The organism is Halorarum salinum (genome assembly GCF_013402875.1).
GTDB classification, from domain to species: Archaea; Halobacteriota; Halobacteria; order Halobacteriales; family Haloferacaceae; genus Halorarum; species Halorarum salinum.
Genome location: NZ_CP058579.1, coordinates 3958366 through 4014642 on the forward strand (window position 1 = coordinate 3958366; position 56277 = coordinate 4014642).

At 70.5% G+C, this 56277-nt stretch carries 54 protein-coding genes (1 of these 54 only partly in view); 21 read left to right on the forward strand and 33 right to left on the reverse strand.

Annotated features, from left to right (window positions below; genetic code table 11):
• Positions 1–67 precede the first annotated feature (67 nt).
• Both HUG12_RS19985 and HUG12_RS19990 read right to left on the reverse strand, forming a co-directional pair.
• On the reverse strand, positions 68–1294 hold the full coding sequence (locus HUG12_RS19985) for an MFS transporter (RefSeq protein WP_179270458.1): 1227 nt from the start codon (positions 1292–1294) through the stop codon (positions 68–70).
• A gap of 177 nt (positions 1295–1471) precedes the next feature.
• A complete protein-coding gene (locus HUG12_RS19990; protein ID WP_179270459.1) occupies positions 1472–3289 on the reverse strand; it encodes a hypothetical protein in 1818 nt (605 codons plus the stop codon).
• 454 nt (positions 3290–3743) lie between these two features.
• On the opposite strand from HUG12_RS19990, the gene HUG12_RS19995 reads away from it, so the two are divergent.
• Complete coding sequence (locus HUG12_RS19995; RefSeq protein ID WP_179270460.1) at positions 3744–4481, forward strand: SDR family oxidoreductase; 738 nt, start codon at positions 3744–3746, stop codon at positions 4479–4481.
• Between the two features lie 251 nt (positions 4482–4732).
• Entirely contained in the window at positions 4733–5380 is a 648-nt protein-coding gene (locus HUG12_RS20000) for a dolichyl-phosphate hexose transferase (protein ID WP_246308215.1), read from the forward strand.
• 47 nt (positions 5381–5427) lie between these two features.
• Here HUG12_RS20000 and HUG12_RS20005 read toward each other — a convergent pair whose 3' ends face one another.
• The 7 genes from HUG12_RS20005 to HUG12_RS20035 form a co-directional block, all read right to left on the reverse strand.
• Positions 5428–7119 (reverse strand): GMC family oxidoreductase, encoded by a 1692-nt coding sequence (locus tag HUG12_RS20005; protein WP_179270462.1) that lies wholly within the window; start codon positions 7117–7119, stop codon positions 5428–5430.
• Positions 7116–7652 (reverse strand): gluconate 2-dehydrogenase subunit 3 family protein, encoded by a 537-nt coding sequence (locus tag HUG12_RS20010; RefSeq protein ID WP_179270463.1) that lies wholly within the window; start codon positions 7650–7652, stop codon positions 7116–7118. Before HUG12_RS20010 ends, HUG12_RS20005 begins: the two co-directional genes overlap by 4 nt.
• Before the next feature lie 80 nt (positions 7653–7732).
• Complete coding sequence (locus tag HUG12_RS20015) at positions 7733–9997, reverse strand: DUF7846 domain-containing protein (protein ID WP_179270464.1); 2265 nt, start codon at positions 9995–9997, stop codon at positions 7733–7735.
• 7 nt (positions 9998–10004) lie between these two features.
• Positions 10005–11276, reverse strand: a complete 1272-nt coding sequence (locus HUG12_RS20020; RefSeq protein ID WP_179270465.1) for an ABC transporter ATP-binding protein — start codon at positions 11274–11276, stop codon at positions 10005–10007.
• On the reverse strand, positions 11266–12885 hold the full coding sequence (locus HUG12_RS20025; protein ID WP_179270466.1) for an ABC transporter permease: 1620 nt from the start codon (positions 12883–12885) through the stop codon (positions 11266–11268). Before HUG12_RS20025 ends, HUG12_RS20020 begins: the two co-directional genes overlap by 11 nt.
• 33 nt (positions 12886–12918) lie before the next feature.
• Positions 12919–14073, reverse strand: a complete 1155-nt coding sequence (locus HUG12_RS20030) for an extracellular solute-binding protein (RefSeq protein WP_179270467.1) — start codon at positions 14071–14073, stop codon at positions 12919–12921.
• A 48-nt stretch (positions 14074–14121) separates the two neighbouring features.
• Entirely contained in the window at positions 14122–15279 is a 1158-nt protein-coding gene (locus HUG12_RS20035) for an alpha-1 4-glucan-protein synthase (protein WP_179270468.1), read from the reverse strand.
• A gap of 331 nt (positions 15280–15610) precedes the next feature.
• On the opposite strand from HUG12_RS20035, the gene HUG12_RS20040 reads away from it, so the two are divergent.
• A complete protein-coding gene (locus HUG12_RS20040; RefSeq protein ID WP_179270469.1) occupies positions 15611–16396 on the forward strand; it encodes a DUF4397 domain-containing protein in 786 nt (261 codons plus the stop codon).
• 541 nt (positions 16397–16937) lie between these two features.
• The gene (locus HUG12_RS20045; RefSeq protein ID WP_179270470.1) at positions 16938–18092 is read left to right on the forward strand and encodes an acyl-CoA dehydrogenase family protein; all 1155 of its coding nucleotides are present in this window, start codon (positions 16938–16940) and stop codon (positions 18090–18092) included.
• Between the two features lie 146 nt (positions 18093–18238).
• Here HUG12_RS20045 and HUG12_RS20050 read toward each other — a convergent pair whose 3' ends face one another.
• Positions 18239–19183: an MBL fold metallo-hydrolase gene (locus HUG12_RS20050; RefSeq protein WP_179270471.1), complete on the reverse strand. Its 945-nt coding sequence runs from the start codon at positions 19181–19183 to the stop codon at positions 18239–18241.
• 224 nt (positions 19184–19407) lie between these two features.
• On the opposite strand from HUG12_RS20050, the gene HUG12_RS20055 reads away from it, so the two are divergent.
• Both HUG12_RS20055 and HUG12_RS20060 read left to right on the forward strand, forming a co-directional pair.
• On the forward strand, positions 19408–20184 hold the full coding sequence (locus HUG12_RS20055; RefSeq protein ID WP_179270472.1) for an enoyl-CoA hydratase/isomerase family protein: 777 nt from the start codon (positions 19408–19410) through the stop codon (positions 20182–20184).
• 63 nt (positions 20185–20247) lie between these two features.
• Positions 20248–21360 (forward strand): NAD(P)-dependent alcohol dehydrogenase, encoded by a 1113-nt coding sequence (locus tag HUG12_RS20060; RefSeq protein ID WP_179270473.1) that lies wholly within the window; start codon positions 20248–20250, stop codon positions 21358–21360.
• Positions 21361–21457: 97 nt separating this feature from the next.
• Here the strand turns inward: HUG12_RS20060 and HUG12_RS20065 are convergent, their stop codons facing one another.
• From HUG12_RS20065 to HUG12_RS20100, 8 genes are all read right to left on the reverse strand, one after another.
• Positions 21458–21901: a MaoC family dehydratase gene (locus HUG12_RS20065; RefSeq protein WP_179270474.1), complete on the reverse strand. Its 444-nt coding sequence runs from the start codon at positions 21899–21901 to the stop codon at positions 21458–21460.
• A 177-nt stretch (positions 21902–22078) separates the two neighbouring features.
• Positions 22079–23725: an acyl-CoA synthetase gene (locus tag HUG12_RS20070; RefSeq protein WP_179270475.1), complete on the reverse strand. Its 1647-nt coding sequence runs from the start codon at positions 23723–23725 to the stop codon at positions 22079–22081.
• Between the two features lie 140 nt (positions 23726–23865).
• On the reverse strand, positions 23866–24639 hold the full coding sequence (locus HUG12_RS20075; RefSeq protein WP_179270476.1) for a CoA-transferase subunit beta: 774 nt from the start codon (positions 24637–24639) through the stop codon (positions 23866–23868).
• The gene (locus tag HUG12_RS20080) at positions 24629–25516 is read right to left on the reverse strand and encodes a CoA transferase subunit A (RefSeq protein WP_246308102.1); all 888 of its coding nucleotides are present in this window, start codon (positions 25514–25516) and stop codon (positions 24629–24631) included. Before HUG12_RS20080 ends, HUG12_RS20075 begins: the two co-directional genes overlap by 11 nt.
• Before the next feature lie 121 nt (positions 25517–25637).
• Positions 25638–26027: a Rieske (2Fe-2S) protein gene (locus tag HUG12_RS20085; RefSeq protein ID WP_179270477.1), complete on the reverse strand. Its 390-nt coding sequence runs from the start codon at positions 26025–26027 to the stop codon at positions 25638–25640.
• A gap of 2 nt (positions 26028–26029) precedes the next feature.
• Positions 26030–27163: an amidohydrolase family protein gene (locus HUG12_RS20090; protein ID WP_179270478.1), complete on the reverse strand. Its 1134-nt coding sequence runs from the start codon at positions 27161–27163 to the stop codon at positions 26030–26032.
• A 142-nt stretch (positions 27164–27305) separates the two neighbouring features.
• Positions 27306–28691 carry a phenylacetate--CoA ligase family protein gene (locus HUG12_RS20095; RefSeq protein ID WP_179270479.1) on the reverse strand — a complete coding sequence of 462 codons (1386 nt, stop codon included), beginning with the start codon at positions 28689–28691 and terminating at the stop codon, positions 27306–27308.
• Complete coding sequence (locus tag HUG12_RS20100; RefSeq protein ID WP_179270480.1) at positions 28691–28912, reverse strand: hypothetical protein; 222 nt, start codon at positions 28910–28912, stop codon at positions 28691–28693. Before HUG12_RS20100 ends, HUG12_RS20095 begins: the two co-directional genes overlap by 1 nt.
• 200 nt (positions 28913–29112) lie before the next feature.
• Here HUG12_RS20100 and HUG12_RS20105 point away from each other — a divergent pair, with 200 nt between their 5' ends.
• From HUG12_RS20105 to HUG12_RS20115, 3 genes are all read left to right on the forward strand, one after another.
• A complete protein-coding gene (locus HUG12_RS20105; protein WP_179270481.1) occupies positions 29113–30321 on the forward strand; it encodes a substrate-binding domain-containing protein in 1209 nt (402 codons plus the stop codon).
• A 106-nt stretch (positions 30322–30427) separates the two neighbouring features.
• A complete protein-coding gene (locus HUG12_RS20110) occupies positions 30428–31288 on the forward strand; it encodes a branched-chain amino acid ABC transporter permease (protein ID WP_179270482.1) in 861 nt (286 codons plus the stop codon).
• Positions 31285–32301: a branched-chain amino acid ABC transporter permease gene (locus tag HUG12_RS20115; RefSeq protein WP_179270483.1), complete on the forward strand. Its 1017-nt coding sequence runs from the start codon at positions 31285–31287 to the stop codon at positions 32299–32301. The genes HUG12_RS20110 and HUG12_RS20115 overlap by 4 nt, the downstream gene beginning before the upstream one ends.
• 75 nt (positions 32302–32376) lie before the next feature.
• Here the strand turns inward: HUG12_RS20115 and HUG12_RS20120 are convergent, their stop codons facing one another.
• The 3 genes from HUG12_RS20120 to HUG12_RS20130 all read right to left on the reverse strand — a co-directional run bounded on the left by HUG12_RS20120 (position 32377) and on the right by HUG12_RS20130 (position 35520).
• Positions 32377–33069 (reverse strand): ABC transporter ATP-binding protein, encoded by a 693-nt coding sequence (locus HUG12_RS20120; protein ID WP_179270484.1) that lies wholly within the window; start codon positions 33067–33069, stop codon positions 32377–32379.
• On the reverse strand, positions 33066–33791 hold the full coding sequence (locus HUG12_RS20125) for an ABC transporter ATP-binding protein (protein WP_179270485.1): 726 nt from the start codon (positions 33789–33791) through the stop codon (positions 33066–33068). The genes HUG12_RS20120 and HUG12_RS20125 overlap by 4 nt, the downstream gene beginning before the upstream one ends.
• 196 nt (positions 33792–33987) lie before the next feature.
• Positions 33988–35520 carry a class I adenylate-forming enzyme family protein gene (locus HUG12_RS20130; RefSeq protein ID WP_179270486.1) on the reverse strand — a complete coding sequence of 511 codons (1533 nt, stop codon included), beginning with the start codon at positions 35518–35520 and terminating at the stop codon, positions 33988–33990.
• 112 nt (positions 35521–35632) lie between these two features.
• On the opposite strand from HUG12_RS20130, the gene HUG12_RS20135 reads away from it, so the two are divergent.
• Positions 35633–36487 carry an acyl-CoA thioesterase gene (locus tag HUG12_RS20135; protein ID WP_179270487.1) on the forward strand — a complete coding sequence of 285 codons (855 nt, stop codon included), beginning with the start codon at positions 35633–35635 and terminating at the stop codon, positions 36485–36487.
• A 168-nt stretch (positions 36488–36655) separates the two neighbouring features.
• Positions 36656–37474, forward strand: coding sequence for an enoyl-CoA hydratase/isomerase family protein (locus HUG12_RS20140; protein WP_179270488.1), 819 nt, complete (start codon positions 36656–36658; stop codon positions 37472–37474).
• A 29-nt stretch (positions 37475–37503) separates the two neighbouring features.
• On the opposite strand, the gene HUG12_RS20145 is transcribed toward HUG12_RS20140, so the two are convergent.
• The 8 genes from HUG12_RS20145 to HUG12_RS20180 form a co-directional block, all read right to left on the reverse strand.
• A complete protein-coding gene (locus HUG12_RS20145; protein WP_179270489.1) occupies positions 37504–37788 on the reverse strand; it encodes a 2Fe-2S iron-sulfur cluster-binding protein in 285 nt (94 codons plus the stop codon).
• Between the two features lie 2 nt (positions 37789–37790).
• Positions 37791–38273 (reverse strand): GNAT family N-acetyltransferase, encoded by a 483-nt coding sequence (locus tag HUG12_RS20150; protein WP_179270490.1) that lies wholly within the window; start codon positions 38271–38273, stop codon positions 37791–37793.
• A 60-nt stretch (positions 38274–38333) separates the two neighbouring features.
• The gene (locus HUG12_RS20155; RefSeq protein WP_179270491.1) at positions 38334–38525 is read right to left on the reverse strand and encodes a PaaD-like zinc ribbon domain-containing protein; all 192 of its coding nucleotides are present in this window, start codon (positions 38523–38525) and stop codon (positions 38334–38336) included.
• On the reverse strand, positions 38522–39283 hold the full coding sequence (locus HUG12_RS20160) for a Phenylacetic acid catabolic protein (protein ID WP_179270492.1): 762 nt from the start codon (positions 39281–39283) through the stop codon (positions 38522–38524). Before HUG12_RS20160 ends, HUG12_RS20155 begins: the two co-directional genes overlap by 4 nt.
• Positions 39280–39492: a phenylacetic acid degradation PaaB family protein gene (locus HUG12_RS20165; RefSeq protein WP_179270493.1), complete on the reverse strand. Its 213-nt coding sequence runs from the start codon at positions 39490–39492 to the stop codon at positions 39280–39282. The genes HUG12_RS20160 and HUG12_RS20165 overlap by 4 nt, the downstream gene beginning before the upstream one ends.
• Positions 39489–39860: a metal-sulfur cluster assembly factor gene (locus HUG12_RS20170; protein WP_179270494.1), complete on the reverse strand. Its 372-nt coding sequence runs from the start codon at positions 39858–39860 to the stop codon at positions 39489–39491. The genes HUG12_RS20165 and HUG12_RS20170 overlap by 4 nt, the downstream gene beginning before the upstream one ends.
• A 129-nt stretch (positions 39861–39989) precedes the next feature.
• Entirely contained in the window at positions 39990–40943 is a 954-nt protein-coding gene (locus tag HUG12_RS20175) for a 1,2-phenylacetyl-CoA epoxidase subunit PaaC (protein WP_246308103.1), read from the reverse strand.
• 101 nt (positions 40944–41044) lie between these two features.
• Positions 41045–41818 carry an SDR family NAD(P)-dependent oxidoreductase gene (locus HUG12_RS20180; RefSeq protein WP_179270495.1) on the reverse strand — a complete coding sequence of 258 codons (774 nt, stop codon included), beginning with the start codon at positions 41816–41818 and terminating at the stop codon, positions 41045–41047.
• 812 nt (positions 41819–42630) lie between these two features.
• On the opposite strand from HUG12_RS20180, the gene HUG12_RS20185 reads away from it, so the two are divergent.
• The 10 genes from HUG12_RS20185 to HUG12_RS20230 all read left to right on the forward strand — a co-directional run bounded on the left by HUG12_RS20185 (position 42631) and on the right by HUG12_RS20230 (position 53078).
• A complete protein-coding gene (locus HUG12_RS20185) occupies positions 42631–43392 on the forward strand; it encodes an IclR family transcriptional regulator (protein ID WP_179270496.1) in 762 nt (253 codons plus the stop codon).
• A gap of 128 nt (positions 43393–43520) precedes the next feature.
• Positions 43521–44726 (forward strand): CaiB/BaiF CoA transferase family protein, encoded by a 1206-nt coding sequence (locus HUG12_RS20190; RefSeq protein ID WP_179270497.1) that lies wholly within the window; start codon positions 43521–43523, stop codon positions 44724–44726.
• Between the two features lies 1 nt (position 44727).
• Positions 44728–45822: a LeuA family protein gene (locus HUG12_RS20195; protein WP_179270498.1), complete on the forward strand. Its 1095-nt coding sequence runs from the start codon at positions 44728–44730 to the stop codon at positions 45820–45822.
• A 309-nt stretch (positions 45823–46131) separates the two neighbouring features.
• On the forward strand, positions 46132–46290 hold the full coding sequence (locus tag HUG12_RS20200) for a hypothetical protein (RefSeq protein WP_179270499.1): 159 nt from the start codon (positions 46132–46134) through the stop codon (positions 46288–46290).
• Between the two features lie 272 nt (positions 46291–46562).
• The gene (locus HUG12_RS20205; RefSeq protein ID WP_179270500.1) at positions 46563–47744 is read left to right on the forward strand and encodes a thiolase C-terminal domain-containing protein; all 1182 of its coding nucleotides are present in this window, start codon (positions 46563–46565) and stop codon (positions 47742–47744) included.
• The gene (locus HUG12_RS20210) at positions 47741–49297 is read left to right on the forward strand and encodes a 3-hydroxy-3-methylglutaryl CoA synthase (RefSeq protein WP_179270501.1); all 1557 of its coding nucleotides are present in this window, start codon (positions 47741–47743) and stop codon (positions 49295–49297) included. Before HUG12_RS20205 ends, HUG12_RS20210 begins: the two co-directional genes overlap by 4 nt.
• A 569-nt stretch (positions 49298–49866) precedes the next feature.
• On the forward strand, positions 49867–50664 hold the full coding sequence (locus tag HUG12_RS20215; RefSeq protein ID WP_179270502.1) for an enoyl-CoA hydratase/isomerase family protein: 798 nt from the start codon (positions 49867–49869) through the stop codon (positions 50662–50664).
• 136 nt (positions 50665–50800) lie between these two features.
• A complete protein-coding gene (locus HUG12_RS20220; protein WP_179270503.1) occupies positions 50801–51676 on the forward strand; it encodes a 3-hydroxyacyl-CoA dehydrogenase family protein in 876 nt (291 codons plus the stop codon).
• A 2-nt stretch (positions 51677–51678) separates the two neighbouring features.
• Positions 51679–52476 (forward strand): enoyl-CoA hydratase/isomerase family protein, encoded by a 798-nt coding sequence (locus HUG12_RS20225; protein WP_179270504.1) that lies wholly within the window; start codon positions 51679–51681, stop codon positions 52474–52476.
• Between the two features lie 230 nt (positions 52477–52706).
• Entirely contained in the window at positions 52707–53078 is a 372-nt protein-coding gene (locus tag HUG12_RS20230; protein ID WP_179270505.1) for an SHOCT domain-containing protein, read from the forward strand.
• 225 nt (positions 53079–53303) lie between these two features.
• On the opposite strand, the gene HUG12_RS20235 is transcribed toward HUG12_RS20230, so the two are convergent.
• The 4 genes from HUG12_RS20235 to HUG12_RS20250 form a co-directional block, all read right to left on the reverse strand.
• Positions 53304–53501 (reverse strand): heavy-metal-associated domain-containing protein, encoded by a 198-nt coding sequence (locus HUG12_RS20235; RefSeq protein WP_179270506.1) that lies wholly within the window; start codon positions 53499–53501, stop codon positions 53304–53306.
• 260 nt (positions 53502–53761) lie between these two features.
• Positions 53762–54238, reverse strand: a complete 477-nt coding sequence (locus HUG12_RS20240) for an amphi-Trp domain-containing protein (RefSeq protein WP_179270507.1) — start codon at positions 54236–54238, stop codon at positions 53762–53764.
• On the reverse strand, positions 54231–55247 hold the full coding sequence (locus tag HUG12_RS20245) for an ABC transporter ATP-binding protein (protein ID WP_179270508.1): 1017 nt from the start codon (positions 55245–55247) through the stop codon (positions 54231–54233). Before HUG12_RS20245 ends, HUG12_RS20240 begins: the two co-directional genes overlap by 8 nt.
• Positions 55244–56277, reverse strand: partial view of an ABC transporter ATP-binding protein gene (locus HUG12_RS20250; RefSeq protein WP_179270509.1) — the 3' portion only. It continues 13 nt past the right edge of the window; only the last 1034 of its 1047 coding nucleotides appear in the window; the start codon falls outside the window, past its right edge; it ends in the stop codon at positions 55244–55246. Before HUG12_RS20250 ends, HUG12_RS20245 begins: the two co-directional genes overlap by 4 nt.

Consider the following 56277-nt stretch of genomic DNA (forward strand, 5'->3'; position numbering starts at 1 on the left):
TCGAACCCCAACGGAGCGTCCCGACCGAGACGTGGGCGGGTGGCTCACGGGTTACTTGATGACCGCCTCATCGCGCCGGGACGTCCGCCACGTCGGGGTTCAGTTCGCCGGTGTAGCGGTACGTCCCCGCGAGGAGGACGATCCCGGCCGCCAGCGGGATGACCGCACAGGCCGCGTAGACGGGGACGAACCCCAGCGCCTCGACCGCCGGGAGCGAGACGATGGGGCCGAGGCCGCCGCCGACGTCGCCGAGGACGTTGTTCGTCCCGGTCGCCCGCCCCATCCGTTCGGTCGGCGTGAGGTCGGCGAGCAGCGCCATCAGCGGGCCGCCGACGCCGCCCTGGCCGGCGCCGATGGCCAGACAGCCGAGGAGCAGGCCGACCCGCGACTCCGTGACGGCAAGTTGCAGGAACCCGACGCACGCGAGCAGCAGGAAGCCGAGCAGCACCGGCATCCGGGCGCCGAGTCGGTCGCTGGCCGTGCCGCCGACGAGCATGAACACCGACCCCGCGAGCACGGTCGCGGCCATGAGAAATCCCGAGGTCCCCTGCGCCGAGTAGTCGAGGACGGTGATGCCGCGCTCGCCGAGCAGCAGCACCAGGGTGGCGAACAGCACCCCGGCGTACGAGAAGTAGAGCCCGAAGTTCACCAGCCCCGCCGTCAGGGCGGGCGTGCTCCGGTCGATGTCCCACGGTCGCACCGTGGAACCCGCCTCGCTCGCGTGGGTCTCGGGGACGGTGAGGAACGCGAGGCCGCCGGAGACGAGCGCGAACGCCGCCGCGAGCGCGAACGCGACGGCGACGCTGTACAGGTCGCTCACCACCCCGCCGAGGACGAGGCCGGCGGGGAAGCCGAAGGTGATGCCCGCGCGGACGAGCCCCATGCTCGTCCCGCGGGAGGTCGACTCGCTCACGTCGGCCGTGATGGTGTAGGCCGTCGCGAACACGAGCGCGCTGCCGAGCCCCCAGGCGAACCGCGAGAGGAGGAACCAGACCTCGGGCAACTCGGAGGCGAGCGCGACGTTGTAGCCGAGCGTCGCGACGCCCTCGATCAGCAGGCCGGCGATGAACGGCGTCCGGGTGCCGATCCGGTCGACCAGCGCCCCAGCGGGCGCGTTCGCGACCATCCGGACGAACCGGTTCGCGCTCAGGATGAGGCCGACGAGGAACGGCGAGATGCCGAGCACCGCCCCGAGGTTCGGGAGGATGGGGAAGACGACGCCGCCGCCGAAGCCGACGAAGAACGTGCACGCGATGACCGCGAGCACCACCGCTCGCGGGCGCACCTCGTCCATTCAGGACCACCCGCGGGGGGCGCGAACGGGGAGCGAGCGGGGACCGTGACCGCCGCTCCACGGCGTCGAGGACCGGGTCACACGGACCACTCGGTCGGGTTTCCGTATGAGTGGTTCGGTCCCAGCAGTCGGGGCCGGTACGTGCGAAATCCCGGGATCGCGTGGCCGCCGCCGAGGTCACTCGGCAGGCGTGTCGGTGGGCGTCTCCGTCGGCGTGTCGGTGGGGGTATCAGTCGGCGTCTCCGTCGGAGTGTCGGTCGGAGTGGCCGTCGGCGTGTCCGTGGGCGTCCCCGTCGGCGTGTCGGTCGGAGTTTCGGTCCGTGTCTCGGTGGGGGTTTCGGTCGGCGTACCGGTCCCGGTGGGCGTCCCCGTCGGGGTCGCGGGTGCGCAGTCGTCGACGTCGGGGTTCACGAGGTTGAAGAACACGTCGCCGTCGTCGGCCGCGAGCTGGAGGCGTTCGATGACCTTCCCCTCGTGCTCGCCGGTGCCCCGGAACGTCTCCGGCGCGGTGAACTCGTCCGGCCCGAACTGGTCGCCGAACCGCTGATCGGTCCCGTCCGCGAAGACGAGCGTCGCCATGGCGAACTCCGGGGGGAGGCTGCCGAACTCCTCCTCCCCGACGGTCACCTCGGTACACTCGAACGTCGTCGCGGGGTCGCCCGGATCACAGGACGTGTCGTCGTTCGGGATGACCACCTCGTCGGGCGTGTCGAAGCTGGCCCTGTCGAACACCCGGCCGGGCGAGCCCAGGACGAGCGGGCTCGGCCTCACGTCGTCGATGCCCTTGACGCTCCCGTCCGTGAAGTAGACGTTCACGTCGACGTTCACGCGGTCCGGGTGCTCCATCGTGACCGACGAGCAGTCGCGGGTCACGTCGAGACAGCGCCGCTCGGTGCGCGTCGAGGCGGTCGCGTCGCCGTCCGAGACCGTGACGCGTCGGATCCACCCGTGGAACTCCTCGAAGCTCTCGTCGTCCGACCTGATCTGGCCGCTCCCCTCGAAGCCGAAGCGGAGCCGCCCGCCGTAGCTCCCCGTGAAGCGCTGAGTTGTGCCGTCGCTCATCCCCAGGCGCACCTCGTCGTACGACTCGGCGTCGACGGTGACGTAGTAGCAGGAGGGCCGGACGTCGGGGTCGAACTCCTCCGCCCCGTCCTCGTCGTCACGGTCGTCCCCGTCGTCACGGTCGTCCCCGTCGTCTCGGCCGTCGCCGTCCCGGCCGTCGCCGTCCCGGTCCCGGAGCAGGCTGTCGGTCACGTCGTCGCCGTTCAGGAACAGCCGGAACCGTGGGTGCTCGTCCGTCTTGAACTCGAACTCGGTGATCCCGCCGTACACGTAGAACGCGTCGCCGGAGCCGTCGCCCGTCGACCCGAGGACGCCCCAGCTGCCGTCGCGGAACCGGTCCACGTCGTCGTCCCGGTCGGCCGAGCCGTCGCCCCGGTCGAACGCCTTCGTGATCCGGCCGTTCGCGACGAACTCGTAGGACAGCGTCCCCTCCCCCCGGGTCCGGATCTCGAACAGGTCGCGGCCCTGCTCCGCGTCGGGGGTGTCGAGCGCGGTAACGCGGTCGGTCACGTCCTCGCCGTCGAGCAGCATCGCGAACGGCGGGGCGCTCTCGTCGTTGTACTCGAAGTCGACGATCGGGCCCCGGATCCGGTAGGCGTCCCCACGGCCGTTGGCGGTCTCGCCCGTCACGGTGACGAGCCCCGACCGCAGGGTTCGCAGGTCGTCGTTCCGCAGTTCCGCGGAGTTCGGCCCGCGGTCGAACGCCTTCCGCACCGGCCCCGCGACGTCGAACTCGTAGAACAGCGTCCCGTCGTCATCGGTCACGATCTCGAGGAGTGCGCCGCGTTCGACCCCCGGACCCACCTGCTCGGCCCGCCGCTTCACCCCCGAACCGGAGGTCCCCTGTACGGCGTCGCGACCGAGGCCCGCCGCGAGGCCGCCCACCGCTGCCACGCCGAGGAACGCGCGTCTGGAGAGATCTGATGCGTTCACCGGGAGGGCTACGACGGCACGGCGAGTATAGGGCCCGCATCGTTGACACCCTTGTCGGTGAAACCGACAGCCGTAGGACTGGATTTATCGGCACAACGGGGGAGTCGCGCAGGGCGACGTCGACCGCCCGACCGCGTGCGTTTGCGAGCGACTAACGGTCGCCCCACAGCGCCGTTCGCGTCTCCGCACAGGACCGCGGGGCGACCCGTACAGCGCCACCACCAGGTCCTCCGCCGGGGTCGACGCCTTCACGGGGGCGGTTCGTCGGGGGCCGACGTCGGCGCAGTGGTCGAACGGGTCTCGGCGTGCCGTCGCACTCCGTCGTCCACGCGCCCGACCCACACGCGAACGGGGGATGGATTCCGGCCAGGCGCGATGGACGCGGAGCGGGCCGAGGGTCGGCGGGACGCCCGCCGGGGAAACCGCTTTCGGCGCTCGCCGTGACCCCCCGAGCATGGAGGACATCCAAGGCGACACGGTCGTGGTGACGGGGGCGAGTTCGGGGATCGGAGCGGCGACGGCGCACGCGCTCGCCGCGGACGGGGCGAACCTCGTGCTCGCCGCCCGTCGGGAGGGCAGACTGGAGGAACTGGCCGGCGACCTCGAGGTCGAGCACGGCGCGGCGGCGGTCCCGGTGCCGACCGACGTGACCGACCGCGAGGCGGTGGACGGCCTCGTCGACACTGCGGTCGCGCAGTTCGACTCGCTCGACGCGCTGGTGAACAACGCCGGCGTCGGCCTCGGCGACGACGTCGCGGACCTGACCGACGAGGAGTACCACACGATGATGGACGTGAACGTCGACGGCGCCTTCTACGCGACCCGCGCGGCGCTGCCGCACCTCCGGGAGTCCCGGGGGACGGTCACGTTCGTCGGCAGTTTCGCCGGCCAGTACCCCCGACCCGGCAACCCGGTGTACGCCGCGACCAAGTGGTGCGTCAGGGGGTTCGCCCACAGCCTCGCCGCCCGGGTCGGCGACGAGGGCGTCGCGGTGTCGGTCGTCAACCCGACGGAGGTGCGGACCGAGTTCGCCTCCGAGCAGGGCGACCCCTTCGAGGAGCGGTTCGACTCCGAGGACGTGACCGACCCCGAGGCGGTCGCCGAGGCCATCCGCTTCACGCTCCGACAGGACGCGACCGACGCGGTGAACGAGATCGACCTCTACCGGCGGGACAAGTTCGCGCACTTCTGACTCCCGCCCGGCGGGCGCCTGCGGAATCCGCCCGAACATCGGTCGAACGCCCCGTGAGCCGGCGTTTTTGGCTAACCTAAAACTTAAGTGAGTTCCGGTCCGCGGACGAGGTGATGAACGAGGCAGTGCGGTCGGAGGCGGGGTCGCGACCTGACGACCGGGACGGGTCCGGCGGGGACGCGCCCGGAACGGACGCGACGTCGACGGGCACCGACGGGGACGGCTACACGTTCGACGACGTGAGCGTCGTGATGGGCACCTACGACGAGGAGGCCGCGGTCGGCGCCGTCCTCGACGACGTCGACCGGGTCACGGACGGCCGCGCCGAGGTCGTCTGCGTCGACGGCTCCAGCGACCGGACGCCCGAGATCGCCCGAGAGCGGGGCGCCCGCGTCGTCGAACAGGAGCCCCGGGGGTACGGCGTCGCCGTCCGCGCCGCCCTGCGAGCCGCCGACCGGCCGATCGTCGTCACCACGGACTGTGACGACACCTACCCGATGGAGAAGCTCCCCGACTTCCTCGCGGCCGTCAACGACGGCGCGGACGTCGTCAGCGGCGATCGACTGTACCACGGCGCCGGAGCGATGCCCGCGTTCAACCGGGCCGGCAACCGGGCGTTCGCCCTCCTCGCGAGCGCCCTGACGGGCGGGCGGGTTCACGACACGACCACGGGGATGCGGGCGTACCGCCGCGAGGTGGTCGAATCGATCGAGTGGACCGAGAACACCGGGCTCTCCGCCGAACTGCTGATCCGCCCGCTGATGCGGGGGTACGCGGTCCGCGAGGAGCCGATCCCGTACCGCGAGCGCGCCGGCGAGACCAAACTCGACCCGCTCTCGGGCGGGGCCGCCATCGCGAAGTCCATCGTGAAGGTCGGCCTCGAGGAGCGCCTGCGATAGGCCGTCCCTCCCCCGTTTCCCGCGGTTCCGAACCCGCCGCATCGCCGTCACGACCGTCGTAGCTGCTCGTCCATCGAGTCGACCGCCCGGAGCGCGAGCGCGGCGATGGTGAGCGTCGGGTTCATCGCGCCGCCCGTGACGAACGCGCCCGAGGAGGGGATCCAGAGGTTCGAGAGGTCGTGGGTCCGCAGTTCGGGGTCGACGACGCTCGTCGCCGGGTCGGTCCCCATCCGGGTCGTCCCCATGTGGTGGGCCGCGGGGCCGGTGTCCTCGGGACCGACCGACCACTCGATCTCGACCCCGAGCGCCTCCAGCACCGCCCGCTGGATCTCGTTCGCCCGCTGGAGCGTCCGCCGGGTCCGGTCGTCGAGCCGCCAGTTCACCTCCGGCACCGGGTTTCCGTGGTCGTCGGTCGTCGACGGGTCGAGTTCGATCCGGTTTTCGGCCCGCGGGAGCTGGCCGACCAGCGCGCCCATCGCCACGTGGTTCCCGTACCCGTCCCGGAGCCGGTCGAGCAGTTCGTCACCCCACGTCTCCGCCGAGAGGGCCATCTCGACCGGCGACGGCCCGGCGTAGTTGAGCAGTTCCAGCTTTATCGGCCCGAGGTCCCCGTCGGCGGCTGGAACCGCTCCGTCGGTCCCCTCCGCACCCGCGCCGGGGTCGTCGTAGAACTGGTGGCTCTCGGTCGTGACGAAGCCGACGTGGTTCTGCCGCGTCGGCCGGTCGAGCGTCCCGCCCATCCCGGCGAATAGGTGCTCCATGAAGTAGCGGCCGACCGCGCCCGAACCGTTCGCCAGCCCGTCGGGGTACGTTTCGGAGTCCGAGAGGAGGAGCAGCCGCGGGCTCTCGACCCCGCCCGCCGCGAGGACGAACGCCCGGGCGGCCTGCTCGTGCTCCTCGCCGTCGGGCGTCGCGTACCGGGCGACCGTGACGCGCTCGCCCGCCTCGTCGTGTTCGAGCCGCTGGACGGGGACCCGGTCGAGCACCCGCGCACCGGCCGCCTCCGCGCGGGCGACGTGGCGCTCGGCGGTGTACTTCGCGCCCGAGGGGCAGACCGGCTGGCACGTCCCGTAGCCGACGCAGGCCGACCGCCCGTCGCGCCGCTCCGAGTTCCGGGCGTTTCCCGCCGAGTGGGTCGTCACGCCCACGCGCTCGCAGGCCTCGGCGAACAGCGAGTCGCTGTGGGAGGGCGGGAACGCCGGCATCGGGTGTGGCTCCTCGCGCGGGGGCCCGAACGGGTCGTCCGACGCGCCGGCGACGCCCAACTCGGCCTCCGCCTCGGCGTAGTACGGCCGCAGGTCCCCGTAGGAGATGGGCCAGTCCTCGCCGACGCCGTCGCGCGTCCTGCGCTCGAAGTCCGCCTCGTGGAGCCGCATCACCATCCCCTGCCAGTGGAGCGTCGACCCCCCTACGCCCTTCACGCGGGTCGCGTTCAGCGGGTAGAACCGCTCGCCTGCGGAGGTGTAGGCGTCGCGCGGGCCGCCCGTGCCCCAGACCGACCCGCCGTCCCCCGCCGGACGGATCGACCGCTCCATCCGGTCGAGGCGGTCGTCGGGGTCGAACCGGGGACCGGCCTCCAGGACGACCACGTCGTGACCGCGCTCGGCGAGCCGCGCGGCCACGAGCGCGCCCGCCGGCCCGGCGCCGACGACGCAGACGTCCGCGGCGGAACGGGGGCTTCGGTCGACGTCGGCGACCGCGTCCCCGTCACCCTCCCGGCCGCCGTCGGTCCCGTTCACGGCTCCGGCCCTCGTCGGTAGCTCTCGATCCCGCCGGGGTGACCCTGCGGGTTCTCGATGCCCACGAGTTCCCCGCCCGTCGGCGACGTGTAGAGCGCGTACTGGAGTTCGTTCACGACGTAGCGACGGACGCGCTCGGGGTCCGTCCCCTCCGGGTCGGCCGCGGCCGTCTCGACGCCCATCTGGCGGAGGAGCGCGTCCCGGTCCCCGGCCGACAGCTCCGCGACGGGCGCGTCGAACCAGTTCTCGGCGTAGGCGTCCAGCGTCGCGGCCGCCTCCCGCACGCCCGACGCGTACGCCGGTCCGTCGACCGCGCGGCCGACGACGTACGTCTCGACGAACTCGGGAACCCCCTCGACCGCGGAGGGGTAGACGACCTCGGCGACGGCGACGAGCACGCCCCCGACGTTCACCCCGGAGCCGTTCGACCCCCCCGCCGCTCCCGGATCGAACTCCTCCCACGCGAACGCTCCGGCGGCGCCGGCGCTCCCGACGCCGAGCGCCGCGAGCGCGTCCCGCCGGGTCAGCTTCACGGCCCCGTTTTAGGACGACCTAAACAAATGCGTTGTGCTTCGGGCGTCGCTCACCCGGGCCCGAGGGTCGTACCGTTCGCTCAGGCCGCCGGGTTCGCCCCGGAGGCGGCGTCCGCCTCGGTCGACGCGCTCGGTTGAGCCGTCGCGTTCGTCCCGACTGCCGCGTCCGCCTCCACGGAGACGCCGTCGAGGTAGTCCCCGCCGGGGCCGACCCACGTCCCCTCCCTTCCGCAGTCGGTTTCGAGCCGGCAGACCCGCGTCTCGGGCGGCCAGAGCACCCGCACGGCCCCGCCGTCGCGCTCGACCGTGAGCGCCTGGCGGTACGTCACCGACTCGCCGGTCCGCCCGGCGAACGTCACGACGAGATCGACCTCGCTCGCGCCCGCCGGAAGCGGGACGTCCCCGGTCTCACCGCTCGACCCGTTCGGACCGCCGGAGTGACTGTCCCCCGTCCGGTCGAGGTTCCCGACCCGGACGCCCGACGGCCCGACCGACCAGTTCACCGCGACGCGGCCGTCGAGATCCTCCACCGAGTAGCGCGCGTAGCCCTCGCCGGTCTCGACCCGCACCGACGCACCCGTCGACCCGGCCGGCACGCCGACGACCGTGCGCGCGTCGACCCGGTCGCCGGTCAGGACGCGGAGGCGCCGGAGGTCGGGGTCGACCGGTCGAACCGCGCCGGTCCATTCGCCGCGGTAGGTGAACCGATAGAGCTGCCGGTCGCCCGCGGCGTCGACCGTCCGCAGGTCCCGGTCGGGTTCCCCGTCCACGGCGTAGATCGGCCCGTCGTCGAAGCCCGGTTCGTTCCGGAGGCGCTGGAACGGGTGGGCGGTCCAGTCGCCGTACGGGTCTGGCACGAACACCAGCGCGTTTTCGAGGTCGGCCCCCTCGAACGGCTCGTAGGTCGCGGCCAGGTTCCCCGTCCGCTGTCGGTTCTCCCCGTAGGGGTCGGCGACGACCGAGGCCTCCGCGGCCGCGACGAGCGGGAGCGAGACGACGAGCAGCGTGGCGAGCGCGACCCGGGCGGCCCGGCGGTCGAATCGCCCGGCGAGCAGGGACGCGAGCGCCTCGCCGCCGCGGACGACGCCGACGGCGGCGAAGACGCCGAACGGGACGAGCAGGTCGAGGTGGTAGTACGGGCCGAGCAGGTCGAACAGCCCGTTCGCGAGGCCGTTGTACACGCCCCAGAACGCGACGTTTCCGAGCGCGACCGAGGCGCCGACGCCGGCGAGGAGCCCCGTGACCTCGCCGTCGCCGAGTCCGTCGATTCTCGGTCGGAGTCGGGCGCCGCCGCGCCACCACCGCTCGAAGAACAGCACGAGGCCGGCCGCCGCGAACCCGGTGCCGAGCCATCCCGCGGCGACCCATCCGCCGAACAGCATCGAGAGCGCCCGGCCGGAGCTCTCGACGCCCAGCGCCGGCGTGTAGTCGAGCTCGTGGCCGAGCAGTTCGCGCTCGCCGAAGCCGAGGCCGTCCCGCGGGGCGAACGCCTCGTACGGGAAGACGAGCGGGTCGCCCGTGACCGTCCAGTTGTAGCCCAGCGCGAGCGCGACCCCGGCGAGTCCGAGCGTCGCCATGACGGCGTACCGTTCGAACACGGCCCGACGGACCGACCGGTCGACCCGCCCGTCTCTGGCGGCCCGCGCGAGCACGGCGAGCGCGTGCAGGAGGAACGGGGCGGCGAAGCAGACGGCGGTGTACGGTCGGCTGAAGAAGGCGAGTCCCACCGCTGCGCCCGCCAGCGCGGCCCAGCGTCGGCGTCCGGTGCGGGCCGCCCGGACGTAGCCGACGGCGAAGAGGAGGTTCAGCAGCATCGTCGGCGCGTACGGGAGGAAGACGGACGAGGGGAAGAGGAACAGCGGCGACGCGAGGACGAACGCGGCGGCCAGGAGGCCGACGCGGGCGTCCGCGGCGTCCCGGCCCAGGAGTGCGACGAGGCCGACGACGCCCGCCGCGACGGCCGCGAGCGCCGGGTCGTAGCTCCCGGTCAGCGCCCGCGCCGCCGCGAACGTCGCCGGCACGACCGGACTGTACTTGCCGTACATGACGGTCCCGCCGCCGCGCTCGCCGGCGACGAAGAACCACGGCCTGACGGCCTCCGCGAGCGGGCCGGGCCGGAGGAACAGCCGGCCCTCGAGCAACATCGCGGCCTGCAACAGGTAGACCCCCTCGTCGTCGTTCACCGAGCGGTACGCGAACAGGTCGGTCGCGAGCCACCAGACGACGGCGCCCGCGAGGAGCGCCAGCGCGACGGCGCCGAGCTCGAACCGGCGGGCCGCGGCGATCCGGGCGGACCGCTCGCGCACGCGTCGAACGCGGTCCGCCACCGCCACGCCCCCACTCATCGCCGCGTCACCCGTCGACGACCGTCTCGGCCCCCTCGGGGAACCACGAGAGGTCGTGGTCCGCCACGAGCGAGAGCGCGACGCGCCGCCCCCGTTCGAGGCGGACGTCATGGTTGTGCATGCAGGTGACGTGCTCGCCCGTGTCGAGCGCCACCTCGTACAGCACCGTCGGTCCGAGGTACCGGCGGGCCGCGACGGCGCCGTGGCCGGGCGGGCCGGAGCCGTTCCCCTCCCCATCGACCGGCTCGGCGCGGAGGTCGTCCGGGCGGACGAGCACCTCCACGTCGGAGCCGCCGTACTCGGGCGCGAGGCCGTGGATGCGGTCGGCCGGGACGTCGCCGATGCCCAGTTCGACGGCCCCCTCGCGGACGGTTCCCCCGAGGAAGCTCGCGTGTCCGAGGAAGCCGGCGACGAAGCGGGACTCCGGGTGCTGGAACACCCGTTCGGGCCGGCCGACCTGCTCGATGCGGCCGTCGTTCATCACGGCGACCCGGTCGCTCATCGACATCGCCTCCTCCTGATCGTGGGTGACCGAGACGGCGGTGACGCCGGCCCCCTTGAGGATGGAGCGCACCTCCTCGCGCATCCGAACCCGGAGGTCGACGTCCAGGTTCGAGAACGGCTCGTCGAGCAGCAGTACGTCCGGTTCGGGGGCGAGCGAGCGGGCGAGCGCGACGCGCTGTTGCTGGCCGCCCGACAGCTCGTCGGGGTGGGAGTCTCGCTGGTCGGCCAGCCCGACGAGCGCCAGCAGTTCGGTCACCCGGCGCTCCCGCTCGGCGTCGGAGCGGTCCTGCAGACCGAAGCCGACGTTCTCCGCGGCGGTGAGGTGCGGGAACAGGGCGAACTCCTGGAAGACGACGCCGACGCCCCGGTTCTCCGGCTCCCTGAAGGTGCCGTTCCCGGCGACGACGTCGCCCCCGATGCGGACCTCGCCGGCGTCGAGCCACTCCAGCCCGGCGACGAGCCGGAGCGTCGTCGTCTTCCCGCAGCCCGACGGCCCCAGCAGCGTGAGGATCTCGCCCTCGCGGACCGACAGCGAGAGGTCCTCCACGACCGTCTCGTCGCCGAAGCGCTTCCCGGCGCCGTCGAGTTCCAGGATCGGTTCCCTCCCGGCGCCCTCCGGCGTCTCCGTCCCGTCCGCCCCCGGCCACTCCCGGGTTCCGACGGTCTCGACCGACTCGGCGGTCGAACCCGTCGTGGAGGACGCATCGCCCGTGGTTTTCGTGGCGCTCGCGGCGTTCGTTCCGGACGCGGTTCCCGAGTTGGAGTCACCTGACATCGTACCCCTCTCGTGAGACGATGACGGCCATCGAGAGCGCGGAGACCCCGAGCAGGATGAGCGCGGGCGCCGCCGCGTAGCCGAAGTAGCCCTGGCTGTACGCCGACCAGATGCGCGTCACGAGCGTGTCGAAGCCCGTGGGCGCGAGAAACAGCGTCGCGTCGAGTTCCTTCATCGTGGTGAGAAAGACCAGCGCCATCCCGCCGAACAGCCCCGGCGCGACCAGCGGGAGCGTCACCTCCCGGAACGCCCCCGTCGAGGTCCGCCCGAGCGTCCGGGCCGCCTCGGGGAGCGCCGGGTCCACGCGGACGAACGACGCCCGGAGCGAGCCCACGGCCTGCGGGAGGAACCGCACGACGTAGGCGAACACGAGCAGGTAGAGCGTCTGGTAGACTGGGCGGGCGTAGGAGGTTCCGAGGAACACCAGCGCGAGCCCGATGACGACCCCCGGAACCGCGTAGCCGACGTACGTCGCCCGCTCCGCGAGCGTCGCGAGCGGCCCGTCGTGGCGGGCGGCGAGGTACGACACCGGGAGCGCGAGGACGACCGCGGCCAGCGCCGTCGCGGTCGCGACGCCGACCGAGTTCACCACGTAGCCCCACTGGAACCCCAGGGTCGTGCTTCCGACGCCGCTCGCACCTCGAACGAACCAGACGCCGAGGACCGCGAGCGGCACGACGAGCGCGAGGACGACGAGGGCCCCGCAGAACGCGAGCGCTGGGAGCCGCCACCGGCCGAGCCGCACGTCCGCGGTCGTGCGACCGCCGCCGCCGGCGCGCTCGTCGCCCCGGACGCGCGACTCGAGCGCGAGGACGAGCAGCGTGATCGCCACCAGCTGGAGCGAGAGCAGCGCCGCGAGGTCACGCCCGAACGAGTTGAACTCCACGAAGATGACCCGCGTGAACGCGTCGAACCCCATGATCGCCGGCGTCCCGAAGTCCGAGAGCGCGTACAGCGCGACCAGCAGCGACCCCGCGGCGACCGCGGGCCTGATGTGGGGCGCGGTGACGCGCCGGAACGCCTGGAAGCGCGTGTGCCGGAGGGTGCGGGCCGCCTCGACGAGCGTCGAGTCCATCGACTTCAGCGACGCCCGCGCGGTGATGTAGACGTAGGGGTAGGTGTAGAGGGTCAACACGAGCACGGTGCCGGCGAGCCCGTGCAGACGGGGGAGTTCGACGCCGAGCGCGCGGGCGAGCGCCCCGCGCGGCCCGAACGCCGTGACGAACGCGAACGCGCCGACGTAGCTCGGGACGACGAGCGGCAGCGAGACGGCGACCGTCCAGAAGCGCCCGAACGGGAGGTCCGTCCGGACGGTGAGGTACGCGAGCGGGACCCCGACGAGGACGGACGCGGCCGTCACGGCGACGACGAGGACGGCACTGTTGGCGGCGACCTCGAGCGTCCGGGGCCGCAGGAGCAGCGACGTCGCCTCCGTGAAGCCGACGTCGACGCCCAGTTTGACCAGCCAGACGAGCGGGAGCAGCACGGCGGCGGCCACGAGCGCGGACGCGAGCGAGAGCCCCGGCGGGGGCGACTCACCCGATGGCTGCGACTCCCCGGCCTCGTCGCCGGGCGCGTCGACCGGCCGTCCGTCCGCGTTCGTGTCCATGGATGGTGAAGTTCGGTCCCGGCGGGCGGCGGCTCAGAGCACGCCGACGTCCCGCATGAGATCGACGGTCCCCTCGAGGTCCGACAGTTCCGTCAGGTCGATCCCCCCCGGCGGGTTCAACTCGTCGATGTTCGGCAGCCGCCCGACGGGGTCGACGTCGGGGACGAGCGGGTACTCGAACGTCTCGCGGGCGAAGTAGTCCTGGGCCTCCGCCGAGAGCAGGTGTCGGACGAAGTTCCCCGCGAGCTCCGCGTCGGCCGCCGTGTCGACGACGGCGGCGCCGGCGACGTTGAAGACGCTCCCGGCGTCCCCCTCGGTGAACGCCGTCGCGATCGGCGCGTCGCCGCCCCGACCCGCGAGCACGCGCTGGATGTAGTAGTGGTTCGCGAAGCCGACCGAGATCTCCCCGTCGGCGACCGCCTGGGAGACGAGGAACTCGTCGCCGTACTCCCGGACGCCGAGGTCGAGCATCCCCCGGAGCCACTCGCGGGTCGCGCCGTCGCCCTCGAGCACCCGCATCGCGGTGACGAACGCCTGGAAGGAGCCGTACGTCGGCGCCCACCCGACGTCGTCCCGGAACGCCTCGGTGTCCGGGAAGGCTCCGATGTCCGTCGGGACGTCGTCCCCGGAGAGGGCCTCGGTGTTGTACGGGACCGTCCGGGCGCGCCCGGAGGTGCCGACCCAGCGCCCGTCGGGGTCTCGGAACTCCCCGCGGACGAGGTCGAGCACGTCGTCGGGGAGCGGCGTGGTCCGTCCCTCCTCGGCGAGCGTGCCGAGCGAACCGGCGTTGACCGAGTAGAACACGTCCGCCGTGCTGCCGTCCCCCTCGGTGAGGATCTGGTTGACGAGGGCCGACGAGCCCGCGTACCGCACGTCCACGTTCAGCCCGTCGTACAGGCCGTCGACGAACTCGACGAGTTCGCCCACGAGCGCCTCGCCGCGCCCGGAGTACACCGTGAGTTCGCCCTCCATCTCCGGCATCTCGGACATGGAGGTGCCCTCCGGGAGCTCGCGGTCGCCGAACGGCGACCGGCCCGAGCCGATCTGGCCGACGTTCCGTGCCCTCCGATCCGGCCCGTCCGACCCGTCGAGCGGGCCGAGACAGCCCGCGAAGCCCGCGACGCCGGCCGCGACGCCTGCCTCGAGCGCGCGTCGTCTCCCCATCCGCGGCGCGTCGTCCCCGTTCATAGTAGTTTAGGTTTGCCTAAATCACTTATCTCTACCGGTGTGACGGCCTCAGTCATCGGCGGGAACCGGCGTCCGGGTCGATTCGAGGGCGTCCAGACAATCCAGCCAGTCGCGCATGTACTCGCCGACGTGCGCGAGGAACGCGCCGTTCTCGTACTCGCTCCAGTCGCCCGCCGCCAGTTCGTCGGCGATGGCCCCGAACACCTCGGCGTACGAGTCGGCGTCGCCGCCGACGCCGTCGACGATCTCCCAGAGGTGCTCGTTGAGTTCGAGCCCCGCCACCTCGTTCGCGAGGTCGTCGAACGTCGACCGGGGCGCCTTGTTGTGCTCGCACAGCGGCCGGCCGTTGACGATCTGCTTCCCGAGCACGTCGCAGGCCCGCTTGAGAAACACGCCCGACCAGATGTCGTCGAACCGGCCGACGTCCCACTCGTTGTCGTCCATCGGGAGCTGGTAGAACGCCGGGATCACCTCGCGGCGGAACGCGAGGTTCATCGAGCAGACGGTGAGGTACTGACCCTCCGCGGCGACGAACTCGCGCGGGAAGTCCTCCGGGGTCGTCCGCGTGCGGGCCTGGCCCTCCAGGTCGCCGTCCATGAGGATGCGGACGGCGTCGAGGTCGGGGACGTTCGTCCAGAGCCCCTGGGAGGCGACCACGTCGCCGACGGGTTCGGTGCTCGTCTCGACGGTCTCGTCCATCGCCGCGTACGGGTAGCCGCGCGGGTAGAGGTCGGCGTCGCTGGCGTACAGCACGTTCACCCAGGACTCGTCCGAGCGGACCGTCTCGACGGGCCCCTCGCGGTCGAGGTTCCGCAGGTGGGTGCCGAAGAAGTCGTCCTCCCCGTGCGGGAGCGTGTCGTCGTCGACGAAGACGCAGTAGTCGAACCGGTCGTTGGCCCAGACGTACAGCAGGCCGAAGGAGGTCTGGGCGTGGCTCGCGGCAGGGATGAGGTGGCCGTACTCGCCGACGCCGCGGGCCTCCAGCCACTCCTCGCGCCCGCTCCCGTCGAAGACGGCCCCGTCGACGCCCTCCTCGGCGAGCATCTCCCGCATGCCGTCGACGTCACAGAAGTCCTCGGCGACGAGCACGACGAACAGCCGGTCCGTGTCGAACCCGTGCCGACGGGCGTTCTCGAGATACGACCGGACGCACTCGTACTCGCGGACGGTCGGGACGACGAGGCAGATGTCCTGGTTCGGGTCCATTCGTTCGGGCCGACCATCGTTTAGGCCATCCTAAAACCTGCCGGTTTTTCGGCCGGCCTAAGACCGCGGCGCCGATGCACCGATGAACCCCGTGCACCCGTCCGACGAGCGCCGGGTGTGCGACCGCCGGGTTCCGCCGCTTCGCCGAATTCTGGACGCTCGCCGGCCCGTTCGTGGATCGGTCTACTCGAAACAACGGGCGGCTTACTGAACGTGGCGGTCGACCTACCGGGCGCGACGGTCGGCTTACCGGACGGTACCGGTCGACAACGAACTCGATAACGAAGGCGACGGGTCACCTCCTCGAACGCGTATGTCACCAGCCCCGTCGATGCCATCGGACTCGCGCCGGAGCACGCGGACGGCCGTCGGACTCCTCCTCGTCGCCCTGCTGGTGACGAGCGTCGCCGCGGCCGGCGTCGCCCTCGCCGCCTCGACCGCGGCGGCCCAAACCGACGGGGACGGGAACGCGACCGTCCGCGCGGTCCACGCGTCGCCGGGCGCCCCCGCGATCGACGTCGCCATCGACGGCGAGACGGTGCTCGAGGGCGTCTCGTACGGCACGGTGAGCGAGTACCTGAACGTCTCGCAGGGGAACCACTCGGTCACGGTCACCCTCTCGGACGTCGGGGTGGTCGTGTACGAGGACGAGATCGACGTCGAGTCCGGACGCACCTACACCGTCGCCGCGGCCGGCGAGGTGACCGACGACCTCGCGGCGTCGGTCGACCCGACGGTCCTCGTCGACGACGCGAGCGAACCCGCCGACGACGAGGCGGCCGTCCGCCTCGTCCACCTCTCGCCCGACGCGCCGGCCGTCGACGTGACCGTCCAGGGGACGGGCGACGTCGTCGGCGAGAACGTCACCTACGGCGGGGCGAGCGCGTACACGACGGTGCCCGCGGGCGACTACACGCTCGAGGTCCGCCGGGCGACCGCCTCGAACGACGGCGAGGTCCTCGCCACGTTCGACGTCACGGTCGAGGGCGGCACCGCGTACACCGGCTTCGCGGTCGGCTACGTCGACGAGGGGAACGCCACCGCGGACGCGCCGTTCGACCTGCTGGTGGCGACCGACCGGACGGCCGACTCCGGGACCGGAACGTCCGACGACTGAACCGGGGTTCGGGACGATCGCCACGACCGGGTCCGAAGCGAACCTATCGAATTCGAATTCATGAAATGTTTTTAGTATATTCCGTCGACGCCGGATGCGGGCCGCGGGGCAGACCCGGCCACGACCGACGGTCCTGAAAAACCTGTGCGGGCTCACAACACCTCGTTCGACCGTTTCCATCCGATATAGGCTACCGGTTCACGCGGAAATCACGTCGGACCGTTCCGGTCGCGCTCGACGATCGATGAGAACCGCGAAAGCCACCCATCGGCCGCTTCGGTCCGTGAACGAACCGTTCCGCGCATCCGAATTTCGACCTATAAACCCCGATCGGATCGAGGCGCTCTACCCATACCTAAACAGTCACTACGCTAGTCACTGCTGAAATACGACGTTTCTGATTTCGGTGACCGAGATGAGTAGTTCGTGCTCCGCAGTCGTCCGAGCGAGGCCCGCGTCGAACCCGCCCTGGCCGCCCGCGGAGCGTTCGAACTCACCGAACACGCGTGGTTATTTGGCACCCCGGGACGGACGGCCCCACATGCGACTCATCGAGTCAGCGCTGGACGACGGCCACCGCGAGGTCCGCGACCGGGCGGACGCGTTCGCCGAGGACGTCGTCGTGCCGCGCGCCGCCGGGATCGAGGCGTCCGACGAGTTCCCCCGCGACGTGATCGAGGAGGCCGGCGAGCGCGGACTGCTCGGACTCCTGCTCCCGGAGGGGTACGGCGAGGTCACGACCGACTTCCTCGGCTACTGTCTCGCCGTCGAACGGATCGCCGCCGAGAGCGGCGCGGTCGCGGAGACGATCCAGGGCCACACCTTCGCCGCGCTCCCGATCGCCCGGTTCGGGACGGAGGCCCAGCGCGAGGAGCACCTTCCCGCGATGGCCGACGGGTCCGCCGTCGGGGCGATGCTGCTCACCGAACCGGACGCGGGAAGCGCCCCGTCGGGACTCGCCTCGATCGCGGAGGCGACCGACGACGGCTACCGGCTCTCGGGCGAGAAGTCGTTCGGGACGAACGCCGGCGTCGCGGACGTCCACCTCGTCGTGGCTCGCAGACGCCCGGAATCGGACGACTCCCACGGGGTGAGCGTCTTCCTCGTCCCGTCCGTCGACGACGCGGACGGGTTCGAGTTCGAGCGCGCCGAGTACATGGGCATGCGCGGCCACGTGACGGGGGACTCGACGCTCGAGGGGGTGCACGTCCCCGCGGGGAACCTGCTCGGCGAGGTCGGGCAGGGGTTCCGCATCGCGATGGGGACGATCGACATGGCCCGGACCGGCCTCGGCGCCATCGGCGTCGGCATCGCCCGGGCCGCGTTCGACGAGGCGGTCGCGTACGCGGGCGACCGGGAGCAGGGCGGGAGCCCCGTCGGCGAGTACCAGGCCGTCCAGGTGCTCGTCGCCGACATGTACCGGCAGTTCGCGGGCGCGCGCCACCTCGTCTACTCGTCGGCCGCGGAGATCGCGGCCGAGGGGGGCGACACGCGGGCCTCCAGCCTCGCCAAGCTGGCCGGAAGCGAGGCCGCCGAGTTCGTCACCCGGAACGCGATCCAGGTCCACGGCGGGACGGGGTACCGGAAGGGAACGCCGGTCGAGCGGTACTACCGGGACGCGAAGATCCTGAGCATCATCGGGGGGACCTCCGAGATCCAGCGCACGACGATCGCCGGCGAGACGCTGGACCTGTAACCGGCGCGAACGCACGGTCGGGAGCGGCGGCGGCGACGCCATCGTGCGGCGCGGCGACCGTCTGCCCGGTTGCCGTCCGGAACCGCCGGTTCCGACCGTTTCAGGGGCCGGTGAACCGTAGGAGGGCCCGCGCCAGCCCCGCCCCTTCAGTCGAACGCCGTCGGAGTCCCGTCGGGGGAACGTCGGGGCTCGAACCGGATCGGGTCCTCGGAGACCCTGGCGAGGTCCCCGCGTTCGGCCAGGTACGTCAGGTGTGCGGCCGCCTCCCCCGCGCCGAACTTCGCGTGTATCCCGCGCATCTCGCCGAACAGGTCGACGGCGACGTCCCACGGGGTGGGGCGGTCCACGCGGGTCACGCGGTCGAACACCCGACGGCTGCGCGTTCGGTGGTGGTCGCGGATCGTCTCGAACCGCGCCGGGACGTCGACGGTCGTCCCGTGGCCCGGGTGAACCCTCCCCCCGTGGCGCTCGAGGCGGTCGAGCGAGTCGAGGAACGAGGCGAGCGGGTTCCCCGCGCGGGTGTCGCTCCCCCCGACGTTCGGCGTGTACGTCGGCAGCACCGCGTCCCCGACGAACAGGTGGTCCCCGAGCGACAGCGCGAGGTGTCCCTCGGTGTGGCCCGGCGCGTGGAGGACCGCCGCTCCCGCGACCGCGTCGCCGTCGGCGTGCGCCTCGACCTCCGTCTCGGCCGGGAGCGGCGACGGCGCGTCGGCGCCCCGCACCTCCTCGATCAGGTCCGGGGGGACGCCCCACGACTCCAGGGCCGCGTCGTCGCGACGCCGGCGACGCTCCCGCGCCGCTCCGTACTCGGCGAGAAGCGGGGCGTCGCGCTCGTGCATGTGGACGGTCGCGCCCGCCGCGTCGGCGAGACGCGTCGTCAGGCCGACGTGGTCGGCGTGCCAGTGGGTGGCGACCACGTGGTCGACGTCCCCGATTTCGACGCCGGCGTCCCGTAGCCCGGCCCGGAGGTCGGCCCACGCGTCCTCGCCCGGCGGCCCGGGGTCGACGACGAGCCCCCGCTCGGGGACGACGTACGCGCTGTTGGTTCCCTCGGGGCTCCCCGTCCCGACGGGGATGCGCTCGACCGTCATCGGCGACCGAACGCGTTCGCTTCCGGCGGCGCGACGGTGCGAGTGGCGGCCCGTTCGGGGGTGGTGGATGGGGTGTACATCGGAGGTTCGTGTCCCGTCCCTGGTTCGTCCTCAGCCGCATAAGTGGTTCGTCGGCGGACGGCGGCGACCGCGCGAACGCCCGTTCGCCGGTCCCCGGCCCCGCACCCCCAAAGATTGATGCGCCGCGGCGACCGGCCTCGCGTATGTCCTTCGACACGCTCGAGGTCGACGTGACGGACGGCGTCGCGACCGTCCGCCTGCGGAACCCGCCGGTCAACGCCATCGACCAGCCGATGCGCTTCGAGTTGAACGACCTGCTCGACCGCCTCCGCGAGGACGACGTTCGCGTGATCGTCTTCCTCGGGACCGACGGGGTGTTCTCGGTCGGCGCGGACGTCTCGTTGTTCGAAGACGCCCGGGAGTGGACGACCGCCGAGTTCAGGCGCAACTCCCGCGTCCTCGGCGACGTCTTCGACGGACTGGAGGCGATGGAGAGACCCGTCGTCGCCGCCGTCGAGGGCACCTGCGTCGGCGGAGGGCTGGAGCTCGCGCTGGCCTGCGACGTTCGCATCGCGGCGCCCGACGCCACGCTCGGCTTCCCCGAGCACAACATCGGGCTGGTTCCCGGGCTCGGCGGCTGCTCGCGGCTCGTCCACCTCGTCGGCCCCGGGAAGGCGAAGGATCTGATATTCACCGGCGAGCTGATCGACGGCACGGAGGCCCGCGACCTCCGGCTGGTGGAGCGGGTCGCCGGGGACCCCGAGTCCGCGGCGGCCGAGTACGCGGACGGGTTGCTCGAGCAGCCCCCGCAGGCGCTCGGCCTCGCGAAGCGGGTCGTCGACGCCTCCCGGGACGCCGACCTCCGGACCGCCGGCCTCCTCGAGTCGCTGGCCCAGAGCACGCTGCTCGAGACCGCGGACCACGAGGAGGGGGTCGAGGCGTTCCGCGAGAAGCGCGACCCGTCGTTCACCGGGGAGTGACCGCCGTCCGCGGCGTACGCTCGGGAGAACGCTTTTGCCACGATGCACGGTACTGCTTGACGCATGGAGATCGAGGCTGCCGTCGTCAGGGAGGAGGGAGGTCCGTTCGGGATCGAGACCGTCGAACTGGAGGACCCGCGAGCGGAGGAGGTGTTGGTACGAGTGGTCGGCGCGGGCGTCTGTCACACCGACATGATCGTCCGCGACCAGATGTACCCGACGCCGCTGCCGGCGGTACTGGGCCACGAGGGGTCGGGCGTAGTCGAGGCGGTCGGCGAGGACGTCACGGACGTCGCGCCGGGCGATCGGGTCGTGTTGAGCTTCGACTACGACGGGACGTGTCGCGACTGCCGGGACGGCCACCCGGCGTACTGCGAGTCGTTCTTCGCGCACAACTTCGGCGGGGCGCGGCCCGCCGACGAGACCTCGCCCATCTCGCAGGACGGCGAGGCGATCAGCGGACGGTTCTTCGGCCAGTCGTCGTTCGCCACCCACGCCGTCGCCACCGAGCGCAACGTCGTCCCCGTCGACGACGACGTCCCGCTCGAACTCCTCGGGCCGCTGGGCTGCGGGATCCAGACCGGCGCCGGGGGCGTCATCAACACGCTGGACCCCCAGGCCGGGTCGTCGATCGCCGTCTTCGGGGCCGGCTCCGTCGGCCTCTCGGCGGTGATGGCCGCGGACCTGAAGGGGTGTACCGAGATCGTCACCGTCGACCTGAAGCCCGACCGGCTGGCGAAAGCCGAGGAGCTGGGCGCGACCGCGACGGTCGACCCGGAGGACGCGGGGGATGTCGTCGAGACGGTCCGCGAACTGACCGGCGGCGGCCCGGACTACGCCCTAGAGACGACCGGCGTCCCCGAGGTGGCCGAGCAGGCGGTCGCGTCGCTCGCCCGGCGGGGGACGCTCGGCGTCATCGGCGCGCCGGCGCTGGGGACCGAGGCCAGCTACGACGTCAACGACCTCATCCTCAACGGCCGGACGATCACCGGCATCGTCGAGGGCGACGCCGACCCCCAGCAGTTCATCCCGGACCTCGTCGAACTCCACCGCCAAGGGAAGTTCCCGTTCGACGAACTCGTCACCTACTACGACTTCGACGAGATCGAACGGGCGGTTGAGGACTCCGAGAGCGGCGACGCGATCAAGCCCGTCCTGCGGATGAGCGACCCCTGATCGAGCGCGCCAAGCGCTGGAGCGGGAAACGCTGGGCGGGAGCACTGGTCCCGGACGATGTGGGTGCGGGAACGCCGGGTTCGGGCGCGGGCGAGCGCTACTCCCGCCGGCCGATGATGTTGGTCGCGCGCCAGTAGACGACCTCCTCGCCGTCCTCGTTGTGTCCCCGCACCTCGTTCTCGACGTAGCCGCGGTCCTCGCGGCTGCTCGACTCCGTCTTGTCGAGGACCTCCAGTTCGACGCTCACGACGTCGCCCGGGCGGACGGGCGTCCGCCACCTGAGCTCCTCGACGCCGAACGATCCCATGCTGACCGTGTCGCTGAAGAACCCGTCGACGAGCAGCCGCATGCTGGCGCTCGCGGTGTACCAGCCGCTGGCGATGAGCCCGTCGTACATCGACTCGGCGGCCGACGCCGGGTCGACGTGGATGGGCTGGGGGTCGAACCGCTCCGCGAACGACCCGATCTCCGCCTCGGTCGCCTCGAAGCTCCCCACGTCGTGGACCGCGCCGACCTCGATGTCCTCGAAGGTTCGTGTCATCGTCCGACCCGCACGACACGGCGGCCGGGCAAAAGCGCTCCTGTTTCCGGGCCCTTCGACGCCGGCGCGTCGATGCACGGACCGGCGCCGTGACCGGTCCTCGCACGTCACGGACTGCGGGTCGAGGGTCGGCGAGGGGGGTCCGGGGGTTCGCCGGCGGTTCGACGACGCCGGGCGTCAGGCCGCGCCCCCGTGTTCGCGCTCGCGGAGCTTCACGCGCTGGATCTTCCCGGTCTCGGTCCGCGGCAGCCCCTCGACGAACGAGACCGCGCGGGGGTACTTGTACGGCGCCAGCGTGTTCTTGACGTGGTCCTGGATCGACCCCGCGAGGTCGTCGCCGGCGTCCGCGCCGTCCGCCGGGACGACGAACGCCTTGACGATCTGTCCCCGCTCGTCGTCGGGCGAACCGACGACCGCCACCTCCGAGACGGCGTCGAGCTCCTGGATGACGTTCTCGACCTCCGGGCCGGGGATGTTGTACCCCGAGGAGATGATGAGGTCGTCGCGCCGCGACTTGTACTCCAGTCGCCCGTCCGGCCGATGGACGAAGATGTCGCCGGGGTAGCTCCAGCCGTCGACGACCGACTCGGCCTGCTTGTCGGGGCGGCCCCAGTAGCTGATCCCGGTCGGGCCCCTGACCGCGAGCAGGCCGGCCTCGCCGCGCTCGAGCTCCTCGTGGGTGTCCGGGTCGACGACCTTGCACTCGTAGCCCGGGACCGGGAAGCCCGTCGCGGAGGGGTCGACGTCGCCGTCGTAGCGGTGGCTGACGAAGATGTGGAGCATCTCCGTCGTCCCGATGCCGTCGAGTAGCGTGATGCCGTAGTCCTCCTCGAACGTCTCGAAGGTGCTCGGGGCCAGCGGCTCGCCCGCGCTCATCCCCGCGCGGAGCGAGGAGAGGTCGTACTCCTCGGGCGCGTTCGGGTGCCCCGAGAGCATCTGGTTGAACGCCGTGGGGATGGAGCACAGCACGGTGATGCCGTGGGCCTCGACCGCCTCGAGCAGGTCCTCCGGCGTCGCGTCCTCGACGAGGCTCGTCGTCGCGCCGAACCGGAGCGGGAACGTGACGAGGTCGCCGTATCCGTACGCGAACGGCAGCGGCGGGTTCCCGCCGAACACGTCCTCGCGGGTCGGTTCGAGGCAGTACCGGGCGTACGTGTCCGCCGACGCGAGCAGCTGCCGGTGGGTGTGGATCGCGCCCTTCGGCCGTCCGGTCGTCCCGCTGGTGTACAGCATCAGCGCGAGGTCGTCACGCTCGGTGTCGTGGGCGTCGAGTTCGGCGTCGCCGGCCTCGAGCAGGTCGTCGAAGCGACGGTGGTCGTGGTCGACGTCGGCGCCGCGCTCGGCGACGACGATCTCCTCCAGCGTGTCGAGTTCGGGCGCCGCCTCCTCCAGTTCGTCGAGGAGGTCGTCGTAGACGACGGCGTGGGTCACGCCGGCGTCGTTCACGATGTACTCGAGCTCCTTCGCGCGGAGCAGCTTCATCGACGGGAGCGCGACCGCGCCGAGCTTCTGGACCGCGAGACACGCGACGATCGCCTCCGGCCGGTTCGGGAACCGCACGAGGACGCGGTGGCCCGGCTCGACGCCGAGGTCCGCCAGCGCGTTCCCGAAGCCGTTCACTCGCTCCTGCAGTTCGGCGTACGTGGTCTCCCCGTCCCCGAAGCGGATCGCCACGTCCCCCCCGCGCCCGTCCGCGACGTGTCGGTCGACCAGCTCGGTCGCGACGTTGATCGACTGCGGGTAGTGCGCCTCCGGGACCGTGTGCAACAGGTCCGGCCCCGCGTCCGCGTCCGGCAGCTTTTCTCCCGGAACGTGAGCTTGCATAGCAAGCGACAATGTAGACGGGTGGAATATAGAAGTTCCTACCGAGTCGATGGTGAGGTTACGATTCGAGCACGAATCGGAGCGCCCCCGTGCGAGTCGGGGAGAGCCGTCCCCCACCCCGAACGCGGCCGGATCGTCGCCTAGCCGGTCCAGAAGCCGTCGGGGTCGAACTCCCGGACGAGGTCGAGTTCCTCGTCGGTCGGCGTCCCGGTCGTCGCGACCGGCTCGTCGCACACGTCCTCGCTGGTTCTGAGCTCCCACGGGAAGTCCGCGGCGACCTCGCCGGCCTCGACGCCCGGGTGTCGGCTCCGCAGGTGGAGTTCGCCGTCCTCGAAGCCGAACGTCGCCTTCGTCGTGACGAGCGCGGCGGGGCCGCCGCCCGGGAGTCCCTCGCGCTCGCGCCAGTCGCCGCCCTCGCCGTGGCCCGGGCTGGTCACGTACTCGACGCGCTCGACGAACCGCCGCGGCTCGTGGGCCATCAGGATCACCGTTCGACCGGCCATGCAGGCGATGTCGCAGGCGCCGCCGCTCCCGGGGAGCCTGACCTCCCGGTCGCCGGCGCGGACGCGCGTCGTGTTCAGGTTGCCGTACCGGTCGATCTCCGCCCCGCCGAGGAAGCCGACGTCGACGTCGCCGCGGGCGAGCCGCCCCATCACGTCGCCCATGTGGGTCGTCGACACGGCGCGGTTCAGGTTCGGCAGGTCACACATGGTGTGGAGGAACCCGTCCGCCGGGTCGTCCCTGACGACGCCGCTCTCGAAGACGGACATCGCGTTCGGCGCGTGCGTGCTCACCGCGACCTGGAAGGCGATGAGCGGCAGCCGCATCCCCACGAACGCCACGTCGCCGTCCTCGATCTCGCGGGCGGCCGCGCTCACCATCAGTTCCCGCGGCGTGTACCCCTCACTGGCCATAGCGCACCTCCGCGGCGACGGTCGGCTCGGTCACCGACAGGTCCCGGTCGATCAGTCCGCGGTACTCCTCCCGGCCGTCGACGCCGTGGATCCACTCGTCGGCCCACTCGTCGAAGCCGTCCCGGGTCGCCTCGGCGTACTCGAGGAAGAACTCGTTGTCGCGGTCGTAGTGGCCCGCGACGGGGGAGGGGTGGGCGCCGAACGGGACCTCCACCACCGCGTCCACCTGCTCGCGGGTGATGCGGGTCCTGCTCGGGTCGCTCTTGATGACCGACTCGTCGACGACCTCCTCTGCCGTGACGAGGACGTGGTCGGCCGCCCGGACCGCCTCGTAGGTGATGCCCGCGTTCCCCCAGAGGTGCGCGTCGCCGGTCGGCGCCGCCCGCTGGACGTGGACGACCGCCCAGTCGGGGGCGATGGCCGGCACCTGCACGACGCGCTGCCCCTCGAACGGGTCCTCGGCCACCTCGAACTGCGGCTCGGCGGCGATGTCGCTGCCGAGCAGCGACCTGGTCGGGAGGTACGGCACCCCCATCGACGCCGCCCGGAGCGCGAGCGAGACCGAGAGGTTCGAGTGGTTCTCCACCTCGAGGGCGCCGCCCTCGACGGCGCGGCGGAAGTTGTAGCCGCTCCCCGCGCTCACGTTCCCTATCCACGCCGCGCGGATTCGCGAGACGAGTCCGGCCCCCACCAGCTGGTCGAACAGCACGTCGCTGATGGGGCCGACGAGCGTCAGATCGTCGATGCCCTGCCGGACGAGTTCGTGGCCCGCGGCGAACGGGACGGCGTGTTCGAGCGCCAGCCCCGCCGCGACGGAACTCCCGGCGTCCATCCGTGAGACGGCCTCGGCCATCCCCGTGGTCTTGTCCCTCGGCACACGTTGGAACCGGTGGCCCGCGACCATAAAACTACACACGCCGGGAGGGGTCGTCCCGACGAAGGGGGCCGCGGCGGCGAGGAACGCGACCGACGCCGGGGGTCGACGCCCGGCCGCCGGGTCAGATGCGCACCAGCACGTCGCCGTCCTCGACCTTGCAGTCGAAGGTGCCGATCCGCTTGCCCGACGCCTCGTGCTCGCCCGTCTCCAGGTCCCAGGACCAGAGGTGCCACGGGCAGGACACCGTCTTCGACTCCGCGTCGACGCCGCCCCGCGTCCCCGTCCAGGTGTCCTCGGCGTTGATCTTCTCCTCGCCGGCCTTGCACAGCGGCGCCCCCTGGTGGGCACACCGGTTGCTGATCGCGTGGAACCCGTCGCCGGCGTTGAACACCGCGACCTCGATGCCGCCCACGTCGAACCCGACGCCCTCCCCCTCGGGGATCTCCGCCGCCGAGGCGACCCTCGTGAAGCCGTCGTCCCGGCCGTCGGTGGATGAGTTCTCGCGGCTCATGGCTAGATGTTCAGGATCTCGGTCGCGTTGCCGCTCAAAACGTGCTCCCGGAGGTCGTCGTCGAACGCGTTCGAGGTGTAGAACCACGTCGGCGGGTCCAGCGTCTGGTGGGGCCAGTCGCTGGAGTAGGTGAACATCTCGTCCGCGAGCGACAGGTCGAGCAGTTTCCGCGCCTCCCCGGAGTTTCTCGGCAGCGCGAACGGCTGGGTACAGAGGTAGACGTTCTCCCGGAGGTACTCGCTGGGGGCCTGTTGGAGGTACCGCTCGCCGGACTCCATCTTCCGCGGGGTGATCTGGACGTCGTCGGGGTGCATCTCGTAGAACTCGTCCATCCGGTAGCGCAGGAACGGGCTCCACCAGTGGCCGGCCTCCTGGAAGACCACGTTCAGGTCGGGGAACTCGTCGAACACCCCGCGCATGATCATGTTGACGACGTTCACCATCCCGTGGAGCGGCCAGTCGAAGCCGAGCACCTCGGTCCAGGTCAGCATGTCGTCGCCGACGTAGGAGTGCTGGGGCCAGTACGCGAGCGACCCGTGGAGCAGCAGCGGGAGGTCGTGCTCGACGAGTTTCTCGAAGACGGGGTCGAACCGCTCGTTCCCCCACGGTACCTTCGGGTCGAACCACGAGTAGGCGGCGACGATTCCGTCCTCCGAGGCGACCCGGTCGATTTCGGCTACCGCGTACTCCGGGTCCCACTTGGGCACCATCATCGCCGTGTACATCCCCTCGTCGACGAAGTTGTCGAGCATGTAGTCGTTCGCCGCCTGACAGACGGCGTTCTTCAGCACGGGGTGGTGCTGGAGGGTGAGGTTGTTGATGCCCGGGTTGACGATCGGTTCGTCGACCGCGATCCCCTCGCAGGCCTCCCGGACGTCCTCCGCGTACTTCGCCCGGCCCTGGGTGAACAGGCCCTCCTGACCCTCCTCGATTCCGTAGGCCGCGTCCCACTTGCCGGCGATGGGGGTCGCCCCGAACTCGGTCGTCAGTTTGTCGAGCGCCCGGTCGTCCTCGACGTACGCCAGCAACTCGTCCTCCACGGGGTTGACGTGGAAGTCCATGTCGACGATGTACTCCTCGAAGGCCTCCTCGGGGACCTCCGCGTCCGGATCGAGCCGTTTGACCGACGATGACATGTCCCAACGAGGGACGTTCACCGCATTGAACGTTCTGGTGGGCGTTCCGGCGGTCGACGGGGCCGGCGCGCGTCGGCGCGGGGGATGGCGGGCGCTACTCGCGGGACCGTCCCGACTGGTGCCGGTCCGCGCGCGTCGACGGTTACGCCTGGTCGCGGTGGTCGAAGAACCGCCGCGACTTGAGTTCGTACCGCGGGAGGCTCCGGGGCGTCTGGATCTCGAAGTCGATCCCGACGCCGACGGCCTCCTGCATCTCCGCCCGCAGTTCGTCCCGGAGGTCGGGGTAGCCGTCCCCGTCCAGTTCGGGGTCGGCCTCCATCTTCACCGTCATCCGATCGTTGCCCGACTCGCGGTCGACGTGGATCTCGTAGTGGGGCGTCGCGCCCGGAACCCCCGTCATGATCTCCTCGATCGCGCGGGGGTAGACGTTCGTCCCGCGGATCGTGAGCATGTTGTCGGTGCGGTCCAGCACGCCGCCCTTGAAGAACTTCCAGGTGAGGTCCGTGTCGTAGACGTCCGATGCGTCGTGGTACATCTCGACGATGTCGTGTGACCGGTACCGGAGCGTGAGCCCCGGGGCGGTCGGGATGTGCGCGGTGATGATGTGCTCGCCCCGGGCGCCGTCCTCCTCGATCACCTCGTCGGTCGCCGGGTCGACGACCGTCGAGTAGTAGTACGGTTCGACCGGGCTGATGCCGCCGGACTCGACGTTCATCGTCGTCGCGATGTAGATCGACTCCGACTGGCCGTAGGTGTCCGACACGTCGGCGCCCCAGCCCTCCTCGATCCGGGACCGGACGGAGTCGACGAACGGACCCTTCTCGCCCGCGTGGACGGTGAGTCGGACGCTGGTGTCGGCCAGGTCGACCCCCATCTCGTCGGCCTTCTCGAGCAGGTACATCGCGTACGTCGGCGTCATGACCACGACGTCCGGGTCGACGTTCACGATGTCCTTGACGCGCTCCTCTGTGGACTGGCCGGCGCCGCTCCTGACGGTCGCGCCCAGGCGCCGCGCGCCCCAGTACGCGCTCCAGAAGCCGAGGAACGTGCCGAAGGGGAACGCGAAGTAGAACGTGTCCTCCGGCCGGACGCCGCACCGCCAGAAGCCGTAGTTCCACGCGTCGCCGACCGCCTTCGTCGCCGGTTCCGTGATCGCCTCCTGGAGGGGCTCGCCGGTCGTCCCGCTCGTCTGGAACCGGTAGAGGTGGTGTTCGGCGCCCGAGGGGTCCCGGCCGCGGAACGGGTCCCCGCCGTGTTCCCTCTGGATGCGCATCAGTTCGGGCTTGTCGATGATGGGCACCTTCGTGTTGAAGTCCTCCAGCGTCCGGATGTCGGCGGGTTCGACGCCGGCGTCGTCGTAGATCTCCCGGTAGAACGGGACGTTCTCGTAGGCGTACTCGACGTTCCGCCGGATCCGACGGAGGTGGAGTTCGTCGAGGTCCTCCCGCGACATCGTCTCCATGTGCTCGTTCCAGTGCTCGTTGTCGTGCGCCGCGTCGTTGTACCGGGATCGGAAGGTGTCGCGCATCACTCGGAGTCCTCGCGTTCGATCGGTTCCTCCAGTTCCGGCGTCGTCCCGGACTCGGCACCCATCTCCCACATGATGCGGTGACAGAGGACGTCCGCCTGGTGGGCCGAGGTGGCGACGACCGGTATCGCGGCGTCGTCGCGCACCTCCTGGATGAGCGACCGTGCCCGGGAGATCCGGTCGGAGATCTCGGCGCGTGTCATGCTATCGTCTCTCGACATCGTGGAGTCGGTGGTCAAGAATCCCCATAAACGTTACGTGAGGTTTCCGTCACGGCGCCTTCGTGTCGCCGAGGTCGGCGCACGAGCCAGTTCGACCGCGGCCGAAGGATCGCTAACCGGCCGGTAGGGGGATTCTCTCAGCCCGTCAGCCGGAAAAACTGACCGGTACTTATAAAAGAGAGCTAACGTACTGATAGTTCATGTCCTACACAGACAGGAGATCGTTCCTCAAGGCGAGCGGTAGCGTGGCGGCGGCCGGCATCCTGGCAGGGTGTTCCGAGGGCGGCAACGGCGGCGGAAACGGCGGCTCCTCGGGACCGATCACCGTTGCCGCGCTCGAGCCGCTCTCCGGGCCGTTCTCCGCCTGGGCCGGGGTCCACCGAGCGGGCCTCCAGTTCGCCGTCGACGAGGTCAACGCCGACGGCGGCGTGCTCGACCGGGAACTCGAACTCGACGTGACCGACACCGGGTCCGACCCGGCGGAGGCCGACTCCGCGTTCAGGCGGTCGGTCGAACAGAACGGCGCCATCGTCTCGACCGGGGCGGTGTCCTCCGACGTGGGCCTCAGGGTCGCCCAGACCGCGGCGGAGCTGGAGGTTCCCCACTTCCTCCACATGTCCGGTACGGACGACGTCATCACGCAGGACACCCAGTACGTCTTCCGGGTCGGGCTGCTCCCGGCGTCGACGTACATCCGGGCGCAGGCCACCGCCTTCTCGGACGCCGGCTACTCGAGCCTGGGTGCCATCGTCGGCGACTACGCATGGGGCCGATCCGCCGAGTCGGCGATCGAGGAGTACTTCGACGCCGACGTGAACGTCCAGGTCGCGCCCCTCGGCGCGGACGACTTCAAGTCGTACATCCGCCAGATGCCCGACGACCTGGAGATGCTAATCGCGAGCGGCCACCCGCCGGGGTCGGCCACCATCGCCAATCAGGTGTACGAACTCGGCTACACGCCCGACGTCGTCTCCGGGGCGAGCACCCCCCCACAGCTGCTCTCGGGCGTGCTGAGCGACGACGCCCTGGAGGGGTACGTCCACGTCCACCAGTCCGACCCCTACACCGACCAGTTCGTCGACGCCGCCGAAGGCTTCGGCGAGGAGAACGACGCGCAGTTCAACACGCACACGGCGTACGGCTACATGACGGGGAAGATGCTGGCAGCGGCGATCGAGGAGGCCGGCGAGGCCGACCCGGCCGCTCTCGCCGAGGCCACCCGGAACATCCAGTTCGAGACGCTCAGCCCCGAACCGATGCAGTACTCCCAGTACGGCGAACTCGACCAGGCCGTCGTGACCTACAGCAGGATACTGCAGGAGGCGCCGTCGTACTACTCCGACGGCGAGTACAGCTACGAGGAACTGTTCCGGTCCGACCCCGTGCCGGCGCGCGAGCCGGGACAGTAACGCGGACGCTCCCCGGCGACGGGCCCGACGGCGATTTTTCGGCGGCCGGAGCTTCATGATAATCCGAAACATATACGACCCGGGCTGTGCCTCTTCGTAGTAGTATATGGTAACGATAGGCACGATGGTCGCCGTCGCGGTCGACGGGATCGCGTTCGGCGTATTCCTCGCCCTGCTCGGGGTCGGAATCACGCTCGTGTTCGGGCTCGGCGACGTACTCAACCTGGCCATCGGGGCGTTCTCGGTGCTTGCGGTCATCTTCGCGACCGTGATGCTCGGTCGCGGTCAGGGGCTCGTCGTCGCGATACTCGTCGCGCTCGTCGCGGTGACCGCGCTGGGACTCCTCATCGACCGAACGCTCCTCTCGCTCGTCTATCGGTCGGAGGGGGAAGAACGGATCCTCCTCGGCATCTTCACGACGCTGGGACTGGTGATCTTCATCGACGGCGCCGTGAGCAACTTCTACCCCGCACGGTACACGCTCCCGCTCGACGTCGGCGTGGTTCCGGTCGGGGGCGCCGCGGTCACGGGGAGTTCGCTCGTCATCATCGCCGTGGGGGTCGCGATGCTCCTCGTGCTGTTCGCGTTCCTCCGGCGGACGTTCGTCGGCAAGGCCACGCGCACCGTCTTCCAGGACGAACGCGGGGCGCAACTCGTCGGCGTGAACCCCCGGCGGATTCGCACGCTCATCTTCGTCCTCTCCATCGCGGTGGCGGGTCTGGCCGGAATCGTCTTCGCCTTCGGCTCGAACGTGTCGGTCGCCTCCGGGTTCCAGTTCACCGTGTACGCGCTCATCGTCTCCATCGTGGGGGGAGTGCGCAGCCTCACCGGCGCGATCGGCGCGGGGCTCCTCCTGGGCATCGTGAACGAGTTCGCGAACTTCTTCGTCGGCTCGTACGTCGCGATGATCATCCTGTTCGGGACGGCGATCGTCGTCCTGGTCGCGAAACCTGAGGTGATCTCGTGATCGCCCTGCCACGGGACGAGGTCCGGAACGTCGGCCTCGCCGCGGTCCTGCTCGCGCTCGCGCCGCTTCCGGTGCTCGGCAGCAGTTACTACCAGACGGTCCTCGTCCACCTCCTGGTCGTCGCGATGTTCGCGGTCGCGCTCAACGTCGTCTTCGGCCAGACCGATCAGCTGTTCCTGTTCATGGGCGGGCTCGCGGGGATCGGCGCGTACGGGACGGCCCTGCTCACCGACTGGCTCGGGATCACGGCCTGGCTCACCCTCCCGATCGCGGCGCTGTTCGCCGGGCTGGTCGGCCTGTCCGTGAGCTGGATCGCCGCGAAGCGGAAGTTCACGGTGGTGCTCATCTCGATTCTCACCCTGAACCTGCAGCTCGTCATCTCGGAGGTGCTGGTCGGCGCCCGCGACGTCACCGGCGGCTCGACCGGCTTCGCGTACACGTACTTCTCGATGTCCGAGATCGCGGAGGCGGTGGGTCTCGGCGAGAAGCTCGTCCTCTACTACCTCTCGCTCCTGCTGCTCGTGTGCCTTCTCCTCGCGTACGTCTGGCTCGTCCACTCGAACTACGGGGTCGCCTTCCAGGCCATCCGCGAGGACGAGACGGCGGCCGCCTCCATCGGCGTCGACGTGGTCCACTACAAGGTCGTCGCCGGCTTCGTCAGCGCGTTCGTCTTCGGGCTCGTCGGGGCGTTCTACGCGCTGGAGGCGGGCTACATCCTCCCGAGCGCCTTCGCGTTCCAGACGGTCGACGTGCTCGTGCTCATCGTCCTGATCGTCGGCGGCCTCCGGACGACGCTCGGCCCGGTCGTGGGTGCCGGCATCGTCGTGGCCATAGAGGAGATCCTCGGCGCGACCCTCACCAACTGGCGGACCGCGATCTTCGGCGCCCTGCTCGTCTTCCTGTTCCTCTACTTCAGGAGCGGCGTCATCCCCGCGGTCGACGATCGGCTCGCCGGGATCGGCGTCATGTCCGACGAGCGCGACGACAAGCCGGACGACGAACCGGCCGGGTAACGACCGGCACGCCTCCGCGGTTCCGTCGGCGAAACGAAGGGAACCGTTCCTCCGAACGTCCCGCGTTCGAACGCCCTACAGGTACGCCTCCTCGACGTACTCGGACTCGAGGAGGCCGGGACCCGTGTCCTGGGTGACGATCTCGCCGTTCTCCAGCAGGTACGCGCGCCCGGCGAGCGAGAGCGCCCTGTGGACGTGCTGTTCGACGAGCAGGACCGTCACCTCCTCGCTGATCTCCTCGATCTTCTCGAACATCCGGGCGGTGATCTGGGGGGCGAGCCCCTCCGAGGGCTCGTCCAGCGCCAGGATCTTCGGCTCGGCCATCAGCCCCCTGCCGATGGCGAGCATCTGCTGTTCCCCGCCCGAGAGCGAGCCGGCCCGCTGGGACGCGCGCCGCTCGAGCACCGGGAAGAGTTCGAACACCTCCCGCACGTTCCCCTCCAGCCCCTCGCGGCGGGTGTACGCGCCCATCTCCAGGTTCTCCCTGACGGTCATCTCGTCGAAGAGGTTCCGCTCCTCCGAGACGTGGACGAACCCCTTCTCGACGATCTCCGAGGGCTCGAGCGTGCTGGCGTCCTCGCCCCACAGCGTCACCCGACCGTCGTCGATGGGGTGGAGGCCCGAGAGCACCCGCAGCAGCGTCGACTTGCCGGCGCCGTTGGGTCCGACGATGGCGATCACGCCCTCGTCCTCGGGGACGGACAGCGAGAGGTCCCAGATCACCTGGATGCCGTCGTAGGAGACGTCGATCTCCGTCGCCTCGATCATGCTTCCTCACCCAGGTAGGCCTCGACGACGGCCTCGTTCTCCCTGATCCCGGCCGGGGTGTCCTCGGCGATCTTCTCCCCGCTGTTCAACACGATGATCCGGTCGGCCACGCCCATGATGGCGTCCATGATGTGCTCGATCCAGAACACCGAGACGCCGCGCTCGTCGCGGATGCGCCGGATGGTGTCGGTGAGCGTCTCGATCTCCCCCGGCGTGAGCCCGCTCGCGATCTCGTCGAGCAGGACGAGCTTGGGTTCGGCGGCGAGCGCCCTGGCGAGTTCCAGCTGTTTCTTCCGGGCGATGGGGAGCGCGCCGGCCTCCACGTCCGCCTTGTCTGCGAGCCCGATGAACTCGAGGACCTCCCGGCCGCGCTCGCGCGCCTCCGACCGGGAGACGGACTCCTCGGAGCCGAAGATGGCGCCGGCCGCGGCGTTCTCGAGCACGGTCATCTCGTCGAAGACGCGGACGATCTGGAACGTCCGGATCACCCCGAGTCGAGCGATCTCGTGTGTGTCCAGCTCGACCAGGTTCCGCCCGTCAAACTCCACGACGCCGCCGGGTTCGGGGTCGAAGATGCCCGTGATCGTGTTGAACAGCGTCGTCTTGCCCGCGCCGTTGGGCCCGATCAGGCCGACGATCTCGCCCTCCCCGATCTCGAAATCGACGTCGTCGACGGCGACCAGCCCGCCGAACTGTTTCGTAACGTCATCAACTTCCAGCATCGTTACCGGGTGACGGACCCGGCCCACCATAAATCCTGCTAGCGACGGGGAAAACGCCCGGCGACCGGCCGTTCCACCGGCCCGCGTTCGACGGCGACATGGCGCGTTCGACGGGAACGGGGACGCGTTCGAGGTCGGCCGGAAAGGGCGCGAGACGGCACGACCACGCCCCCGAAGGGCCACACGCCGGGTCCGGTCATCCGTCGTCCTGCCGGAGCCGGTACCGCATGATCTTCCCGCTCGGGTTGCGTGGAATCTTCTCGACGAACTCGTACTCGCGCGGCCGTTTGAAGTCCGCCAGCCCGTCGTGTTCCCGACACCACTCGTCGAGGACCTCGGCCGTGGCGTCGCCGTCGACGTAGGCTTTCACGATCTCGCCCCACTCCTCGCTGGGGCTCCCGACGACGCCGACCTCGGTCACGTCCGCGTGTGCGGTCAACACGTCCTCGACCTCGGCCGGGTGGACGTTCTCGCCGCCGCTGATGACGAGGTCGTCCGCCCGCCCCGTCACGACGACGTTCCCGTCCTCCCGCTCGTAGGCCGCGTCGCCGGTGAAGTACCAGCCGTCGACGATCGCCTTCCGCGTCTCCTCCGGTTCGTTCAGGTACCCGGAGAACGAGGCCGGCGAATCGGTGTGGACGACGAGTTCGCCCTCGACGCCGGGGGCGACGGTCTCCGCCGGATCCGCCGCGTCGAGGTCGACGATGCGCGTCCGATGGAACGTGTGGCTGTTCCCCACGACCGTCGGCTCGTCGACGGTCCGCAGGTCGACGAACTCGAGCGGATCGTACGTCTCGGTGTTGCCGTAGACGTTGGTGAACCGCTCCGGGTCGAACGCCCCGTCGACCGCCTCGAAGAGCGTCCGGTCCATCGGCGCCCCCGAGTACGCGACCGTGGCGACCGTGTCCAGGGAGGCCCCCTCGACCGCGTCGGCGTTCAGCATGTGCCGGAAGATCGTGGGCGCCTCGTGGAGCGCCGTCACGCCCTCGGCGTCGATCGTCCGCACCGCCACCCCGGGGTCGAACTCCGGCATGCACAGGTACGTCCCGCTCGCCGCCATCATCGAACAGAGGATCCCGTGTAGGCCGACGGTGTGATACAGCGGCATCACCCCGAGCATCGTCTCGCGGAGGTAGTACCCCTGCCCGAGCGAGTTGCTGAGCGTGCGCGCGACGGTCGCCTCGCGGCTGATCGGGATGCCCTTGGGGTCGCCCGTCGTCCCCGACGTGTACAGGATCACGCTCGGGTCGTCCGGTCCGACCTCGGGGGCGTCCCCCGCGAGGGACCCGCCGCGGAACTCCCCGTACGGTTCGGCGAAGGACGGGGTGTCGTCCCCGACGTGAACGCGGGTCCCACAGTCGAGTCCCCCGCCGGATTGGGCGCGTTCGACCGCCTCCCGCGAGAGGTCGTCGAACACGAACGCCGACGGGGAGGAGTCCCGGAGGTGGTAGTCGACGTCGTCCGCCGGGAGGCGGAAGTTGAACGGGACCGCGACCGCCCCCACCCTCTGGGTCGCCAGGAACGTCGCCGCGTGCTCCGGCCGGTTCGCCATGCTGACGGCGACGCGGTCGCCGGGCCCGATCCCGCGGTCGACGAGTCCGGCGGCGACCGACTCGACCTCCGCTGCCAGTTCCTCGTAGGTGTGGCGCTCGCCGGTCGCGACGTCGACGACGGCGTCCCGGTCCGGCGTCCGGGAGACGGATCGTTCGAACATCGAGGTGACGTCCATGGCCGAGCGTAGCGGGAAATACAGTTAAAAGTTCACCCCGAATTCAGGTCGGTCCCGCCGGGGACGTCGACGGAATCACAACGGATTTGCCCGTCGGAATCCAGGCCCTTCCATGGGCGAACTCCTCCGCCACAAGGTGCGGTTCGGCGAACTCTCGTACGGTCCACTCCTGCACAACGCGACGTTCTTCGACCTCCTGATCGAGGCGACGGAGGAGCTCTCCTACGAACTCGGCTACACCGTCGAGGAGATCGTCGAGGCGGGGGGGGTCCCGTACGCGCCGGTCGCGATCCACGCCGACGTCTCCCGGTACCCTCGCTACGAGGACACGATCGTCGTCGACGTCGAACCGGTCTCGATCGGGGAGAACCACGTGCAGTTCGCCTACCGGTTCGAACGGGCCTCCGACGGGGCCGAGTTCGGCCACGCCACCATGGTCCAGGTGACGATCACCCCCGACGGGGCCGCGGAGCCGATCACGCCCGCCCTCCGCGACGAGCTGGAATCGCTCGGATCGGCGGACCGCCGGCCCGTCGAGATCGACCCCCGACCCGTCGAGGGGGACGGCCCCCAGTTCGCTCGCGACGTGACGTTCAGGACGCCGCTCCTGGAGGCGGCGAACCTGGGCTACTTCGAGGACTACGCCCGGGAGCTGTCGATCACGCTCGAGACGTTCCTCGAGGACCGGGGCCGCTCGCTCCGCTCGCTGACGGACGGGGCGTACCCGTTCGTCCCGGTCGGCTGGGACATGACGTTGGAGAACTCCATCCGGTTCGAGGACGAGATCGCGATCGTCGGACGGGTGCTCGACGCAGACGAGGATGCGATCGACGTCGCCTACGAGTTGCGACGGGAGTCGACCGACGACGTCTGCATCCGGGCGGACCTCAGCTACGGCTGTTTCGACGGCGACGGCGAACGCGTCCCCTTCCCGGCCGAGGCGGTCGAACTCGTCGGCTCCGGGTGATCGGTCGACCGCGACCGCCGACCGAGGGCGAACCGTCCCCCGGGCGGGTTCCACGCGGTCGCGACCGCACGGCGGTCGGGCGGGCCCCGACGGGCGCTCCGCGCCGCTACCCGCCGAATCCCCGAGGACCCACTGATTATATAAGGAATCCCCGACAACTGGGATTCGATGTCCGACCCGGATTTCGACGCCATCTCGTGGAGCTTCGACGAGGAGACCGGCATCGGCGAGGTCACGCTCGATCGCCCGGAGGCGATGAACGCGATCGACGAGACGATGCAGCGCGAGGTCATCGCCGCCTTCGACCGCTTCGAGGAACTCGACGACGAGGCCGACGGGGTCGCCGTCAGCGCGGTGATCGTGGACGGTGCCGGCGAGAAGGCGTTCAGCAGCGGCCTCGACCTCCGCGAGATGGAGGGGCTCGAGGACCACGACGAGCGGAAGCTGATCCCCGACCTCTTCTGCGAGGCGACCGACGCGATCGAGTCGTACGACGCGCCGGTGATCGCGAGCGTCGACGGCCTCTGTCTCGGCGGGGGGTTCGAGTTCGCCATCGCCTGCGACTTCCGCTTCGCGAGCGAGGCCAGCACGTTCGGCCAGCCGGAGGTCAACTTCGGCCTGCTCCCCGGCGGCGGCGCCGCCCAGCGGCTCTCGACGATCGTCGGCGTGAGCCGGGCGAAGGAGCTGTGCATGACCGGGAAGAAGATCGACGCGGAGCAGGCCCTCGAGTGGGGGGTGCTCACCGAGGTCCGGCCGGCCGAGGAGCTCGAGGACGCGGTTCGGGAGTTCGCTGACACCCTCGCGAGCAAGCCGCCGCTCGCGCTCCGCGGCATCAAGGACGCGTCCAACATGACCCGACAGGTCGGCTACGAGGAGGCGCTCGACTACGGCGGCCACATCTGGGTCACCCTCTCCCGGACCCACGACCACGCGGAGGGGATGGAGGCGTTCGCGGAGGACCGGGCGCCCGAGTTCGAGGGTCGATAGCGGTCGAACCGCCGGAGCGGTCCGCGGACCTACGGGCTCGAGTTCGTCTCGATCCGCAGGTCCGACAGCGGCTTCCCGATGCACGTCAGGACGTAGCCGTCCTCCTTCTCCGACTCCGAGAGGAACATCCCCTCCGACTGTTCCACGTCGCCGTCCTCCTCGCGGCTGGCACAGCAGACGCCACAGATCCCCCGCCGGCAGCGGTATGGGAGCGACAGGCCCATCTCCTCGCCGACGTCCAGGATCGACTCGTTCTCCGACACCTCGAGGGTGACGCCCTCGTTCACGAACTCGACCTCGTACGTCTCCACCATCGTTACAGCGTCCCCTCGAAGGTGTGTTTCATCGGATCCAGCCCGAGCTCGCGGAAGGCGTCGCGCGCCTCCTCGTCGCCCTCGACGGCGTCGATGCGGTAGAACCCGACGCCGCGGGGCTCCTCGCTCAACCAGGCCTCGGCGGCGTCGAGCAGCGCCCGTCCGACGCCGTCCCCCCGCGCGTCCTCCCGGACGAACAGCCCGTGTATCTTCCCGTGGCGGTCGAGCTGGAAGATCGGGTGTTCCCCGACGATCCGAACCTCGAGCACCCCGACGTACTCCTCCCCCCCGTCCACGGCGAGCAGCACCGTGCTGTACTTCGAATCGATCAGCTGGTTCTCGAAGTACGAGAGCCAGTGCTCGTCGGCGCCCTCCTTGGCCTCGTATCGGTCGTTGAACTCGGCGAGGTGGGACGTGAACCCGTGCCAGAGGTCGAGGAGCCCCTCCCCGTCCTCGATCGTCGCCTCGCGAACGGTGAGTTCCATGCGTCCCGGGAGTGGTCCCTCGGCCGACTTAAACCCTCGGAGTGGGTCCGCTACGCGGCGTCAGCGGCCGGTGTCGGGGCGCCTGGCTTCGCCCCATTTGATCCGCTCGAAGGGGGTCTCACAGGCGTTACAGTAGTACTGGCTCTTCGACACCTCGGGGCCGAAGTCCGAGTCCTTGACGACGTCCGAGGAGCCGCAGAACGGACAGGAGACGTCCTCGTCCGGCCGGTCGTCCCCGTCGGATCGGCTCATTCCGCGGCGAACTCCTTGTTCCGGGTTCCCCGGATGGACTCCAGAACGTTGGCCTCGATCCCGCCCTCGACGATCCGGCGGCGGCGCCCGTCCCAGTCGGCCGCGGCCAGCCCGTCGGGCTCCGGGACCGTGACGTCCGTCCCGCTCGTGAGCCCCTCGCAGTGGTCCAGGAACGCCTCCCGGAGTTCGGCGACCGAGCGGTCCGTGAACCCCGCCTCGAGGAGCGGGTCGGTGCCGTCGTCGTACTCGGACGGGCCGACGAACGCCAGCACGTCGGGGAGCGTCTCCTCGAGGGCCGCCTGGAACTCCTCGGGCTCCGAGCTCGCGAGGTGTTCGAGCCAGCCGTCGTGGAAGTCGAAGTGGGAGTACTCCTCCTCGCTCATCTTGTCCGTGAGTCCCGCGAAGTCGTCGTGGACGATGGCGTCGAGCAGCAGCAGCGCCGCCCGGTCGGTCAGCCCGAACCGGACCTCGAACCGCGTCCAGTCGGGCGCCGGCCGGTCGGTCGTCGCGGCGTTGCAGAACTCGTCGCCCTCGCGGTCCTCCCTGAGCCAGTCGCCGTCGCGGCCCTGTCCCTCGAGCTGGAGGAAGAACTGGCGGACCTGCCCGTACTCGTCCTGCGTGAGGCTGAACAGCGCGATGCTGTCGGAGATGTTCGGCCCCAGGAACGCCTGCTCGGCGTACCAGTGCGAGAGCATGAGCTTCGTGTCCGCGATCGCCTGGACGTAGTCGACCGCCTCGGCGGGCCACCCGTCGGTCATGCCAGCTCACCCGTCGTCACCCGCTCGTCCGGCTCGCCGGTGACCTTGACGAGGTCGTCCCGGCGGACGAGCACCATGTAACACCAGTCCTCCTCGTCGTACGTCGTGTCCGCGTAGTTCTTCGCCAGTTTGTCCGACGGCGCCCGTACGCTCCCGATGTGTTTCAGGTCGTCTCCCGGGTTGATCCGGGTGAGTACTTCGTAGTTCATATCGCAGTCCCCGATTCCCGCAGTTTCCGCTGGACGTCCTCGTCGAGCCTGTCCTTCGACCAGACGGGGTCCCAGACCACCTCGATCGACACGTCCTCGACGCCGTCGAGGTCGAGGAGCGCCTCCTCGACGTCGTCCTGGAGCATCTGGTAGGCCGGACAGCCCATGCAGGGGTAGGTCATCTCGACGGTCACGTCCGCGCCCTCGTGGTGGACGTCGTAGATCATGCCCATCTCCACGAGGCTGACGGGGACGTGCGGGTCCATCACCTCCGCGTCGATCCGTTCGACGAGCCGGCGCTCGAACTCGGAGACGCCGTCGAGGGCGTCGACGTCCGATCCCGTGACTCGTACGTTGTGTGCGCTCATTTCGCTATGTGGTTTCCTCGGTCGTCCCGGTCATAAACTCTTCTCCGCTCCGCGACCGCCCGTTTCGTGACCGCGCCGACGTTCGTGTGTTCGCAGACATGTTTTTGAAGTCGTGTGAACTGTGACCGTTCAGGCCGTGTACTGGCTGACGCCATCGTAGAGGTCGCCGCTCTGGATCATCCCGACGAACTCCTCCTGTGCGGGGCCGCCCTCGCGCCACCGCTCCAGCACGTCGTCCCAGGTGACCGGGTCGTCGAAGTACCACTGCTTTTCCGTCTCGTCGAACGCGACGGGGAACTCGAACTCGAGGACGTACTCGTCGGCCTCCTCGTCGTAGTGGGCCGGGACGTCGACGTCGTACTCCTCGCACAGCGGGACGACCTCGTCCATCCACGCCTGGCGGAGCTCGTCGTTCGTCATCCCCTTGATGCGGTACTCGAACTGGTCGGTGTGGGTCTTCAGGTCGTCCGGGAACCCGAACAGTTCGAGCCCCATCGGGAACAGCCAGTCGACCGCGTCCTGGAGCTTCCGCTTCGTGTTTTCGTTCTTCCTCGCGAGGCGGCGGAACCACGTCCGACCGTGGCGGATGTGGAACTGCTCCTCCTTCTCGACCTTCAGTAACGCCCGCTTCCACGGGGCGTAGGAGGTGTTCTCGTAGATGTCCGAGAGCAGGGTGAGCCCGGCCTCGTCGAGGAAGGCGTGGAACACCGTCTGCTCGGCGAAGTCGTCGAGGAACATCTCGAACGCGTACGCGGACCGCCACTCCTGGGGCTCGCGTCCGTAGATGATCTCGTCGATGTCCTCGCCGAGGTTCTGGAGGAGCCGGAGCGAGATGTACGAGTGGCCCACCTCGTCCTGGATGGTGGACAGCTCCGCCCCCCGGGCGTCCAGGCTCGGCGCGTTCATCGCCTGCTCGAACAGGCACGGCGCGCTCATCAGTTCGATGTCGGCGTTCACCTGCAGCGGCAGCTTGAGCGCCTCCTTGTAGCCCGGCGTCATCTCCTCGACCGACTCGATCATGCGGCCGTTCTGTATCTGCTGCTTTAGTTTCTCCTCACTCGGTGGGGGTGTCGTCGCTGCCATCGTCGGGAAGGTACTCGCGTGAACACATAAAAATATCCCCGCGCCGCCGAACCGGAATCGCCCCCGCCGATCGCCGCGTCGCGTCGACGGCGCTCGCCGCGCTACCGTCGGACGTACCCGCCGTCGACGTGGACGACCTCGCCGGTCACCCACCCGGTCGCCTCGCTCGCCAGGAGCGCGACCACGTTCGCGACCTCCTCCGGTTCGCCGATGCGCTTCAGCGCGTACGCCTCCGCGATGGCGTCCTCGTGCTCGGCGACCCACTCCTCGGTCGCTGGCGTCCGGACGGTTCCCGGCGAGACGCAGTTGACGCGGACGCCGTCCTCCCCCACCTCCTTCGCGAGCGTCTTCGTGAACGACACGTTCGCCGCCTTCGCGGCGCCGTAGACGGAGAGCCCCGGATCGTTGCCGCGGTAGGACCCGCTGGCGAAGTTGACGACGACGCCCTCGCCCCGCGCCTTCATCGACGGGAGGACGGCGTGCGTGCAGTTCAACGTCCCGTACAGGGCGACGCCGATCAACGTGTCCCAGTCGGCCGGGTCGGTCTCCGCGAACGGTTCGGTGTTCGCGACGCCGGCGTTGTTCACGAGCGCGTCGATCGGACCGAGGCCGTCCTCCACCGCGTCGACCATCGCCCGCGCGTCGTCGTAGTTCGAGACGTCCGTCTCGACCGCGAGCGCGTCGACGCCGTACTCCTCCTCCAGCGAGCGAGCGTTCCCCCTCGCGCCATCGACGTCGACGTCCGCGAGGGCGACGTCCGCCCCGAGTTCCGCGACCGCCTCGCCGATGGCGGTCCCGATCCCCCCGGCGCCGCCGGTGACACACACTACCCGGTCGTCGAATCCGATCTGGTCCCTGATGCTGGGTCGACCCATGACGGATGGGACGTCGCCCATGACGTAGTTATATCCAGCGCTCGGCGTCGGCGCGGGTGAGCGTGGGACGCCGTCGGGTCGGTCCGACCCGAGACCCGGCGCCTCGAACACAATCCGGACGAGCAGGTCGGGGACCGCCTGCAGGTGGCTCCGGTCGACGCTGAACCGACCGCGACGCACCCGCCGAGCGGCTTCCCTTCCCGGGGCGCGATGCCGCCATCCGGCCGATCAGCGCCCCGGCGGGGTGTCCGTCCGTCTCGCTCCGCGCGGCGGTCGGACGCCCGTCGGAACTGGACGGTTTATGGTCGTGCTACTCCCGACCGCCCCGTTCGGTCCGTACACGACGACCGGCGCCGACGCTGACCGGGCCGAACCGTGACTCCACGGGGGGATCGACCGGACGACTGTCGGAGATACTCTGACTCCGCGTCCGCTCTTTAAGGTGGATCGAGTCAACAGGCTCCATCGCGTGACTCGTGGCAACCGATGTCACGGTCTAACGGCATCCTTCCCGAACTACGCCTCACGATATCAATTCCGTTACAATCGTACTACTGTAAGTATCTCCCGTCGAATCGTCAGAGATGTTCGAACGCACTCGTTCGACCGCGACGGTTGGCTCGGAACTCGACCGCGTGAAACGAACGAACGTTCGGGGAGGATTCCGCTCGGTCCCCCCTTCCGACCGGGCACGGCGGCCCGGTTCGCCCCCCCTCGTTCGCGAACCTACACCTCGTTCCGTCGGCGAGCGGCCGCGGTCGGCCGTCAGAGAAATCCGTACTACTTATAGTAATCGCGTCCGAAGCCCGCCCATGACCGGGAAGACGCGGCCGCTGAAGACGGTCCTCAGGGCGTTCGAGATCGTCGACGTCCTGGAGCGGGAGCGGGAGGCCGGCCCGTCCGAGATCGCCGAGCGGCTCGGCGTCACGAGGGCCACGGCCCACGACTACCTGACGACGCTCGAGAGGACGGGGTACGTGATGAACCGGGGCGGGAAGTACCGGATCGGCTACCGGTTCCTCGGCGTGGGGAGCCGCGTCAAGTACAGGAGTTCGTTGTTCAACGCCGCGCGGGCGCCGCTCCGGAAGCTCTCCTCGGAGCTGGACGAACTCTCCCACATCGGCATCGAGGAGGGGGGAGAGTGGGTGCTGCTCCACCACGAGGGGGACGTCTCGACGGTCGACATGGGGACGTATCCGGGGCTCCGGTTCCCCATCCACGCCCACGCCGCCGGCAAGGTCATCCTGGCACACCTGCCGGACGACCGCGTCGGGGAGATAATCGAGACCCGCGGGCTCGAACGGGTGACCGAGCACACGATCACCGACGGCGGGGAGTTGCGGGCCGAGCTGTCGCGGATCGTCGAGGAGGGGTACGCCGTCGACAGCGACCAGGTCGTCGTCGGGGTCAGCCTCGTCGCCGCGCCGATCCTCGTCGAGGGGGAGCTCGTCGGGTCGACCTCCATCGCGTGTCCCACCGGCCGGCTACAGGACGACGAGTACCGCGAGGGCCTCATCCGGGGCGTCCTGGAGGCGGCCGACGAGATCTCGATCAACTACCGCTACGCCATGTGAGGCGGGAGGGCCCGTCCGCGTCGGACGGCGCTCGACCACGTGGCGCGTCGACCGCCGGGAACAGGGAGCAAACGTTGCCGGTAGCTGCGTTTTGAAGCCGCGCGTAACCGAGTCTCGGGTACCTGGCAATGGATCCGGAGAGCAAGCCGCTGGAGGGACTCCGCGTCATCGACTTCTCGGGCATGATCAGCGGGGGCTTCGCCACGATGCAGCTGGCCGACTTCGGCGCCGACGTCGTCAGCGTCGAGCACCCCCGCAAGCCCGACCCGCTCCGCGAGTGGCCCCCGTTCGACGAGGGGACGTCGCTGTGGTACAAGTCGATCGGCAGGAACAAGCGCTGCGTCACGCTCGATCTGAGCTCCGAGGAGGGTCAGGCGCTCGCGTTCGAACTGATCGAGGACGCCGACCTCGCGTTCGAGAACTTCCGCCCGGGGACGATGGAGCGGTGGGGGCTCGGTCCGGAGCGGCTCCACGAGCACAACCCGTCGCTGATCCTCGTGCGCCTGTCGGGGTACGGCCAGACCGGTCCACGCGCGGACAAACCCGGCTTCGGAACGATCGCGGAGGGGATCTCCGGGTGGGCGCAGGTGAACGGCTTCCCCGACCGGGAGCCGCTGCTTCCGCCGATCAGCCTCGCCGACCTCACCGCCGCGCAGTTCGCCGTCCACGGCGCCATGTTCGCGCTCTTCGAGCGGGACGTCGGGGCCGGAACCGGGGAGGGACAGGTCGTCGACGTGAGCCTGTACGAGCCGCTGTTCCGCCTGTTCGTGAGCGACGTCGAGGCGTTCGACAGGCTCGGCCGCGTCCCCGATCGGACCGGGAACCGCCACGAGAACGCCTCGCCCCGCGGCGTGTACGAGACGGAGGACGGCCACCTGACGCTCTCGGCGTCCTCCCAGTCCGTCTTCGAGAACGTCGCCCGCGCCATCGACCGGCCGGACCTGATCGAGGACGAGCGGTTCGAGACCAACGAGAGACGGGTCGAACACGCCGACGAGATCGACGCGATCATCGAGGCGTGGACCTCGGAGCGGTCGACCGACGAGGCGATCGCGACGATGGAGGCCAACGACGCCATCGTCGGACCGGTGTACGACGTCGCGGACGTCCACGAGGACGACCAGTACCGGGCGCGCGAGGACGTCGTCGAGGCCGACGACGAGACGTTCGGGACGCTCCGGACCCCGGCCGCGGTCCCGAAGTTCTCCCGGACCCCGGGGTCCGTCGAGCACATGGGCGTCCCGCCCGGCCACCACAACGAGGACGTCTACCTCGACGAACTCGGCCTCGACGAGGACGTCTACGCCCGGCTCGGGGAGGAGGGGGTGATCTAGCGTGTTGCTCAGCGACGTCACGCTCAGGGAGGGCGACCAGCGACCCGGCACGTCGTACACGGCGACACAGAAGATCGAGGCGGGGAGACGCCTCGACGACCTCGGCCTCGCGTTCGTCCAGCCGGGGTTCCCGGCGACCGGCGAGAAGGACCGGCGGGTGATCGGGACGCTCGCCGGCGAGTGCTCGGCGGACGTCGTCGGACTGTCCCGGGCGAAACCCTCCGACGTCGAGGCGACCGCCGCCGCGGACGCGGACGTCGTCGACGTCATCGTCCCGGCGTCCGACGCCCACCGCGAGCACATGATCGGCAAACCGCGAGAGGACGTCCACGGGATGGTCGAGGAAGCGATCGACCTCGCCCGCGACCACGGGCTGGCGGTCCATCTCACGCTCACGGACGCGTTCCGCGCGGACGCCGGCACGCTGATCGACGCCTACGAACGGTATCCGGACGTCCCCCGTGTCACACTCGCGGACACCGTCGGCGCGAAAACGCCGCCGTCCGTGACGCGGACGCTCGAGGCGGTCACCGACGCCGTCGACCCGTCCCGCGTGGGCGTCCACTTCCACGACGACCTCGGGGTCGCGACGGCGAACACGCTGGCGGCCGTCGCCGTCGGCGTGGGGAAGGTCGACGCGAGCGTCGCGTCGATCGGCGAGCGCGCCGGGAACGCGGCGCTCGAGGAGGTCGTCGTCGCCGACGCCACGGACCAGGGGATCGGCTTCGACGTCGACCTGCGGGAACTCGTTCCGGCGTGTCGGGCCGTGCTGGACGTGCTGGACGAGACCGTCCCGGAGGACAAGCCCGTGCTCGGGTCGGGCGTGTTCGAACACGAGTCCGGACTCCACACGGCGGCGATGCTCTCGGACCCGGCCGCGTTCGAGCCGTTCGACCCCGCACGCTTCGGCGGCGAGCGACGCCTCCTGTTCGGGGAACAGACGGGCGTGGGGGCCGCGGGGGTGCTCCTCGACCGGGCGGGCGTCACGCCGTCCGAGGATCGCTGTCGCCGGCTTCTGGACGTGCTGGCCGAACACGGCCCCGTGGACGCGGACGGGGCGACCGACCTGATCGACGACCACGTCCGCGGCGAGTAACGCGGTTCCGCCCGTCGCCTCCGATCGGCCGCGCATCGGGGACGGACGGATGCCGCGATCGGGAGCAGGTCGTCGCCGGATCGACGCGACCGAAATGGTAAGAAAAAAGAGTGTTACTCCATACTCAGATGTTTTCGATACTTCTCCGTCCGGTTTCAGAGTCGACACGTCCAAAGCGGTCCGGGACTGTTCCCGTACGTTCGACTCCGGTGGTGTCGAGCAGGTCCGCGGGGAACGCGGTGCCGAGGGCGTCGTTCGGCCGGTCACCGGAAAGGGACGTCCGAGAGCGGCGGTGAACGACGAAGGGAGGTGGATCGGAACGGTCGGGCTTCCTCGCGGGACGACCGCGGCGCGTACTCGACGTCGCCCGCCGCCCGGCGGGAGTTCGCCGACCGGTTCGTCGACCACGACCCGGTCACGGCGATCGACTCGGACAGGCAGCAGGTCGGTTCGTGGTTTCCAGCGTGAACGGGAACTCCAACTCTCGACGCCGTACGCATAACTTTTCCATACAGTATTTCAGATTGGTTGGTTGCTGGATTCGAACGGGTTCCGCGCGTCGGCGATCGCGGCCGGTTGCCCGGTGTCGATCCCGAGCCACCGGTCTGACCGTCCTCCGAAACATCTCGGGTCGCGTCGCCGCCGACCCGCTCGGGTTCGCCGTGAGCCGTCCGAAACTCGGCCGCGAACGCCGTCGACGTCCGGTGGCTTTTCCACCCGCCTCGCCGTCTCGTTACTGGATGGCCGACGCGTATCTCGTGGGCGCCGGGCAGTCACCGTTCGGGTCGTTCCCGGACGGGACGTACCGCTCGCTGTTCGAAACGGCGTACGATCGAACCCTCGAGAGCGTCGACGGGGACCTCGACCCGGACCGCATCGAGGAGGCCTTCCTCGGAACGCTGGGGGTCGGGGGCCGACAGATCGGGCTGAGTGCGCCCGCGGCGACCGAACACGTCGGGCTCCACGGCATCCCGACGACTCGGATCGAGAACGCCTGCGCCTCGGGCGGCTACGCGCTCCGGAGCGCCGTCGCGACGGTCCGGGCGGGGATGGCCGACCTCGTGCTCGCGGGTGGCTACGAGGTGATGACCGACACGAGCGCCGACCGGACGAAGTGGTGGCTCGGCGTCTCCGGCGAGACCGAGTGGGAGCGGCTCTCCGGCACGACGTTCGCCGGCGTCTACGCCCAGATGGCGAGTGCGCACATGGACGAGTACGGAACCACGGCCGAGGACCTCTCCCGCGTGGCCGTGAAGAACCACGCCAACGGGGCGAGGAACCCGGACGCCCACCTCGGCTTCGAGTGCTCGCTGGAGGAGGCGATGGACGCCCCGGCCGTCGCCGACCCGCTGAACCTGTACCACTGCTGTCCGACGACCGACGGGGCGAGCGCCGTCCTCGTCGCGAGCGAGGCGGTCGCCAACGAACTGAGCGACGACCCCGTCCGCGTCGCGGGCATCGGCGCGGCGAGCGGGCGGGTCGGCCTGTTCCAGCGGCCCGAGCCGACCTCGATCCCCGCGAGCCGAACGGCGGCGGAGCGGGCATACGGGGACGCGGGGATCGACCGACCGACCGCCGACCTCGACTTCGCGGAGGTCCACGACTGCTTCGCCGTCGCGGAGCTGCTCGCCTACGAGGACCTCGGGTTCTGCGAACCGGGCGAGGCCGGTCGACTCCTCCGCGAGGGCAGAACCGACCCCGACGGCGACCTCCCGGTGAACACCTCCGGCGGCCTGAAGTCGAAGGGCCACCCCATCGGCGCGACCGGAACGGGACAGGTCGTCGAGGCGTTCAAACAGCTCAGGGGGGAGGCGTCCGTGCAGGTCGACAACCCGGTCCGCGGACTGGCACACAACGTCGGCGGCTCCGGCGGCGGCGTCACCGTCCACGTGTTCGAGCGGGCCGCGGAGGTGGACGCGTGACGGGTCGCGGAGGTGGACGGACGACGGGCCGCGGCATCGTCGCGGCCGGCGTGTACGTCCCGCGGTACCGCCTCGCGGCCGAGGAGGTCGCGGAGACCCGGGACCGGAGTCCCGGACGCGGAATCGACGCCGTGGCCGTCCCGAGCGGCGACGAGGACGCCGTCTCGACTGGCGTCGCCGCCGCCGAGCGCGCGCTCGCGAACGCCGACGTCTCGCCCGCCGACGTCCGGACGCTCGCGGTCGCCACGACGACCCCGCCGCTGGCCGAGGAGGGCTGGGGGCCGCGAATCGCGACGGCGCTCGGCCTGCCCGGATCGGTCCGGACGTGGCACCACGGCCAGCACACCGCGGCGGGCGCGGATGCACTGGAGACGTCCCTGAACGCCGACGGCCCGGCGCTCGCCGTGGCCGCGGACTGCCCGTCCGGCGATCGGTCGGCCGACGGGGCCGCGTTCGGCGCGGGTGCAGCGGCGTTCCTCGTCGGCGACGACGCGCCCGTCACCGTCACGGGCATCGGCTCGGCGACCGCCGAGGCGCCCGGCGTCAGGTACCGGGAAGCCGGGAGCGAAGAGGTCGACTCGCTGGACGTCACCGGGTACGAGCGGTCGACGGTCCGCGGGACGGTCGGGTCGGCAGTCGCGGAGGTGACTGGCGGAGCGAGCGGCACCGGCGCCGACGGCGACGGATCCGACGACGGGAAGGCCACGTTCCGGGTGGCCGCCGTCCACCAACCGGACGGCGCGCTGCCGTACCGAATCGCCGGCGAGTGCGGGCTGAGCGAGGGTGCCGTCTCGGCGGGACTCGTCGCGGACCGTGTCGGTGACCTCGGCGCGGCAGGAGTCACGATCGGCCTCGTCGCCGCCCTCGAGAGCGGAGGTGACGGCGCCGATGGAGGGGGCGGTAGCGACCACGGGAGTGGCGACGCCGGCGGGGATGGCAGCGACGGCGCAGGCGACGTGCTCGCCGCGTGGTTCGGGAGCGGGTCGAGCGCGGTCGCGATGCGGTTCGCCGGGTCGCTCCAGTCCGCGGAGGCCGACGCGCTGGAGGGCGGCGAGGCAGTCGCGTACGCCGAGTCCCTCCGGAAGCGCGGCCGCCTCGGCGACGCGTCGGTCGCGGGCGGCGGGGCGAACGTGTCGCAGCCGACGTGGCAGCGCACGCTCGAGGCGCGGTACGCCCTGGCCGCCGGTCGCTGCCCGTCCTGCGACGCGCTCTCGTTCCCCGGCGAGGGCGCCTGCGACGCGTGTCACGCCCGGGTCGAGTTCGAGCGCGCGCCGCTGGCCCGCGAGGGGACCGTCGCCGCGCTGACCGTCGTCGGAGCGGGCGGCGCGCCCCCGGAGTTCGCCGAACTGCAGGCCCGCGAGGGGGAGTACGGCGCGGCGCTCGTCCGCCTCCCGGCCGCCGACGGCGACGGGGCGGTCACGCTGCCGGCCCAGTTGACCGACTGCGACCCGACCGGCGTCGAGACGGGGGATCCGGTTCGGCGGGTCGTCCGTCGGCTGTACGCACAGGAGGGCGTGCCGCGGTACGGGGCGAAGTTCGCTCCAGTCGAGTGAGACGGTCACATCGGGGAATCCTCGGACTACTTCTGCGGCCCCTATATTGGTACCAGGCCGGTCATCGCGACACAGTTCCCGAAAGCCCCCGCGGCGCTCGTCACTAGAGTCGGTTCGGTCGCCAAGGAGTAGCTCTCGAAAGCCCCCGCGGCGCTCGACTCGGTGCGACCGTCAAGCACCGCAGGAAACGAGCAACGCGAGCGACGAGGAGCCCAGCAGTCGCGCCGTCGTCCAGCGCCGCGGCCCCTTTCAATCCTGCCCGACCGCACCGCCGCCTCGCCCTCCCTTATCTCGGAGCACGCTCCTCGGAACTCACCCTCGCTCGCAGGCTCGCTCGCGTGACCAGCCTCCTGCGCTCCTCGGCTCGCTCACTACGTTCGCTCGCCTGCGGTGCTCGTCCCTCGCGCGCGTCCGGCGGGCACGGAGGCCCGCCGGCACGCGCCAGTCGTCTATGTGCCTCTGGCGCGGTCCGAGGGCAGTTCGAGCCGATTTGACGCCGGTGCCCCATCGGGGTCGTTCCGAGCGGCGGACCCCCCGGCTTTAGAACCCAGTGCGTCCACGGCCGACACATGTCAGGCTCGCCCGTCGACCTGGACGTCTCCGACGGCGTCGCCACCGTCACGCTGGACCGCCCCGAGACGCGCAACGCCATGTCGCCCGCCGTGGCCGACGGCCTCCGGGAGCGGATGGACGCCGTCTCGGGGCGGGAGGACGTCCGCTGCGTGGTGGTGACCGGCGCCGGCGGCGCATTCTGTGCCGGCGGCGACGTCGAGCGGATGCGGGAGCGGGTCGACTCCGACGTGCCCGTCGGCGAGCACGTCGAGGAACTCCGCTCGTCCATCGGGGCGGGCGTGGCGAGCGTCGCGACCTGCGAACTCCCGACCGTCGCCGCGATCGACGGGCCGGCGGCGGGCGCCGGGGCGACGCTGGCGATCGCCTGCGACCTGCAGGTGGCTACCGAGTCGTCGGTCGTCGGGTTCACGTTCCGGCAGGTGGGGCTGACCGTCGACTCCGGCGCCTCGCACCTCCTGCCCCGACTGGTCGGCACCAACACCGCGAAGCGGCTCGTCCTCTCCGGGGAACTGATCGGCGCCGAGGAGGCGGCCGACCTCGGGCTGTTCACGCACGTCGTCGACGACGACCGGTTCGAGGCGGAGCTCGAGTCGGTCGTCCGGCCGCTCGCCGAGGGGCCCACGGTCGCGCTCCGCCACGCGAAGCGGCTCGTCGAGGAGGGCGCGAGCACGTCCTACGAGCGCGCGCTGACGAACGAGGCGGTCGCGCAGGGCGTCGTCTACGACACGCGCGACCACGCCGAGGGCGTCGAGGCGTTCCTCGACGGGCGCGACCCCGATTTCGAGGGGCGGTAGCGCGACGGCCGCGTCGGGGAGGGATGACACGACGGCCTCCGTCGCGGGGCGGCGGCCGACGGTCGGTCTCCGGCGATGGAGGCGCCGCGGCGGATGCCGGCAGTATTTACGTGGCCCCCGACACCAGTGTCCCGTCATGGAAGTCTGCGTACTCGGTGCCGGAACGATGGGTCGGGGCATCGCTCACGCCGCCGCGGTGGCCGGCCACGCCGTCCGCCTCCGGGACGTCGAGCGGGAGTACGTCGAGGACGGCCTCGACGGAATCCGGTCGACCCTGGACGGCGGGGTGGAGCGGGGGAAGCTCACCCGGTCGGAGGCGGACGCGGCGCTCGACCGGATCGAGGGGTACACCGAACTGGAACCCGCGGTCGCGGGGGCCGACCTCGTCGTCGAGGCGGTTCCGGAGGACCTCGACCTGAAGAGGGGGACGTTCGCGGACGTCGAGGCGCACGTCGACGACGACGCGGTGATCGCGACGAACACCTCCTCGCTGTCGGTCACCGAGGTCGCGAGCGCGCTCGAGCGACCCGGGCGGGCGGTCGGCCTGCACTTCTTCAACCCGGTTCACGCCATGGAGCTCGTCGAGGTCGTCGTCGCCGAGCGGACGACCGGGGGGACGGCGGCGTTCGCCCGGGAGTTCGTCGACGACCTCGGCAAGACCGTCGTCGAGGTCGGGGACGCGCCCGGCTTCGCCTCCTCGCGGCTGGGCGTCGCGCTCGGCTGCGAGGCGATGCGGATGGTCGAGGCCGGCGTCGCGGACGCCGCCGATATCGACGCCGCGATGGAGCTCGGCTACCGCCACCCGATGGGACCGCTGGAACTGACCGACGTCGTCGGGCTCGACGTCCGCCTCGACGTCCTCGAGTACCTGCGCGAGGAACTGGGCGAACGGTTCCGACCGCCGCAGGTGCTGAAGCGGAAGGTCCGCGCGGGCAAGCTCGGGAGGAAGACCGGCGAGGGGTTCTACGTCTGGGAGGACGGCGAGGCCGTGGCGCCCGCCGACGGGGCGTGACGATGTCCGAACTCCACGCGGACGACTGCGAGTTCGTCCGCCTCGACGTCGACGGGGGCGTCGCGACGATCACCCTCGACCGGCCGGACGCCCGGAACGCGCTGAACGCGGCGGTCAGGACCGAGTTGAAGCGGGTCGCCGAGCGCGTCTCCGGGAGCGACGTCCGCGTGGTCGTCCTCACCGGCTCCGAGGAGGCGAAGGCGTTCGTCGCCGGGGCCGACGTCTCGGAGCTCCGCGAGCGGGACACGTTCGAACAGCGGGAGGCGAGCCGCCGGCCGCGCGTGTACGAGGCGGTCGCCGACCTCCCCCAGCCGGTCGTCGCGCGGATCAACGGCCACGCGCTCGGCGGCGGCTGCGAGCTCGCGATGGCCTGCGACGTCCGCGTCGCCCACGAGCGCGCGAAACTCGGGCAGCCGGAGATCGGGCTGGGGCTCATCCCGGGGGGCGGCGGCACCCAGCGGCTCCCCAGGCTCGTCGGCGAGGGGCAGGCCATGCGGCTGATCCTCTCGGGCGAACTCGTCGACGCCGAGGAGGCCGCCGACATCGGCCTCGTCGACCTGGCGTGTGCGGACGGGGAGTTCGACGACCGCGTCGACGACCTCGCGGGATCCATCGCGGACCACAGCCCGCTGGCGCTCGAACTCGGCAAGGAGGCGATCAGAGCCAGCGGCCGCCTCGGGCTCGAGGACGGGCTCGACTACGAGGCGAACCTGTTCGCGCAACTGTTCGCCAGCGAGGACAAGAACGAGGGCATCGACGCGTTCCTCGAGGACCGCGAGCCGGAGTGGCGCGGGCGGTGACGCGCGTTCCGACTGTTTCGCTCGTCTCCCCGACCGAAGGGCGGCGCCCGTCCGTACGGTCGGGCCACAGTCGTTTCGATGCCGCATCCCTGCCCCGACACGCTGGACGGCCGGGAGGGGAGGAGCGAACCGGTGACGACGACACGCCATCACGTCGAGAGGACAACTGTATTGGCTCCGGAGAACGTACAGTACGTAGCGAGACCTGCGATCCTCGCCGGTGATCATCCATGGCACGAGACACGAGCGGCACGAGCCTCGTAACGATCGTCCTCCTCATACTCGCGGTGTTCGTCGTCCTCCCGTTCTTCTTCATGGGGTTCGGCATGATGGGATTCGGCCCGATGATGGGCGGGATGTGGGGCGGCGGAATGTGGGGGGGCGGGACGGCCACCGGCACGATGCTGCTTCTCGGCGTCGTGATGCCGCTCCTGTTCCTCGCCGTGCTCGTCTTCGTCGGGTACCTCGTCTACCGGGCGGTCTCCGGGTCGGACGGCCCCGCCGACCGGGCGCAGGAGGAACTCCGCCTCGCGTACGCCCGCGGCGAGTTGACCGACGAGGAGTACGAACACCGGCGGGAGGCCCTCGAACGGGAAACCTAGCCAGTGACCGTCCCCGGACCGTCGAATCGTGACCGGCGTGCCGGCTCCGTGGACCCGTCAACGGACGTCGCGTCGGCGCGGGCGGCGGTCACGGGTTCACCGCCGACGTGGCGAATCCATGCGCGACGTTCGAAGGTCGCCCGGAACATCGTAGCACGGTCGAGGATTCGTGAGTACTGACGCGAAGCCGCGAGTACCGACGAAAACACGTGAACCGGGTTCGCTTCAGGCCTGCGCGTCATACCCGGCGTCCGCGACGGCCCGGACGAGTGCCTCCGTGTCGGCCTCGCCCTCGACGGACGCGCTGTCCGTAGTTCGATCGGCCGACGCCGATTCCACGCCCGGGACCTCGGCGAGCGCGTCCTCGACGGTCCCCTCGCAACCGGCACAGCTCATCCCTTCGACGGTGATGGTTTCGCTCATCCCGTTCGTCCTACGGCCTCCCGCCCTTTGCGGTTTGTGGCATCGATACCACGGCTCGGCAGCGCGGATTCCTTGGATTCGAAAGCGCCCGTGGCAACGACGGACCAGTCCGGCCGTCGAAACCGGACGCACACGCGCTGGCAGCGCCGCACGCGGGGCCTTCGAACGTTAGATCGATCCTCCCGGACTCCGCGAGAACCGGCTTCGGCGAACCTCCCGGGGAGGTCATCGGTGGGCCGACCGATCGGCCGGGACCGGCGTCAGGGATCAGTCGGGTCGTCGATCCAGCTGTAGCACCGATAGGACGCTGGGTCCCTGTCGTCGGTGAGCATCGAGAGCGGGATGAAGCCGACGCCGCCCCGGGCACCGACCTTCCGCTCGGTCGGGTCGTCCGCGACGAACATCGCTTTCGCCTTCAGGTCGAAGCCCACCGACAGCGTTCCCCTGTGGTCCTCGTCGGGATCGAAGGTCATCCGGACGTCACCGGCGCCGACACCGAACGTCACGTGGCCGTCCGGCGACTCGACGGCGACGTCGTGGCTCTCGAGGCCGTCGGCCAGGTCACGTAACCAGGCCACCAGTTCCTCCCTGCTCATCCCCTGTGAGAGGTCGAACCCGCCGTCAGGGTCGACGTCTCCCTCCTCGAAGACGAACTCGGGATAGTTGAGCTTCTCCGGCGGGAGCGCGTCCTCCGACGGCTCGATGGGTTCCTCGCCCCCGCTCGCGTCGTCAGTCATCGCTCGCCGCCTCCACGAGTCGCGTCTGATCGTCGGCGAACGAGCGGGCGTAGTGACACCACGAGGTCGCCTCCCCGACCGTCACCGGGTCGGGGACCTCCCCCACACACCGCTCGTCCGCGAGCGGACAGCGGGTGTGAAAGACGCACCCGCTTGGCGGATCGACGGGGCTGGGAACGTCGTCGCCGAGGACGACCCGGTCCTTCTCCCTGGTCGGGTCGACGCTCGGGATCGCCGAGAGCAGCGTCTCCGTGTAGGGGTGGGTCGATCCCGCGAACAGCGCCTCGGTCGGCGCGAGTTCCATCAGGTTCCCGAGGTACATCACGGCGACGCGGTCGGCGATGTGTTCGACCACGTTGAGGTCGTGTGCGATGAAGAGGTACGTCAAGTCGAGATCCGCCTGTAGTTCCATCAGCAGGTTGAGTATCTTCGCCTGGACGCTCACGTCGAGCGCGCTCACCGGTTCGTCGAGCACGATCACGCGCGGATCGAGGGCGATAGCGCGGGCGATGGCGACGCGCTGTGCCTCCCCGCCCGAGAGTTCGTGCGGGTGTCTGGCGAGGTACGACGGCGAGAGGTTGACCCTGTCGACGAGGTCCTCGACCTTCGGTTTCCACTCGGAACGTGACCACCCGCGCGCCTTCAGCGGCTCGGCGATGACGTTCTCGACGTCGATCCGGGGATCGAGGCTCCCCTTCGGGTTCTGGAACACCATCCCGATGTCGGCGAGCACCTCGGGATCGCGACGGGTCGCGACGCCGACCTCCTCGCCGTCGAATCGAATCGTTCCGCTGGTCGGCGCGTGGAGCCCCGTCACCAGGTTGGCGAGCGTGGACTTGCCCGACCCGCTCTCCCCGACCAGCGCGAGCGTCTCGCCGGGGTCGATCGACAGCGAGACGCCGTCGACCGCCCTGACGTACTCCTCGTTGCCGAGTAGCCTGGCGATCAGCGAGTCCTTCAACGGGAAGCGTTTCTCGACGCGGTCGACCTCGACGATGGGCCGGGTCACCGTTCCACCTCCGTCGAGGTGGCGAGTTCGTCGACGTGATGGCAGTTCGAGACGTGCTCGTCGCCGACCCGCTCCTCCGGGAGGGGGGCCTCCCTGCAGTCCACGCTCGAGTGGCCACACCGGTTTGCGAACGGACAGCCCGTCGGTTCGCCGATCATCGAGGGGACCTGCCCGTCGATGACGTTCAGCGGTTCTCCACGGGACGTGTTCTGTGGCATACACCCGAGCAGGGACTCCGTGTAGGGGTGACGCGGCTCGGTGAGCACCCGCTCGACGGGACCCTCCTCCATCACCTGCCCGGCGTACATCACGACGACCCTGTCACAGAGTTCCGCGACGACGCCGATGTCGTGGGTGATCAGCAGCACGCCCATCCCCAGTTCCTCGTTCAGTTCGCGGATGCGCTCCAGGATCTCCGCCTGGATGGTCACGTCGAGCGCGGTCGTCGGTTCGTCCGCGACGAGCAGGTCGGGTTCCCGGGCGAGCGCGATGGCGAGCATCGCGCGTTGGCGCATTCCACCGGAGAACTCGTGTGGGTACGCGGAGATCCGTTCGTCGGGGTGAGGGATTCCCACGTCCCCCATCAGGTCGATAGCCCGCTGTCGCATCCCACGCCGATCGTCCCAGCTACCGAACAGCGGGACGTTCAGGTACTCGAGGAGCCGCTGTCTGTCGGGTGACTCGTGGACCTTGATCGACTCCACGATCTGTTCGCCGACGGAGAAGACGGGGTTGAGCGTCTCCATCGGGTCCTGGAACACCATCGCCATCCCGTCGCCCCGAACTCGTCGGACGGTCCGCTCGTTCGCCTCGGTCATCTCGATGCCGTCGAAGTCGATCGATCCCTCCGGGATGAAACCGGGATCCTCGAGTCGAACGAGCGACCGGGCGGTGACGGACTTGCCCGACCCGCTCTCCCCGACGATCCCGACGATCTCCCCCGCCTCGACGGTGAAGGAGACCCCTTCGACAGCGTGGACTGTTCCGCCGCGGGTCCTGAACCGTGTGTGGAGGTCCTCGACCTCCAGTA

Bases quoted from the DNA above. Each gene is read 5' to 3' on its own strand.
- HUG12_RS19985 (WP_179270458.1), bottom strand. From the start codon at position 1,294: ATGGACGAGGTGCGCCCGCGAGCGGTGGTGCTCGCGGTCATCGCGTGC.
- HUG12_RS19995 (WP_179270460.1), top strand. From the start codon at position 3,744: ATGGAGGACATCCAAGGCGACACGGTCGTGGTGACGGGGGCGAGTTCG.
- HUG12_RS20000 (WP_246308215.1), top strand. From the start codon at position 4,733: ATGGGCACCTACGACGAGGAGGCCGCGGTCGGCGCCGTCCTCGACGAC.
- HUG12_RS20015 (WP_179270464.1), bottom strand. From the start codon at position 9,997: ATGAGTGGGGGCGTGGCGGTGGCGGACCGCGTTCGACGCGTGCGCGAG.
- HUG12_RS20020 (WP_179270465.1), bottom strand. From the start codon at position 11,276: ATGTCAGGTGACTCCAACTCGGGAACCGCGTCCGGAACGAACGCCGCG.
- HUG12_RS20025 (WP_179270466.1), bottom strand. From the start codon at position 12,885: ATGGACACGAACGCGGACGGACGGCCGGTCGACGCGCCCGGCGACGAG.
- HUG12_RS20030 (WP_179270467.1), bottom strand. From the start codon at position 14,073: ATGAACGGGGACGACGCGCCGCGGATGGGGAGACGACGCGCGCTCGAG.
- HUG12_RS20035 (WP_179270468.1), bottom strand. From the start codon at position 15,279: ATGGACCCGAACCAGGACATCTGCCTCGTCGTCCCGACCGTCCGCGAG.
- HUG12_RS20040 (WP_179270469.1), top strand. From the start codon at position 15,611: ATGCCATCGGACTCGCGCCGGAGCACGCGGACGGCCGTCGGACTCCTC.
- HUG12_RS20045 (WP_179270470.1), top strand. From the start codon at position 16,938: ATGCGACTCATCGAGTCAGCGCTGGACGACGGCCACCGCGAGGTCCGC.
- HUG12_RS20050 (WP_179270471.1), bottom strand. From the start codon at position 19,183: ATGACGGTCGAGCGCATCCCCGTCGGGACGGGGAGCCCCGAGGGAACC.
- HUG12_RS20055 (WP_179270472.1), top strand. From the start codon at position 19,408: ATGTCCTTCGACACGCTCGAGGTCGACGTGACGGACGGCGTCGCGACC.
- HUG12_RS20060 (WP_179270473.1), top strand. From the start codon at position 20,248: ATGGAGATCGAGGCTGCCGTCGTCAGGGAGGAGGGAGGTCCGTTCGGG.
- HUG12_RS20065 (WP_179270474.1), bottom strand. From the start codon at position 21,901: ATGACACGAACCTTCGAGGACATCGAGGTCGGCGCGGTCCACGACGTG.
- HUG12_RS20070 (WP_179270475.1), bottom strand. From the start codon at position 23,725: ATGCAAGCTCACGTTCCGGGAGAAAAGCTGCCGGACGCGGACGCGGGG.
- HUG12_RS20075 (WP_179270476.1), bottom strand. From the start codon at position 24,639: ATGGCCAGTGAGGGGTACACGCCGCGGGAACTGATGGTGAGCGCGGCC.
- HUG12_RS20085 (WP_179270477.1), bottom strand. From the start codon at position 26,027: ATGAGCCGCGAGAACTCATCCACCGACGGCCGGGACGACGGCTTCACG.
- HUG12_RS20090 (WP_179270478.1), bottom strand. From the start codon at position 27,163: ATGTCATCGTCGGTCAAACGGCTCGATCCGGACGCGGAGGTCCCCGAG.
- HUG12_RS20095 (WP_179270479.1), bottom strand. From the start codon at position 28,691: ATGCGCGACACCTTCCGATCCCGGTACAACGACGCGGCGCACGACAAC.
- HUG12_RS20100 (WP_179270480.1), bottom strand. From the start codon at position 28,912: ATGTCGAGAGACGATAGCATGACACGCGCCGAGATCTCCGACCGGATC.
- HUG12_RS20105 (WP_179270481.1), top strand. From the start codon at position 29,113: ATGTCCTACACAGACAGGAGATCGTTCCTCAAGGCGAGCGGTAGCGTG.
- HUG12_RS20110 (WP_179270482.1), top strand. From the start codon at position 30,428: ATGGTAACGATAGGCACGATGGTCGCCGTCGCGGTCGACGGGATCGCG.
- HUG12_RS20120 (WP_179270484.1), bottom strand. From the start codon at position 33,069: ATGATCGAGGCGACGGAGATCGACGTCTCCTACGACGGCATCCAGGTG.
- HUG12_RS20125 (WP_179270485.1), bottom strand. From the start codon at position 33,791: ATGCTGGAAGTTGATGACGTTACGAAACAGTTCGGCGGGCTGGTCGCC.
- HUG12_RS20130 (WP_179270486.1), bottom strand. From the start codon at position 35,520: ATGGACGTCACCTCGATGTTCGAACGATCCGTCTCCCGGACGCCGGAC.
- HUG12_RS20135 (WP_179270487.1), top strand. From the start codon at position 35,633: ATGGGCGAACTCCTCCGCCACAAGGTGCGGTTCGGCGAACTCTCGTAC.
- HUG12_RS20140 (WP_179270488.1), top strand. From the start codon at position 36,656: ATGTCCGACCCGGATTTCGACGCCATCTCGTGGAGCTTCGACGAGGAG.
- HUG12_RS20145 (WP_179270489.1), bottom strand. From the start codon at position 37,788: ATGGTGGAGACGTACGAGGTCGAGTTCGTGAACGAGGGCGTCACCCTC.
- HUG12_RS20150 (WP_179270490.1), bottom strand. From the start codon at position 38,273: ATGGAACTCACCGTTCGCGAGGCGACGATCGAGGACGGGGAGGGGCTC.
- HUG12_RS20155 (WP_179270491.1), bottom strand. From the start codon at position 38,525: ATGAGCCGATCCGACGGGGACGACCGGCCGGACGAGGACGTCTCCTGT.
- HUG12_RS20160 (WP_179270492.1), bottom strand. From the start codon at position 39,283: ATGACCGACGGGTGGCCCGCCGAGGCGGTCGACTACGTCCAGGCGATC.
- HUG12_RS20165 (WP_179270493.1), bottom strand. From the start codon at position 39,492: ATGAACTACGAAGTACTCACCCGGATCAACCCGGGAGACGACCTGAAA.
- HUG12_RS20170 (WP_179270494.1), bottom strand. From the start codon at position 39,860: ATGAGCGCACACAACGTACGAGTCACGGGATCGGACGTCGACGCCCTC.
- HUG12_RS20175 (WP_246308103.1), bottom strand. From the start codon at position 40,943: ATGGCAGCGACGACACCCCCACCGAGTGAGGAGAAACTAAAGCAGCAG.
- HUG12_RS20180 (WP_179270495.1), bottom strand. From the start codon at position 41,818: ATGGGTCGACCCAGCATCAGGGACCAGATCGGATTCGACGACCGGGTA.
- HUG12_RS20185 (WP_179270496.1), top strand. From the start codon at position 42,631: ATGACCGGGAAGACGCGGCCGCTGAAGACGGTCCTCAGGGCGTTCGAG.
- HUG12_RS20190 (WP_179270497.1), top strand. From the start codon at position 43,521: ATGGATCCGGAGAGCAAGCCGCTGGAGGGACTCCGCGTCATCGACTTC.
- HUG12_RS20205 (WP_179270500.1), top strand. From the start codon at position 46,563: ATGGCCGACGCGTATCTCGTGGGCGCCGGGCAGTCACCGTTCGGGTCG.
- HUG12_RS20215 (WP_179270502.1), top strand. From the start codon at position 49,867: ATGTCAGGCTCGCCCGTCGACCTGGACGTCTCCGACGGCGTCGCCACC.
- HUG12_RS20220 (WP_179270503.1), top strand. From the start codon at position 50,801: ATGGAAGTCTGCGTACTCGGTGCCGGAACGATGGGTCGGGGCATCGCT.
- HUG12_RS20225 (WP_179270504.1), top strand. From the start codon at position 51,679: ATGTCCGAACTCCACGCGGACGACTGCGAGTTCGTCCGCCTCGACGTC.
- HUG12_RS20230 (WP_179270505.1), top strand. From the start codon at position 52,707: ATGGCACGAGACACGAGCGGCACGAGCCTCGTAACGATCGTCCTCCTC.
- HUG12_RS20235 (WP_179270506.1), bottom strand. From the start codon at position 53,501: ATGAGCGAAACCATCACCGTCGAAGGGATGAGCTGTGCCGGTTGCGAG.
- HUG12_RS20240 (WP_179270507.1), bottom strand. From the start codon at position 54,238: ATGACTGACGACGCGAGCGGGGGCGAGGAACCCATCGAGCCGTCGGAG.